This window comes from Pseudomonas putida (genome assembly GCF_028682635.1).
GTDB lineage: Bacteria > Pseudomonadota > Gammaproteobacteria > Pseudomonadales > Pseudomonadaceae > Aquipseudomonas > Aquipseudomonas putida_AE.
In genome coordinates this window covers 1-53,014 of sequence record NZ_JANHLK010000035.1, presented here as the reverse complement: position 1 = coordinate 53,014, position 53,014 = coordinate 1, and the positions used below count along the sequence as shown (strand labels likewise).

Annotated in this window: 45 protein-coding genes; 16 read left to right on the top strand and 29 right to left on the bottom strand. The window is 62.5% G+C overall.

Translation table 11 applies throughout. From position 1 onward, the window contains the following. Positions 1-384: 384 nt before the first annotated feature. Genes NPS56_RS27975 through NPS56_RS27960 form a run of 4 tightly spaced genes read right to left on the bottom strand, consistent with a single transcriptional unit; the run spans position 385 to position 3,946 of the window. Positions 385-1,365 (bottom strand): NAD(P)H-dependent flavin oxidoreductase, encoded by a 981-nt coding sequence (locus NPS56_RS27975; protein ID WP_274077644.1) that lies wholly within the window; start codon positions 1,363-1,365, stop codon positions 385-387. Positions 1,366-1,368: 3 nt separating this feature from the next. Next, positions 1,369-1,923, bottom strand: a complete 555-nt coding sequence (locus NPS56_RS27970; protein WP_274077643.1) for a cytochrome b — start codon at positions 1,921-1,923, stop codon at positions 1,369-1,371. A gap of 44 nt (positions 1,924-1,967) precedes the next feature. Continuing rightward, on the bottom strand, positions 1,968-3,635 hold the full coding sequence (locus tag NPS56_RS27965; RefSeq protein WP_274077642.1) for a cation acetate symporter: 1,668 nt from the start codon (positions 3,633-3,635) through the stop codon (positions 1,968-1,970). After that, a complete protein-coding gene (locus tag NPS56_RS27960) occupies positions 3,632-3,946 on the bottom strand; it encodes a DUF485 domain-containing protein (protein ID WP_274077641.1) in 315 nt (104 codons plus the stop codon). The genes NPS56_RS27965 and NPS56_RS27960 overlap by 4 nt, the downstream gene beginning before the upstream one ends. 249 nt (positions 3,947-4,195) lie before the next feature. Between NPS56_RS27960 and NPS56_RS27955 the strand changes: the two genes are divergently transcribed. Beyond that, on the top strand, positions 4,196-5,083 hold the full coding sequence (locus NPS56_RS27955) for a LysR substrate-binding domain-containing protein (RefSeq protein ID WP_274077640.1): 888 nt from the start codon (positions 4,196-4,198) through the stop codon (positions 5,081-5,083). Here the strand turns inward: NPS56_RS27955 and NPS56_RS27950 are convergent. Both NPS56_RS27950 and NPS56_RS27945 read right to left on the bottom strand, forming a co-directional pair. Then, entirely contained in the window at positions 5,067-6,302 is a 1,236-nt protein-coding gene (locus NPS56_RS27950; protein WP_274077639.1) for an MFS transporter, read from the bottom strand. The genes NPS56_RS27955 and NPS56_RS27950 overlap by 17 nt on opposite strands. Next, on the bottom strand, positions 6,299-7,516 hold the full coding sequence (locus tag NPS56_RS27945) for a YbfB/YjiJ family MFS transporter (RefSeq protein ID WP_274077638.1): 1,218 nt from the start codon (positions 7,514-7,516) through the stop codon (positions 6,299-6,301). Before NPS56_RS27945 ends, NPS56_RS27950 begins: the two co-directional genes overlap by 4 nt. Positions 7,517-7,741: 225 nt before the next feature. On the opposite strand from NPS56_RS27945, the gene NPS56_RS27940 reads away from it, so the two are divergent. Continuing rightward, positions 7,742-8,770: a D-cysteine desulfhydrase family protein gene (locus tag NPS56_RS27940; RefSeq protein WP_274077637.1), complete on the top strand. Its 1,029-nt coding sequence runs from the start codon at positions 7,742-7,744 to the stop codon at positions 8,768-8,770. A 263-nt stretch (positions 8,771-9,033) separates the two neighbouring features. Here NPS56_RS27940 and NPS56_RS27935 read toward each other — a convergent pair whose 3' ends face one another. Next, the gene (locus NPS56_RS27935) at positions 9,034-9,495 is read right to left on the bottom strand and encodes a hypothetical protein (protein ID WP_274077636.1); all 462 of its coding nucleotides are present in this window, start codon (positions 9,493-9,495) and stop codon (positions 9,034-9,036) included. A 370-nt stretch (positions 9,496-9,865) separates the two neighbouring features. Here NPS56_RS27935 and NPS56_RS27930 point away from each other — a divergent pair, with 370 nt between their 5' ends. After that, complete coding sequence (locus tag NPS56_RS27930) at positions 9,866-10,402, top strand: glyoxalase superfamily protein (protein ID WP_274077635.1); 537 nt, start codon at positions 9,866-9,868, stop codon at positions 10,400-10,402. A 66-nt stretch (positions 10,403-10,468) separates the two neighbouring features. On the opposite strand, the gene NPS56_RS27925 is transcribed toward NPS56_RS27930, so the two are convergent. From NPS56_RS27925 to NPS56_RS27880, 10 genes are all read right to left on the bottom strand, one after another. Then, on the bottom strand, positions 10,469-12,991 hold the full coding sequence (locus tag NPS56_RS27925) for an efflux RND transporter permease subunit (RefSeq protein ID WP_274077634.1): 2,523 nt from the start codon (positions 12,989-12,991) through the stop codon (positions 10,469-10,471). Positions 12,992-13,006: 15 nt separating this feature from the next. Further along, entirely contained in the window at positions 13,007-14,095 is a 1,089-nt protein-coding gene (locus NPS56_RS27920; RefSeq protein WP_274077633.1) for a WD40/YVTN/BNR-like repeat-containing protein, read from the bottom strand. Positions 14,096-14,164: 69 nt separating this feature from the next. Beyond that, the gene (locus NPS56_RS27915; protein WP_274077632.1) at positions 14,165-15,523 is read right to left on the bottom strand and encodes a DUF1329 domain-containing protein; all 1,359 of its coding nucleotides are present in this window, start codon (positions 15,521-15,523) and stop codon (positions 14,165-14,167) included. A 37-nt stretch (positions 15,524-15,560) separates the two neighbouring features. Next, positions 15,561-17,387: a DUF1302 domain-containing protein gene (locus NPS56_RS27910; protein ID WP_337994711.1), complete on the bottom strand. Its 1,827-nt coding sequence runs from the start codon at positions 17,385-17,387 to the stop codon at positions 15,561-15,563. 185 nt (positions 17,388-17,572) lie between these two features. Further along, entirely contained in the window at positions 17,573-18,574 is a 1,002-nt protein-coding gene (locus NPS56_RS27905) for a YeiH family protein (protein ID WP_274077631.1), read from the bottom strand. A gap of 3 nt (positions 18,575-18,577) precedes the next feature. Continuing rightward, complete coding sequence (locus tag NPS56_RS27900) at positions 18,578-19,852, bottom strand: spinster family MFS transporter (RefSeq protein ID WP_274077630.1); 1,275 nt, start codon at positions 19,850-19,852, stop codon at positions 18,578-18,580. Positions 19,853-19,914: 62 nt separating this feature from the next. Beyond that, positions 19,915-21,495: an acyl-CoA carboxylase subunit beta gene (locus tag NPS56_RS27895; protein WP_274077629.1), complete on the bottom strand. Its 1,581-nt coding sequence runs from the start codon at positions 21,493-21,495 to the stop codon at positions 19,915-19,917. Further along, complete coding sequence (locus NPS56_RS27890) at positions 21,492-23,051, bottom strand: class I adenylate-forming enzyme family protein (protein ID WP_274077628.1); 1,560 nt, start codon at positions 23,049-23,051, stop codon at positions 21,492-21,494. Before NPS56_RS27890 ends, NPS56_RS27895 begins: the two co-directional genes overlap by 4 nt. A gap of 63 nt (positions 23,052-23,114) precedes the next feature. Beyond that, positions 23,115-23,825: a GntR family transcriptional regulator gene (locus NPS56_RS27885; protein ID WP_274077627.1), complete on the bottom strand. Its 711-nt coding sequence runs from the start codon at positions 23,823-23,825 to the stop codon at positions 23,115-23,117. 5 nt (positions 23,826-23,830) lie between these two features. Continuing rightward, positions 23,831-24,055 carry an acetyl-CoA carboxylase biotin carboxyl carrier protein subunit gene (locus NPS56_RS27880; protein WP_274077626.1) on the bottom strand — a complete coding sequence of 75 codons (225 nt, stop codon included), beginning with the start codon at positions 24,053-24,055 and terminating at the stop codon, positions 23,831-23,833. Between the two features lie 197 nt (positions 24,056-24,252). On the opposite strand from NPS56_RS27880, the gene NPS56_RS27875 reads away from it, so the two are divergent. From NPS56_RS27875 to NPS56_RS27835, 9 genes are all read left to right on the top strand, one after another. Next, positions 24,253-24,717 carry an acetyl-CoA carboxylase biotin carboxyl carrier protein gene (locus NPS56_RS27875; RefSeq protein WP_274077625.1) on the top strand — a complete coding sequence of 155 codons (465 nt, stop codon included), beginning with the start codon at positions 24,253-24,255 and terminating at the stop codon, positions 24,715-24,717. Then, positions 24,717-26,126, top strand: a complete 1,410-nt coding sequence (gene accC / locus NPS56_RS27870; RefSeq protein ID WP_274077624.1) for an acetyl-CoA carboxylase biotin carboxylase subunit — start codon at positions 24,717-24,719, stop codon at positions 26,124-26,126. Before NPS56_RS27875 ends, accC begins: the two co-directional genes overlap by 1 nt. Continuing rightward, a complete protein-coding gene (locus tag NPS56_RS27865; protein ID WP_274077623.1) occupies positions 26,123-27,520 on the top strand; it encodes a hypothetical protein in 1,398 nt (465 codons plus the stop codon). The genes accC and NPS56_RS27865 overlap by 4 nt, the downstream gene beginning before the upstream one ends. Before the next feature lie 3 nt (positions 27,521-27,523). Then, the gene (locus NPS56_RS27860) at positions 27,524-29,023 is read left to right on the top strand and encodes a hypothetical protein (protein WP_274077622.1); all 1,500 of its coding nucleotides are present in this window, start codon (positions 27,524-27,526) and stop codon (positions 29,021-29,023) included. Between the two features lie 7 nt (positions 29,024-29,030). Beyond that, on the top strand, positions 29,031-29,447 hold the full coding sequence (locus tag NPS56_RS27855; protein ID WP_274077621.1) for a Zn-ribbon domain-containing OB-fold protein: 417 nt from the start codon (positions 29,031-29,033) through the stop codon (positions 29,445-29,447). 8 nt (positions 29,448-29,455) lie between these two features. Continuing rightward, positions 29,456-30,985: an AMP-binding protein gene (locus tag NPS56_RS27850; RefSeq protein WP_274077620.1), complete on the top strand. Its 1,530-nt coding sequence runs from the start codon at positions 29,456-29,458 to the stop codon at positions 30,983-30,985. Continuing rightward, positions 30,982-32,166, top strand: coding sequence for a thiolase C-terminal domain-containing protein (locus NPS56_RS27845; RefSeq protein WP_274077619.1), 1,185 nt, complete (start codon positions 30,982-30,984; stop codon positions 32,164-32,166). Before NPS56_RS27850 ends, NPS56_RS27845 begins: the two co-directional genes overlap by 4 nt. Positions 32,167-32,235: 69 nt before the next feature. Then, positions 32,236-33,777 carry an acyl-CoA carboxylase subunit beta gene (locus NPS56_RS27840; protein WP_274077618.1) on the top strand — a complete coding sequence of 514 codons (1,542 nt, stop codon included), beginning with the start codon at positions 32,236-32,238 and terminating at the stop codon, positions 33,775-33,777. A 22-nt stretch (positions 33,778-33,799) separates the two neighbouring features. Then, positions 33,800-34,519, top strand: a complete 720-nt coding sequence (locus NPS56_RS27835) for an NAD(P)H-dependent oxidoreductase (protein ID WP_274077617.1) — start codon at positions 33,800-33,802, stop codon at positions 34,517-34,519. A 12-nt stretch (positions 34,520-34,531) separates the two neighbouring features. Here NPS56_RS27835 and NPS56_RS27830 read toward each other — a convergent pair whose 3' ends face one another. From NPS56_RS27830 to mexE, 5 genes are all read right to left on the bottom strand, one after another. After that, positions 34,532-34,927, bottom strand: coding sequence for a hypothetical protein (locus NPS56_RS27830; protein WP_274077616.1), 396 nt, complete (start codon positions 34,925-34,927; stop codon positions 34,532-34,534). Between the two features lie 22 nt (positions 34,928-34,949). Then, positions 34,950-35,348, bottom strand: a complete 399-nt coding sequence (locus NPS56_RS27825) for a hypothetical protein (RefSeq protein ID WP_274077615.1) — start codon at positions 35,346-35,348, stop codon at positions 34,950-34,952. Positions 35,349-35,440: 92 nt separating this feature from the next. Next, positions 35,441-36,859: an efflux transporter outer membrane subunit gene (locus NPS56_RS27820; RefSeq protein ID WP_274077614.1), complete on the bottom strand. Its 1,419-nt coding sequence runs from the start codon at positions 36,857-36,859 to the stop codon at positions 35,441-35,443. Continuing rightward, positions 36,856-40,035, bottom strand: a complete 3,180-nt coding sequence (locus tag NPS56_RS27815) for an efflux RND transporter permease subunit (protein WP_274077613.1) — start codon at positions 40,033-40,035, stop codon at positions 36,856-36,858. The genes NPS56_RS27820 and NPS56_RS27815 overlap by 4 nt, the downstream gene beginning before the upstream one ends. Before the next feature lie 12 nt (positions 40,036-40,047). Next, on the bottom strand, positions 40,048-41,307 hold the full coding sequence (gene mexE / locus NPS56_RS27810; RefSeq protein WP_274077612.1) for a multidrug efflux RND transporter periplasmic adaptor subunit MexE: 1,260 nt from the start codon (positions 41,305-41,307) through the stop codon (positions 40,048-40,050). Between the two features lie 170 nt (positions 41,308-41,477). On the opposite strand from mexE, the gene NPS56_RS27805 reads away from it, so the two are divergent. After that, the gene (locus NPS56_RS27805) at positions 41,478-42,035 is read left to right on the top strand and encodes a TetR/AcrR family transcriptional regulator (protein WP_274077611.1); all 558 of its coding nucleotides are present in this window, start codon (positions 41,478-41,480) and stop codon (positions 42,033-42,035) included. Positions 42,036-42,149: 114 nt separating this feature from the next. Here the strand turns inward: NPS56_RS27805 and NPS56_RS27800 are convergent, their stop codons facing one another. The 3 genes from NPS56_RS27800 to NPS56_RS27790 are packed head-to-tail and all read right to left on the bottom strand — an operon-like array spanning position 42,150 to position 45,684. Continuing rightward, positions 42,150-43,382, bottom strand: a complete 1,233-nt coding sequence (locus NPS56_RS27800) for a nucleoside permease (RefSeq protein WP_274077610.1) — start codon at positions 43,380-43,382, stop codon at positions 42,150-42,152. Between the two features lie 44 nt (positions 43,383-43,426). Further along, positions 43,427-44,479, bottom strand: a complete 1,053-nt coding sequence (locus NPS56_RS27795) for a sugar phosphate isomerase/epimerase family protein (protein ID WP_274077645.1) — start codon at positions 44,477-44,479, stop codon at positions 43,427-43,429. Positions 44,480-44,517: 38 nt separating this feature from the next. Then, a complete protein-coding gene (locus tag NPS56_RS27790; protein ID WP_274077609.1) occupies positions 44,518-45,684 on the bottom strand; it encodes a Gfo/Idh/MocA family protein in 1,167 nt (388 codons plus the stop codon). 189 nt (positions 45,685-45,873) lie between these two features. Between NPS56_RS27790 and NPS56_RS27785 the strand changes: the two genes are divergently transcribed. Continuing rightward, positions 45,874-46,881, top strand: a complete 1,008-nt coding sequence (locus NPS56_RS27785; RefSeq protein WP_274077608.1) for a LacI family DNA-binding transcriptional regulator — start codon at positions 45,874-45,876, stop codon at positions 46,879-46,881. 617 nt (positions 46,882-47,498) lie between these two features. Here NPS56_RS27785 and NPS56_RS27780 read toward each other — a convergent pair. Then, on the bottom strand, positions 47,499-47,837 hold the full coding sequence (locus tag NPS56_RS27780; RefSeq protein WP_274077607.1) for a hypothetical protein: 339 nt from the start codon (positions 47,835-47,837) through the stop codon (positions 47,499-47,501). Positions 47,838-47,948: 111 nt separating this feature from the next. Beyond that, positions 47,949-48,467: a winged helix-turn-helix transcriptional regulator gene (locus NPS56_RS27775; protein ID WP_274077606.1), complete on the bottom strand. Its 519-nt coding sequence runs from the start codon at positions 48,465-48,467 to the stop codon at positions 47,949-47,951. Between the two features lie 99 nt (positions 48,468-48,566). Here NPS56_RS27775 and NPS56_RS27770 point away from each other — a divergent pair, with 99 nt between their 5' ends. Both NPS56_RS27770 and NPS56_RS27765 read left to right on the top strand, forming a co-directional pair. After that, entirely contained in the window at positions 48,567-49,190 is a 624-nt protein-coding gene (locus tag NPS56_RS27770) for an isochorismatase family cysteine hydrolase (RefSeq protein ID WP_274077605.1), read from the top strand. 7 nt (positions 49,191-49,197) lie between these two features. Next, the gene (locus tag NPS56_RS27765; protein WP_274077604.1) at positions 49,198-50,763 is read left to right on the top strand and encodes an aldehyde dehydrogenase (NADP(+)); all 1,566 of its coding nucleotides are present in this window, start codon (positions 49,198-49,200) and stop codon (positions 50,761-50,763) included. Positions 50,764-50,927: 164 nt separating this feature from the next. On the opposite strand, the gene NPS56_RS27760 is transcribed toward NPS56_RS27765, so the two are convergent. Further along, complete coding sequence (locus NPS56_RS27760) at positions 50,928-51,431, bottom strand: hypothetical protein (protein WP_274077603.1); 504 nt, start codon at positions 51,429-51,431, stop codon at positions 50,928-50,930. Between the two features lie 265 nt (positions 51,432-51,696). Beyond that, positions 51,697-52,740, bottom strand: a complete 1,044-nt coding sequence (locus tag NPS56_RS27755; RefSeq protein ID WP_274077602.1) for a GGDEF domain-containing protein — start codon at positions 52,738-52,740, stop codon at positions 51,697-51,699. Between the last annotated feature and the right edge of the window lie 274 nt (positions 52,741-53,014).

Genomic DNA, 53,014 nt, shown 5'->3' with positions numbered 1-53,014 from the left:
TCGATGCAATATTCGAAGACGCCTTCGCCGGCGAGCCGGCTCCTACAGGTCCGCGTCGACCACAAAGCAACGCCTTGCGCAAACCCGTGTAGCGAAGAGGCCCGCAAGCCCGATGCAATATTCAAGGACGCCTTCGCCGGCAAGCCGGCTCCTACAGGTCCGCGTCGACCACAAAGCAACGCCTTGCGCAAACCCGTGTAGCGAAGAGGCCCGAAAGCTCGACGCAATATTCAAGGACGCCTTCGCCGGCAAGCCGGCTCCTACAGGTCCGCGTTAACCACAAAACAACGCCGTGCGCAAACCCGTGTAGGAGCTGGCTTACCAGCGAAGAGGCCCGCAAGCCCGATGCAATATTCGAAGGCGCCTTCGCCGGCAAGCCGGCTCCTACACGCCTAGCGCCCTTCTCTGCTTAGTCGGCAGCTGATCCGGCGCAGTCATCAGGCCGAGGGCAAGCTCCGCCACCCGCTCGGCCGCCGGTACGACACTGTGAATCTTGCCCACCCCCTGCCCCGCATACAGCGACAGTTTCTGCGCCATTCGCGGCTTGTCGATCGCCCGGGCGCCGCCACCGATCAGGCGCAGCAGGTTCCATTTGTCCCGATTGGGAATCACCCGGTGCGGCGTGCCGTAGGTCCAGCCGAACGAATAACCGGTGCGGTACTCGGTGTCATCGGTGGTTGCCTCGACAATCTTCTGTTTGTAGAGCGGATGGGCGTTCGACTCATCGGTGGCAATGAACGCCGTACCCACTACCACCCCCGATGCACCGAGCGACATCAGTGCGCGCACATCGTCGCCCTGGGCGATACCGCCTGCCGCCAATACCGGCCGCCCCTCGGCGACCGCCAGGATCGAGGTCAACAACGGCATGATGCCGATCGTGCCGCGATTGAGGTGCCCGCCACTTTCACTGCCCTGGGCAATGATGATGTCCGCCCCCTGGGCGATGGCGTTGCGAGCCAGCTCCACCGAGCCCGCCTGCACCATGACCAGCAGCCCGGCATCTTTCGCCCGGGCAATCATGTCGGCGGCGTACTTCTCGGCATAAAACAGCGACAGCAGTTTGGGCTTTTCCTTGAGGATCACCTGGAATTGCGCTTCAAAGACCTCGGGGCCGCCAAACTGCGGCACCAGGTTCACGCCGAAGGGCCGGTCGGTCAGCGCCCGTGTTTCCTCGATCCAGCGGCGCAAGGCCAGGGGCGGCAGGCGCAAGCCGCCGATGACGCCCATGCCCCCGGCATTGGCCACTGCCGCGACCAGTTGCGGGCCGGAAATGGCGGCCATGCCGCCGAGGAAAATCGGGTATTTCACTCCGCAGAGCCGGGTGATGAGGTTACCCGCGAAATCGATTCTGTCCTGGTTCATGGCTCACAGCTCCACATGTTTTCCAAGCATCCGCTTGAGCGTGTTGTTCTTCAGGAGAAAGTGATTCTTCAGCGCGCCGAAGACATGCAGCGCGAGACCGGCGAGGAACGCCGAGGCGCCGATGTCGAACAGCACATCGACGACATGCTTCAAGGTCGGGTTGGCCGGCAGCAGCGCCGGAATCCACATTCCGCCGGGCAGTTGCAGCACCTCGCCGGCGGCGGCGCGGGAAGCCCAGACCGCAATCGGCAGCAGCACCATCGCCAGGGCCAGCGCGACCGCCACCGAGCGGCTGACGATCACTTCGATGGGGTTCGGCGTGCCCACCGGCAGCGGATGGTAGGACGTGATCCGTGCCCAGAATCGATAGATCGAGACGAGGAACAGGATCAGGCCCAGCAGGTTTTGCACCCGGCCGAGTGGCTGTTGCAGTGCCGCGCTGGAGACCTGGTCGATCAGCAGTTGCAGCGCGAAAATCGCCAGCAGTGAACACGCCACGATCCAGTGCGTTACGACGGTGACAGGTGAAAATCTCAGGCCATTGTCTTTGAGTTGCATGACAGGCTCCTCTTGCAAAAGACGCACATCAAAAAGGTGGAGGATCAGTGACTGACCGCCTGTGCGGCCCCGAGCCCGGTCTGGGCGCGGATCAATTGATCGTCGAAACGCTCGCGCTCGAGCACCGCGCCCTGGCTGCGATCCGTCACCGAGCCCAGCCAGGTAAAGAGGAACGCCACGTTCATCGAGATGATCGCCGGGTAGTCATAGGGGAAGATCGCCTCGGCATTGCCCAGCACCTTGACCCACACCGCCGGCGAGAGCACCACCAGGCCGACGGCACTCACCAGCCCGGCAATGCCGCCGATCAATGCGCCCCGGGTAGTCAGCCCTTTCCAGTACATCGAAAGCACCAGGATCGGAAAGTTGACCGAAGCCGCCACGCCGAAGGTCAGCGCCACCAGGAAGGCGATGTTCTGGTCCTTGAACAGGATGCCCAGCACCACCGCGACGATGCCGATACCGACCGAGGCGATCCGCGATACGCGGCGCTCGTCCCGGGCCTCGGCTTTGCCCTTCTTGACGACCATCACATAGAGGTCATGGGAGATCGCCGAGGTGCCGGCCATGGTCAGGCCGGACACCACCGCCAGGATCGTCGCAAACGCCACCGCCGAGATGAAGCCGAGCAGCAGGTCGCCACCCACGGCCTTGGCCAGGTGCATCACCGGCATGTTGCCGCCACCGATGAGCTTGCCGCCGACGATGCCGGACTCGTAGAAGGCCGGGTCCTGGCCGACGATCACGATGGCGGCCAGGCCCAGCACCGCCACGATCAGGTAGAAAAAACCGATGAAGCCCGTGGCGACGAACACCGATTTACGCGCTTGCCTGGCGTCCGGCACGGTAAAGAAGCGCATGAGGATGTGTGGCAATCCCGCCGTGCCAAACACCAGTCCCAGTGACAGCGAGATCAGCGACAGCGGGTCGGCCACCAGTTTGCTCGGCAGCAGGATCCGCTCGCCATCGTGGTGCGCGGCCACGGCTTGCTCGAACAACAGGTCGAAGGAAAAACCGAACTTGCTCAGCGCCAGGATCGCGAGCAAGGTGCCGCCCACCAGTAGCAACCCGGCCTTGATGATCTGCACCCAAGTGGTGGCGACCATGCCGCCGAAGGTGACGTAGACCGCCATCAACAGGCCCACGGCAATCACCGCGTAATTGTAGGGCAAGCCGAACAACAGCTGGATCAACTGCCCCGCCCCCACCATCTGCACCACCAGGTAAAAGCACACCACCGTCAGCGAACCGAAGGCCGTCAGGGTGCGGATGCGATTCTGATCGAGGCGGTAGGAAGCGATGTCGGAGATGGTGATGCGCCCCAGGTTGCGGATGCGCTCGGCAAACAGGAACAGCAACAGCGGCCAGGCGACAAAGAAGCTGATCGAGTACAGCACACCATCGAAGCCGTTGAAGAAGATCATGCTGGTGACCCCCAGCAACGCCGCCGCCGACATGTAGTCCCCGGCCAGTGCCAGGCCGTTCTGGAAACCGCTGATGCCGCCACCGGCCGTGTAGAAATCATCCATCGACCGGGTCTTGTTGGCGGCCCAGTACGTGATGCCCAGGGTCGTGACGACGAAGACCAGGAACATGCCGATCGCGGTGATGTTGATCGGTTGTTTCTCGACGTTCTGCAAAACATCCCCGGCCAAAACGCTGGTGGCGACTGCACCGAGCAGCGTGCCGAGGATCAAGTGGATGCGTTTCATACGATGCCCCCCGCGCGAATCTGCGCGGTCAGTTCATCGAACTCACCGTTGGCACGCAGGATGTAGAGACCGGTGAACAGCCAGGCGCCGAGGATGAACACCACACCCAATGGCCAACCGATATTGATGATGCTGGTCGCCGACAGCTTCGTTGCCAGCAGCTGGGGCGCGAAGGCGGCGACGAGGATGAACGTGAAATACGGGACAAGGGTTGCAGCGGTAAGACTCGCGACGAACGTGCGCTGGCGCGAGACCAGATCCTTGTACCGGGGATGGTTGCGGATCCTGGCTGATTCGGTTGCATGGTTCACGTTGACTCCGTGTAGCAGTGGTAGCGTTATTGTTGTTCCACAGCCTCAGATTCAGACTCGATCCGCCACTGGCTGCGGTATCTGTGCCCGTTCAACCTATGCCCGGTACAGGATCATGTAAAATGATCATTAATGATCCAGTTGATCGTTTTTGGTGAATCAACTTCCCGTGGATTTCCGCTTGCGTGTTAATCTCTAATGAGCCTTGAATTGCGCATTGGTTATTGTTTTTTCAGATAGGTGAGTTCGATGGATGTCACGGATCTCAAGGTAGTGGCCGCGGTAGCCCGCCACGGCAGCATGAACAAGGCCGCCAGCGAACTGAACACCGTGCAGTCGAACGTGTCGGCGCGGATTCGCTCGCTGGAGGACGAGCTCGGCGTGGCCCTGTTCCAACGCAGCGCCAAGGGTGTACAGGTGACGCCCGCGGGACGGCGCATCCTGCCCTTCGCCGACCGCCTGGCGAAATTGCTCCTCGATGCCACAAGCGCCGCCCGCGATGACGGCCAGCCCAGGGGCGAGCTCGAGATCGGCACGCTGGAGACCACCCTCGCCCTGCGCCTGCCACACCTGATCGCCCGGTTCGCCAGGGATTACCCCGAGGTTCGCCCGGTGGTGCGCACCGGCACCACCTGCAGCCTGATCCAGGACGTCATCGACTGTAAGCTGGAGGGCGCGTTCGTGGTCGGGCCGGTCAATCACCCGCAGCTGCACAGCGAAGCGGTCTTTCGCGAAGAACTGGTGCTGGTCACTTCACCGGCCCTGCACCGCCTGGCGGATGTCGCCGCGGCCTTGAATCTCAAGACCGTGGTTTTCCGTCTTGGCTGCTCCTATCGCCAACGCCTGGACACACTGCTGACCAGCCTTGGCGCCCCCACCCCCGAGCCGCTGGAGTTCGGTTCAATCGAAGCGATCATTGCCTGCGTGTCGGCCGGGGTCGGGGTCACGCTGTTGCCCAGGGGCGTTGTTGCCAACGCGGCGCGCGAGGGCTTGGTGGCCGTGCACGAACTGTCCCCGCAGCTGGCTGAAGTGGAAACGGTGTTCGTGCGGCGCCTCGACGGCTATTTCTCCAGTGCGCTTTCCACCTTTCTGCACCGCGTGCGTGAGGATGGCGTACCCGCTACCTTTGCGTTGTAGCGCTTTGCAGCGTACCCACCCGTGACCTGATCCAACCGTTGACCCCGGCACACGACACCAGCAGCGCGCCCGTGACGAGGAAAACCTGGTGCAGGCCGAAATGCGCACCGATCTGGCCACCGATCAAGGGCCCGATCACCTGCCCGGAAAACTGCGCCGATTGCAGGTAGCCGAGGATTTTTCCGCTGTTATGCTCCGCCACCGACTGCCGGATCAGCTTGGCGATCGCCGGCAGCAGCCCGGCCAGGGTCATGCCCATCAGGCCGCGCAACACTGCCAGCTGCCACCACTGCGTGACGAATGCCTGGGGCACCATGACGATGCCGGTCAGCACCAGGCAACCGATGATCACCTTCCAGCTGCCGACCCGATCGGCCAACGCCCCCAGCCGGGCGGCGGTGAGAATGCTGCCCAGCGCCGAACAGGCCATCACAATCCCGGCAATCCGCGCCTGATCATCAAGCGCCACGCCCAGGTCACCGATGTAGACGGTGATGATCGGCTCGATCGACATGTTGGCGAGCAAAACCATCATCGCCGTCATCAACAACGCGGCGATGATTGGCCAGCGCGCACTGTCAGCCTCGTGCCTGGATGTAGTGACCCGCCGTGCCCCGTCCAACTGCCGGCTGAAATCCTCGCGAACCAGCACCAGAGTGGCGATCGCGGCCACTGCGATCATGGCGCCACCGACGAAAAAAGTACCGCGGATGCCGACCCACTGCGGCAGGAAACCACCCACCAGCGGCCCGATCAAGTTGCCGGACAACGCCCCCGTCGACAGCACGCCCAGTGCCCACCCGGCCTTTTCCCGTGGCACCTGGGATCCGATCATCACAATCGAAGCCGAGGCATAACCGCCGATGAGCCCGGCGACCAGGCGCAGCACCACAAGATCAGTCACATCCCGCGCCAGCCCGATCAGCGACATCACCACCGCCATGCCGATGGCCGCGCGCACCAGCATCGGCTTGCGCCCATAACGATCGGCCAGTCGCCCCCACAGCGGCGCGGTAATCGCCGTACCAAAAAACGTCGCACCGAAGGCCACGGCGGACCACTGCACCACATCGGCCTGGGCCGTTACACCAAGCTGTTGCACATAGAGCGGCAGGAACGGCAACAGCATGCTCAGGCTCACCAGGGTGGTGAACGAACCGAACACACAGACAGCCAGGTTGCGCCGCCAATAGGCCAGATTGCGTTCGGCGTAATTCATGGGGCCACCGAGGTACGCGAGCTTCGCAGAGCCGCCAGCAGGTCAATCACAAAGGCCAACAACATGGCCGCCGTACCGATCAGGAACAGCAGGCTGTAGTTGCCGCCGCTGTAGGAAAACAGGAACGACAGCCCATAAGCGGCGACCGCCTGGAACAGGGCGAAACCCCCCGTGGCGGTCTGCCAGGCCGCACTTTGCCGGGCCGGATGGCGGACAAGAATTTCCTGGACCCGTCCCAATACCAGCGGCACGGTCCCGGTGACAAAGGCGCCGACCGTCACGCTGGACACCATCAGCCAGAGGCTGCCCGGTGCGAAGACCGGTACCGCGACGGCGATGGCCTCGATGATGAACGACACCCGCAACGCGCGAGCGAAGCCGACCCGGTCCGCCAGCCCCCCTGCCAGCAGCGGGCCGACCGTGGCGCCAATGCCAAACAACACCCAGTACTGCGCGCCCGTCTGCAGGCCCTGGCCCAGGCCCCGGGCGACGAAATCCACCAGGAAAATCATGTGCGGCACCCACCCGGCGGCGTTCAGCGCGTACTCCACATACAGCGCCTTGAGGGTGCCGTTGGGCGCCGGGCGATGGTGCTGGACTGTGCCGGCCACCGGCGCGTTTTCCGTCGGCCAGCCGCGCCAGGCAATGGCGGTGAGCAACAGCGCGATCAGCCCCAGGCCCAGCCAGGTTTGCCCAAGGCCCTGTTGCAGCAGCAGCGGCACCAAGGTCCCGGACGCCGCGATCCCGACGCCCACGCCCATGAAGATCACCCCGCCCGCCAGGCCCCGGCGCGAGGGCGGCACGTGCGCCAGCACAGTCGGCGCGGCCAGGACCATCAGCGCCCCGCCGGCGACACCGGAGAGGAATCGCCAGGCGAAGAACCAGGCAAAGGACAGGGGCCAGGCGCAAGCGAAAAACGCGACGCTGGCCAGCAGCATCATGCCCCTGAGGGTCGCTCGGGTAGAAGTTCTGGCCGCCAGTGTGCGGCCGAAGATCGCTCCGGCCAGATACCCCGCCAGGTTTGCCGCGCCAAGGTAGGCCGCCCTGGAGGCGTCAAACCAGTGGGCGCCGACAATCGCCGGCAATAGCGGCGTATAGGCAAATCGCGCCAGGCCAATCCCGACCAGACTCGCCGAAAAACCGGCAAGAGTGCCGCGCCATGGACTGGCGGGATGTGGCGCACTGTCGGTAGTTGCGGGTTTTACATTGTTCATCGTCTGCCCTTCCCTTCTTCAGTCGGGCAGACCTTATCTCGCGCGATGATATCTCAATAAACGAATAATCAAGATCACAGTTATCTGTATCAGAGATACCGCCGTTCATTACACGGTGTATCAACTGTAATTCCTTGCCAGCGGTATATCTTCAATCCACGGCTTTCTAGAGTGGCAGATGGCGTTCAGCCCACCGAGCTTCCTTTCCTCCATGAGCGATCCTTCATGCCCCACGACTTGAATCTTCTTGATGCCGCGCTGGCCGCCTACCCACGGGTGGCCCTGCTCGAAGGCCCGACCCCGATCCAGAAACTGTCCCGATTGAGCGGCTTGCCCGATCTCAATGGCTGCAACCTCTACGTCAAGCGCGATGACCTGACCGGTCTCGGCGGCGGCGGCAACAAGCTGCGCAAACTGGAATTCCTGCTCGGCGAAGCCTTGGCCGAAGGCGCCGACACACTGGTGACCTGGGGCGGTTTTCAATCCAATCATGCGCGCCTGACCGCTGCCGTGGCGGCCCGTCACGGCCTCGCCTGCGAGCTGATCCTGACCCCCTCGGCCGTGCGCAGCGACGATGACTTCTGCCACAACGGCAATGTGCTGCTGGACGCACTGTTTGGCGCGAAGGTTCATCGGCTGGCTCGGGGCGTCGTGCCTGATACCTATGCGGCCGAGTTGGTCGACACGCTCAAGGGCCAAGGTAAAAAGCCCTTCGTGATGCCCCTCGGCGGCTCCAGCCCCCGGGGCAGCCTGGGTTATGCCGCCTGCGCTTCGGAAATCCTGCGCCAGGCGGATGCGCTGGGTGTGCATTTCGAGCAGATCATCGTGCCCAATGGCAGTGCTGGCACCCACTCAGGGCTGCTGGCCGGTGTCACCCTGGCGGGCGCTTCGTCGCACATCCTCGGTTACTCGGTCCTGGCGACCGAGGAACAGGCCACGACCACGACCCTGGAAAAAACCCGTCAGGTTCTACAGCTGCTTGCCCCGTCCTCAACACTGGCCGACACCCCTATTCGTGTGGATGGCAGCCAACGCGGCGACGCCTACGGCGCGCCGACCGAAGCGATGCTCGAAGCGCTGCGCCTGCTCGCATCCCAGGAAGGCTTGCTCACCGACCCCGTCTACGGCGGCAAGGCCTTCGCCGGCCTGCTCGCCGCTGTACGCCGGGGCGACTACCCGGCGGGCAGCAATCTGCTGTTTGTGATGACCGGCGGGATGCCTGGGCTGTTTGCCTATCGGAGCGCCTTTGACTGAGAGCCGTACGCATGATCCCAAGCGAACGCGTTCCCCCTGTAGGAGCTGGCTTGCCAGCGATGGACGTCAACGATGACGCGCGTTGTCTAGATGATTGCGTTGACCGGACGTTTTTCGCGAGCAAGCTCGCTCCTACAGTTTGATCGGGTACAACCGCAAGAGATGGGTCGGCTGTCTGGACGCGTTGGGCCTGGTAATCGAAAAAAAATACCTCCCCAGGGAAAAACCCAAGGGAGGTGATTTTTTACCGCTGTATCGCGTTATCAGCTCTTCGCCTTGCTCATCTGGGTGAACAGCTCTGTAGGCACTTTCTTGCCGTTGGAGGTGAACTGGTTGGTGCGGAATTTGTAGACCTCGCCTTCGGAGAGGAAACCGTCGTTGTTGGTGTCCATGGCCTTGAACTCTTCGCCGCCCTGCGGGGCTACGGTCAGCAGTTCCTTGAGCGAAACGCGGCCGTCGTGGTCGGTGTCGGTACGGGCGAACGAAGCATCGCCGCATTTGCCTTCACCGCACTTGCCTTCGCCGGCCTTGGTCACTTTGGCACCGGCTTCATCTGCGCCACACTTGCCTTCGCCACACTTGCCTTCACTGGTCTTTTCCGCCGCGGCCAGTTGGTAGCCTTGGGGCAACGCGTCTGCGGCAAAGGCGGTGGATGCGAGGTTGAGGCTGCCGGCCAGTGCAACAGCGATCAGGCCAATACGGGATTTGTTCGACATACGGGACATGGTGATTCTCCGGATACTGTGTGCGGCCAAGCCGCTAAGGTCATGCGATAAGCCGTGGTGCGAGGCGCGTTTGCTTTCTCGCTGAGGCAGGGCTATTTGACGGCAACCGTGTATCCCGGATGTATCCGGTTGCAGGGGCATTTGTAAGCCAACCTGCGTACGACGGGTCTGGATACAAAGCGATACACAGGCGCGGGTCTTCCCGTCACGGGAGCGGCTATGTACTATCGCCACCGGGCCGATGCTGCCCGCCGCTCGCTCCCGATGGGAAAGGTGAAAGCATCGCTTCCTCATACGAACCCTGTCGTATCTCTTGACGGTCGAGGTTTGGCAACGCGGGCACCCAAGGATCTCGGCTAAAGGAGCAACGATGTTTTCAATCGAGCAAGCCAAGCAAATGGCCAAACAGTTGCGCGCCTCGCTGGAGGAACGCAACCAGAGCCTGTCTCACTCCACCGCGCTGGAACTGGTCGCAGAGCAACTGGGCTACAAGGACTGGAACACCGCATCAGCGATGCTTTCCCCGGCCGACACCCAGCCCGCTTCCACCGTGACCTTCGACAAGCCCATTCCCATATTGCGCATGTTCGACGAAGCCAAGGCCCGTGAGTTCTATCTTGATTTCCTGGGTTTCAGCGTCGAATTCGAACACCGCTTCGAAGCCGACCTTCCGCTGTACCTGGGCATCAGCCGCAACGGTCTGCAACTGCACCTGTCCGAACATCATGGCGACGCCAGCCCGGGTTCGACAGTGTTTGTGCCAATGAACAATATCGAACGGCTGCGCGACGAGTTGCTCGCCAAGCGCTACGGCTACGGGCGTCCGGAGATCGTCCAGCAGGGTTGGGGGCAAGTGCTTGAAGTCTACGATCCGTTTGGCAACCGGATCCGGTTCTGCCAGGGTTGATCGGGTAGATCCCTGTTCGCATCCAGACGGCGCATTGCTGCCCGCCTGGATGCGATGGTCCAGCGCCTATCGACGCAGGGAGCTGGCGGCGAGCTCCACACGCTTGCCCGGGGCAACGACCGCCTCGCGATCAGCGACTTCAAGCGCTCCTCCACTCCGTTGTTTGCGCAGCAGGAAGTACGACAGCGCCGGAATCAGGATCAGCGCGCCGAGCATATTCCACAGGAACATGAAGGTCAGCAGGATGCCCATGTCGGCCTGGAACTTGATCGGCGACCAGACCCAGCACACCACGCCGGCCGCCAGGGTGATACCGACCAGCCCGACCACCCGCCCAGTGAAGGCCACGGCCTTGCGATAGGCCTGGGACAGCGACAGGCCCTGGCGTTGATACTGCAGCTGAACGCTGAGCAGGTACAAGGCGTAGTCCACACCAATTCCCACGCCCAGGGCGATCACCGGCAAGGTCGCGACCTTCACGCCGATGCCCATGACCACCATCAGCGCTTCGCAGAGGATCGACGTCAGCACCAGCGGCAACAGCGCCACCAGCGTGGCGCGCCAACTGCGGAAGGTGATCAGGCAGAACAGCGTCACCGCCAGATAAACATAGAGCAGCATGGTGCGATTGGCCTCGCGCACCACGATGTTGGTGGCGGCTTCGATCCCGGCGTTGCCGGCGGCCAACAGGAACTGGCGATCGTCGCTGCTGTTTTCCCTGGCGAACTTGTCGGCAATCGCCACCACGGCGTCCAGGGTCTCGGCCTTGTGATCCTTTAGGAAGGCGATCACCGGCATCAGCGAGCAGTCGGTATTGAACAGCTCCGGTGCATTGACCGAGGCCTGTTGCGCGGCATAGTTCAGCACGTTCTGGTTGCGCTGGATGCTGTTGAGCTTGGGGTTGCCCTCAAAGGTACCGGCGGTGATCTGCCGTACCGCGTTGACCAGCGAAGCGGTCGCCTGCACGCCCGGAGACTGTTGCAGCTCCCAGGCCAGGCGGTCGGCGAGGATCAGGGTCTGGTAGTTCAGGCAGCCTTCCGCCGGAGTCTTGATCATCACCGCGAACAGGTCGCTCGACAGCGCGTAATGCTGGGTGATGTAGGCGTTGTCGCGGTTGTAGCGCGAGTCGGCCCGCAGTTCTGGTGCCCCGCTGTCGAGGTCGCCGATTTTCAGTTGCAGGCTGACCACGAAACCGCCGATGCCCAGCAACACGGCGACCAGCACCGTGCCGGTGGCCCACTTGCGCGTGGTGAAACGGTCGAGCAGGTCCCACAACTTGCCGAAGCCACGATGTTCGGCGGCACGGGTGTCGATCTTCAGTGCCCGCTCCGCGGCCTTGCGCCCGACGCCGATATAGGACAGCGCCACCGGCATCAGTAGCAAGGAAGTAAAAATCAGCACCGCCACACCGATGCTGGCAGTGATCGCCAGGTCCTGGATCACCGGGATATCGATCAGCATCAACACGGCGAAGCCCACGGCATCGGCCAGCAACGCGGTGACACCAGCGATGAACAGACGGCGAAACGTATAGCGCGCGGCGATCAGCTTATGCGTGCCACGGGCAATGTCCTGCATGATGCCGTTCATTTTCTGCGCTGCGTGGGACACGCCAATGGCGAAGATCAGGAATGGCACCAGCACCGAATACGGGTCGATGGCATAACCCAGCCAGGCGACGATGCCCAGTTGCCAGACCACCGCGATCAGCGAGCAGCCGACCACCAGCAAGGTACTGCGCACGCAACGGGTATAGGCGTAGATAATGATCAACGAAGTGAACACTGCCAGGCCGAAGAACATCATCACCTGGATCAGGCCATCGATCAGGTCGCCCATCAGCTTGGCGAAACCGATGACCCGGACCTTGTACGGGCCCTTGCCCTCAGCACCGGCCTTACGCGTCGCGCTGTCCCCGGCGAACTCGATCTTGTCGCGCAGCCGCTCTTCGAGCATCTGCGAAAAGGCGTGGTAGTTGATGCCCTGGCCGGTGGCCGAGGCCTTGTCCAGCAGGGGTACGACCAGCATGCTCGACTTGTAGTCGCTGGCCACCAGGCTGCCGACGATGCCGGCACGCCCGATGTTCTGGCGCAGTTGTTCGATCTGCTCGGGTTTGCCTTCATAGGTATCGGGCATCACCGGGCCACCCTGGAAGCCTTCCTCGGTGACTTCGGTCCAGCGCACCGCAGGCGTCCACAGCGATTTCATCCAGGCGCGATCAACACCTTCGGTGAGAAACAGCTCGTCGTTGACCTGCTTGAGGACCGTCAGGTAGTTCGGGTCGAAGATATCGCCCTGGGTGTTTTCCACCACCACCCGCACCGAGTTGCCCAGGCCGCGCAGCGACTGGCGGTTCTCCAGGTAATTCTGGATGTAGGGCTGGCTCTGCGGAATCATCTTTTCGAAGCTGGGGCGCAGTTCCAGACGGGTCATGGCCATGTAGCCCAGGACCACGGTGGCCAGGGCCATGAGCAGCATGAACAGCGGGCGATGGTTGAACACCAGCCGTTCGAGCAGATTGCCGGAGCGTCGATCGAAGTCGCGCAGATCGCGGATCACCGGCATGTTGTCTTGCTTGGTAGGGGCCATGTGTGAGTACTCGCTCTATTGTTCTGGCTCTTGTTCTTCGAGAAGCGTGCGGGGACCACGGCTGCCGACCACGACCAGCGCACCCTCGCCAACCGCTGTCGCGCCAGCCACCGGGGACGGGGATTGCTGCGCCACCCACTGCAAGCGGACGCTGTCGTCCTTGGCCAGCAACATGTGACCGGCCTGGGTGAAAAACCGGTAGTGACCTTGGGCATCGACGGCGGCGGCGGTGATGCTCACTTGCAATCCGCTTTCCAACGGGGTCCAGCTCAACCCGCCGTCGGTGCTGCGCAATACGTTGCCGCGCAGGCCGTAGACCACCACTTCGCCAGGCTTGCCGACCACGCCGAAAAAGCTGCCTTGATACGGCGTTTGCAACGCAGCGAAACGCTGCTGCGAGCTATCCCACTTGAGCAGCAACCCCTGCTCTCCCGCGATGTACAAGGCATCGCCGGTCGAGTTGATCGCGTTCAAATGGAAGTTCTGCGGGTTGTCGGTGCGATCCTGAAAAGGCGTCCAGCTTTGGCCGCCATCCTCGGTACGCAGGATCAGGTTGAACACGCCGACCGCGTAACCGAGCTTGTCGTCGGCGAACCAGACGTCGAGCAAGGGTTTGTCGGCGCCCTCTTCCTCCAGCCGCTGACCTTCAGCGACCAGCAGCGGCCACTGTTCGTTGGCCGGCTCGGCACCGGCCAGCTTCGAGTAATGCTTGACCAGCAATGCGCCGATCTCACGACCGTCCAGTTGCTTTTTCCAGGTCACGCCAGCGTCACTGCTGTGCAGGATGACGCCATCGTTGCCCACGGCCCAGCCTTGTTCCCGGGAAGAAAAGTAAACGGCATTCAGGTCGCTGCTGACCGGAACGCTGGCCTGCGACCATTGCTTGCCGGCGTCGTCGGAATAAAGAATTTGGCCGCGCTGGCCAACGGCGACCAGGCGCGGCCCCGCATTCGCAACGTCGAGCATGGGACTGCGGACCGCCAAGGCACTGAGCCTGGCGGGCAGGTCCAGCACATCGACGTAGGCACTCGCCTGGGCACCCGTCTGCCACAGCGCCAACAGCATCACCAGCGCCTGCAACCTGCGCTTGTTCAATGAACCCATAGTGCGTCCTCCTGGCAAAACCGGGCCGTGCTGCACACGGGGTGCAGCCGGCCTGCTGGTGTAACGCGCTTAGCGAATACCGTTACCGGCCAGTGCGTCCGGTGACCATTGCGCCTTGGTCAGCGGTGCGATGTACTTGATGCCGCCGTAGGCGCCGGACAAACCGTTGATGTTGTAGGTCCCGCCCACCAGGTCATAGATCACGTGTGGCGTAGTGTTGGGGGTGGTCACGTCGTAGCTTTGCGAGAGGAAGCTGAAAGAGCCACGGTACAGTTGGCCGCGCGCATCGTATTGATCGGAGGCCAGAGCCACCCAGCTGTCCTCGTCCAGATAGAAGCGACGCTTGGCATAGACGTGACGGGCACCGGCCTTGAGCGTGCCTTCCACCACCCACACACGATGCTTCTCCCAACGCACGAATTGCGGCGCCAGGTGGTTGGGTGTGGTCAAGGCTTTCGGGTCCTTGATGTAGCTCAGCGCGTAGGTGTTGTACGGCACGATCATTTCCTGCTTGCCCACCAGTTTCCAGTCATAGCGATCCAGCGCACCGTTGAAGACATACACGTCGTCATAGGTGCCCGAGCCTGCCGTGCCCGGGTTCGGTGTGTCATAGGCCAGGGTCGGCGCCAGCTTCACCCGGCGTTGCCCCGGCAGGTACTGCCAGGCACGACGTGCCTGGGCGAGCGGGTTGGCGGCGTCCTTGAGCATGATCGCCTCGCCCGCCCGGCGCGCGGGACCTGTGTAGAACAGACGGGTCTGGAAGTAGGTGTCCTTGCCATCGATGACCTTGCCCGGGTCTTCGAAGATCGGAAACGAGTTGACGATCTCGCCGCTGGTGGCAAGGATTTGCGCGCCTGAGGCATCGACGTTCCAGGAGTCATACTTGGTCGAATACGCCACCCCCTGATAGCGCAGCAAGTGGTTCCACATGGCTTCGGCACCTGACTGCGGAATCGGGAAAGGCACACCCGGCAGGACGTTCTCGATGGCGTTGCCACCCTCCAGGGACTTGGCGCCGGTGGCGTTCTTCAAGGTGTTGTCCAGTACGCTCTTTGGCAGGGCCACGCTGCGATGAGTCGGATAGACCTCGACGCGGAAGCTCGGAAAACGCGTGGCCAGTTCGACCGTGACGGCCGTCAGCTGGTTCTTGTACTGCGCGACATTCTTGCCATCGATCACCAGCAGCGGCTTCTCGCTGGCGTAAGGGTCGGGACGCAGGGTATCGCCCGATTTGAAACCTGCTGGCGCGGTCGTCAGGCCGCCGGTATAGGCCGGAATGGAGCCGTCGGCGTTGCCGGCTTTTTCGGCGCCCACGGCGGTGAGGTTGCTGCCCAGCTTGCTCGCGTCGGCGGCGGGCACGGCGGCCTGGACCAGGCCGGCGAAGGCCAGCGCGACGGAGGCGGTTAACAGATTGTGCATGCATTTCATGGTGTCGTTCTCCTGATTGCTTTTAAGCAATCGCGAATCAGAAAGTTGTCTTGAAGGTGGCCGTTACCATGCCGCGATCCTTGAGCTGGGCCGGTGTACCGCCAAAGGCGGTGGTTTGCCCGGGCGTGCAGTTGTACTGCCCGTTGGCACCCGGCGCAGCGCCTTCTCCCTGGCTGCCAGCGCTGCCTGGCGAACTGCAAGTGTCGAATGGACCGAAGTTGTCCACGTATTTCAGGTCGAAGCGATATTGGTTGTGCACGTCGAAGCCGACGCCGACCGAGTAGCTGCCGGAATCTTCGTTGCCCCCCAACTGGACGGCGGAATTGCCGTTGAGGCCGACGTTGTAGGTCATCGGCAGGTACATATCGATGCCCGGGAAGACCTGGTACCAGGTCGGGTTGAAGTTGACCCCAATGATGTAGTTGTCCTTGGTCACCTTGTCGGTGCCGCGGTACCAGTCCTCGCCCTTGAACAGCTGCTTGTTGTCGGTCACCTTCAGCCAGCGGCTGTAGCCGAGCTCGACCAGCAATGAAGAACTGTCCCACAGCGGTGTGTCGCCAAATGTGGTCAGGCCGTTGAGCACCGCATGCACGGTGTTGCCGCGGGCCACGCCGTCTTCGCCATCGAAGCCGCCAATGAAGCCTGGCCGGCCGGCAGCTGCCGCGGCCGGGCTGACGGTACCGGCGACGCTGGCCAGGGGCATGTTTTCCCGGTAGTTGAGATCGAAGCCGACGCTGACGTCGCCGACGCTTTTCGACAGGCTGATGCCATAGATATCGATGTCGTCGACGTAGAACTGGTTGTAGCTGCCGATGTTGCCGGAGATCAGTTGGGCCGGGCCGACAGCGGTCGGCTGCAGCACCAGGTTGGGCAGGATGTCGGACGTGTTGCGGTAGTAGATGCCGAGCGTGCCGTCGAGCCATTCCGGGCTCCACTTGGCCATCAGGCCGAAGTCGCCGCGCTTGTCCGGTTCGAAGGTATGGCCATTGCTCAGGCGCAGGAACTGGTTGGCACCGATCGCGCCTGGGGCTCCAAAGAACGGATTCTGCCCACCGATCAGCGACAGGTTGTGCCCGCCGTTCTGGATGCCGTCGTTGAAGCCCAGGTAGGTACCGGACTCCGGCAGGCGCGAAGCGTCCCAATCGAGGAAGTACTGCGCGCCGAGGGTCAGTTCCGGGTTGACCGTGAAGCTGACTGACAACTGATTGCGCGGGATGAACAGTTCCTTGGCTTCGGTGCCGGGCACCGCCAACGCCTTGGTAATGTCCAGGCCAGACTGGCCGTAGCTGTTGCCATGGGCAAAGGCCAGGACACTTTCGCCCCAGTACTGGGTGTGCTTGCCGAGCTTGGCGCTGAGGATCGAATCTTCGCCGATTTCTGTGCTGCCGAAGACGAAGGCATCGAGGATCTCGGCCGATGGACCGTTGTAGTAACGATCGACATAACCGCTGACGTGGCGCGAATCCGGCCGGCCATCGTTGAGCTGGTTGGTCGCCGCGTTGTCACTGCCGACATTGTCGTAGGCATGGTCGTACCAGCTGTTGGCGCTGATGCGAAAACCGGCTTTCTTCTGGTACGTCACGTCCAGTTCGGACAGCACATCCAGGCGCTGGGACACCGCACTGCCCGAGGAGAAGTTGCGGTTGCCGTCGTTGTTGTTCCATGAATTGGCCAACTTGCTGTTAGCACTTTCGACCCGCTGGGCGTAGTTGAACTTCAAGGTGTTATCGAAGCGCACGGTCCAGTCTTCGCTGCCGGTGTTCAATTCAAAAGCCTGTGCCGCCGGCAACATGGCGATGAACAGCGCCGAGGCCAGCAGCGTTGGCTCGAACACGCCAGCACCATGAGTCTTGATTACCCGCATCGGTTGTCTCTGTGGTTTTTGTTGTTGTTTTGCGTTCATGGAAATACACCTGGCTATTCAAAATTCGGGCATGACAGTGCCCACCACTCATAACCCCGTCAGGGGAGCGTTCAATTCATTCAACGAGATCCAGTCAATAGCGCCGGTGTCAGTACATCCGCGTTATTGAACGACCAGACTCAACTTCAGAGTCGTATCATCATCAACACCAACCCCAGCAAGAACACCGTTTCACCGACCATCAACAGGATGGGTTTGAACCCCACCGTGGCCAGTTCCTTCAACTGGATTTTCATCCCCAGCGCACTGATGGCCACGACCAGGCACCAGCTGGACAATTGATTGCCCAGGCCCTGCACCACCGGGGGCAACCAACCCAGGCTGGTCACCGTCGCCAGCACCACGAATGCCACGGCGAACCAGGGCAACAACGGTGGCCGCTCACCCGTGCCCTGCCCGCCCTGGACGCGGGTGATCAACACCGCGCAGACAATCACCGGCAGCAGCATGGCGATACGCATCAACTTGACCACCGTGGCGGTATCGCCGATGTCATGGGACATGCTGTACCCGGCACCGACCACCTGGGCGACGTCATGGATGGTGGCGCCGAGAAACACCCCGGCTTGCAGCGGGTCCAGGTCCAGTGCCCGGGCAATCAGCGGATAGACGATCATCGCCAGGGTCGACAGGCTGGACACGCCAATGACCGTGAACAGTGTCGCCCGTTCCTTGGCCTGGTGGCCCGGCAACGCCGCCGCCAGGGCCAGTGCCGCCGACGCGCCGCAGATCGCGGTGGCGCCGCCGGACAACAGGCCGAACAGTGCATTGAAGCCCAGGGCACGCGCCGCCAGCATCGACACCACGATGGTGACCACCACCGACACGACCACGATCAGCACCGGATGCCAGCCCAGCGCCACGATCTGCTCCAGCGAGATACGCAAGCCCAGCAAGGCCACGCCCACGCGCAGGATTTCCCGGGCGCTGAAGTCGATACCGGCTCTGCTCGGCCCCGCCGCCAGAAAGTTCATGGCCATGCCGAGCAAGAGTGCCAACAGCATCACCGGCGCGTGATACTGGTCAGCCAGGAAACGCGCGGCAATGGCGACCACGATGCTCGCCAGCACACCCGGTAGATACAGGCTGGTAACCGACTGCAATTGAAGGACCGCGGACCTGGCCATAAGCTAAACCTTGATACCCATTGTCGGCATCGCACACGCGCTTCCACGCTTGATACGCGCCGCCACATAAAAGAAAAACCCACCCAGTACCAGGGCGAGAATGTCGCTGACCAGCAGCACATGGGTCAGCGGCGAGTCCGCTCCGGCACCTGTCAAGGCGTCGCTGACCCAGCCGACGACAAAGGTGCCCAGTGCTACCGAAAACAGGTTGAGCAGCAGCATCGAGAAGCCCATGACCGTCGAACGCATGCGCACCGGGACCGCGCCCTGAATGGCAGTGGTCGCAGAACCGTAGAGCGACATCAGCATGAAGATGCCGACCGCCATTCCCACGTAGAACAGCGGTGAATCCACCGGTACCAGGCGATAAGCGATCATGAACGGCGCGCACACCAACATCAGCAACGCCAGCACACTGCCGTGGCCGCCCTTGAAACGAGGGGCTAGGCGGTCGCTCAGAATGCCGCCGGCCAAGGCGCCCAACGAGCCGAATACGATTTGCATCGCGCCCAGGGTCATGGCAATCGAGGCCGGGTCCAGTCCCCTCTCCCGGGTCATCCACAGTTGCGCGAATGAAATGCCCGGATAGGCCAGGTGGGCCAGCACGAACCCGGTCACGGTGTAGCGCACGACGCGGTTGCTGCGCAGTTCACTGAACACGGCGGCCATCTGTGCGGCGAGGGGTTCGCCCCGCTCCTGCACCGTGCAATGGCTGCGTTTGTCGCTCATCAGCATCAACGGCAAGCCAATGATCACCCCGGCGATGCCGAGGAAATGGAACGTGGTGCGCCAACCGTGGGCAGCGCCGAGCGTGCCCGCCAGCAGAAAGCTGCAGCCAATGCCCAACGGAATGCCGAGGTAAAACAGTCCCACCGCGGTGCCCCGGCGCTTTTCCGAGAACAGCTCCATCAACAGGGCCGTGGCGGCGGGCACCAGCGCAGCCTCTCCGGTGGCCACCAGAAAACGTGCCGCGACCATTTGCTCGAAGTTCTGGACGTAACCGGAGGCCACCGTACAGACGCTCCAGACCAGCATGCCCGCGCCAATCACCCGTGGTCGACTGTGACGATCGGCCAGGGCGCCGAGAAACACCGCCATCACGCCATAACTCAGCACCCACACCGCGCCGACCAGAAAACCGTACTGCGCATTGTTGATCGCCAGCTCACCGGTGATCTGCGGGGCGAAACCCAGCAGGATATTGCGGTCCACCTGGGCCAGCAGGTGGATCACCATCAGCGTCGCAAGGACGGCACAGGGACTCTTTTTCCAGAACATTCGTCAGTACCTTTGAGTTGTTTTTATGAAGGTAAGGCGCGATGCCACCCGTCCCAGGGGGACTAGCGCATGGTCCGCCGCTTCGGCCCAAGGGAAAGCGCGGTGATGCGATACGCGTCACCCACCCAGTTGCACAGCAGCGGACGGGTACTGTCCGGCTCGATGATGTCGATCACGCCAAAGCGCTCGGCCGTGCGCAGCGGTGAAGCCAGGGCCTGGTAATGGGCCTCCAGTTCCTTGCGCCGCACCAGCGGATCATCCGCTGCAGCGATTTCCTGCTTGTAGGCAGCGGCGACACCACCCTCGATCGGGATCGAACCCCACTGCGCCGACGGCCAGGCAAACCGGTGCGGCAATGCCGTGCCCGTGGGGCCATGCCAGGGGCTGACCATGGCACCTGCGAGCCCGACGCAGCGGCGCAGGACAATGGTGATGACCGGTACGCTCGCCTGTTCGATCGCATGCACGGCCTGCATGGCCGCAATCAACGTGCCCTGCATTTCCGCCTCTTGACCGGTCATGACGCCCGGCTGGTCCACCAGGTAGATCAGCGGCAGGTGAAAGGTGTCGCACAGGTCTATGAAGCGGGTCTGCTTGAGCGCCGCCGCCCGGGTCAGCGCACCGCCGCCGACGCGCGGGTTGTTGCAGATGATCCCCACCGAATAGCCGTTGAGGCGGGCGAACGCGGTGATGGTCGAGGCGCCGAAATCCGGGGACATCTCGAACAGGCTGTCCTTGTCGACCAGCGACTTGAGGATCTTGTGCGGGTTGAAGATCTTGCGCCGGTCATGGGGAATGGCGTCGTTGAGCCAGGCGTCACGGCGACCGGGCGCGTCGGTCGAGGCCACCCGTGGTGGTTGCTCCCAGACATTGCCCGGCAGGTAGGACAGGAAACGCTTGGCCAAGTCCAGCGCCTCGGCATCGCTGTTGGCGGCTAGGTTAATCATGCCGCTGTGACGATGCACCTGGTCGTAACCGCCCAGGTCATTCTTGTCGATATCGATGCCAAACGCCTGCTTCACCACCGGCGGGCCGGCCGCGAACACCTGGCTCTGGCCACGCACCATGATCGACAGGTGCGAGGCGGCAACCCGCAGCGCACCCAGGCCAGCACAGGCGCCATGGGCAATGCCGACCACCGGCACCGCGCCCAGCAGGTTGGTGATCGGCAACAAGGCATAGCCCGGGATCTTGGTGTGACCGAGCTTGTCGAGCAGCTTCACACTGCCGCCGGCGCTGTCGATCATGCGGATGATCGGCAACTTGTATTCCCAGGCGTAGCGATCGGCATAGATCCACTTTTCAGCGACCGCCGCCTCCGACGAACCACCACGAATGGTGAAATCATCGGCCGCTACCACGGTGCGCCGCCGATCGATCTGACCCACACCCACCACTGCCGTGCTCGGCGTGGCCGAGGCCATCTTGCCTTCCGGGGTGTACTTCACCGCACCTGCAAGAATGCCGAACTCCTCGAAGCTTTCGCCATCGAGCAGATGCCCGATGCGCTCACGGGCCGTGAGTTTGCCTTGGGCGTGGTGTTTCTCCACCGCTTCGGGGCCACCCAATGCGTAGGCGATTTCACGGCGAGCGCGGATGTCCGCAAGTTCCAGCGACCATTCAGGGGCAACAGGCGTGCTCATGATGATGTCCTCTGCAGGCGCGCGAGATAGTCATCGCGCAGAATGTTCTTCACCACCTTGCCGGCGTTGTTGCGCGGCAGGGCCTCGACGAATTCGATCAGGCGCGGCTTCTTGTAGCCGGCGATCAGGGCCGCGCAATGGCTGCCCAGGGTCTCGCTGTCGAGCGTGGCGCCTTCGCGCCGCACCACAAAGGCGGCGATACGCTCGCCCCACTCCGGGTCGGGCAGGCCCAGGACCGCCACCTCGAGTACATGCGGATGGCTTTCCAGGGCATCCTCGACTTCCCGCGCATACACGTTGAAGCCACCGGAAATGATCATGTCCTTGTTACGCCCGACGATATAAAGAAAGCCCTGGGCATCGAGGTAACCGAGATCACCGGAGTAGTACCAGCCATCTCGAATGGCTTCGGCTTCAAGATCCGGCCTGCGCCAGAAAGCCACTTCGCCGATGCCGTCGGTAGCGATGGCGATCTCGCCAATCTCGCCCACCGCCAGTTCCGCGCCGTGAATATCGCGCACGCTGATCTGCACATTGGCCGTCGGTTTGCCGCAGGAGCGCAGCACGCCGTCTTCGGCGTGTTCGTGCGGATACAGCACCGCCAGCGGCTGGACCGCCTCGGTCATTCCGTACTGCTGGCGCATCACCGGGCCGAAGCGTGCGATGGCGCGCTGGATCAGGTCGACCGAGGTCGGTGCCGTCCCGTAATGGATGCACTTGAGCGACGAGTGATCCGCTTCGGCGCCGCTGTCGAGGGCGTCGAGCAACCGGGTGAGCATGGTCGGCACGCACATCATCTGCGTGATCCGGTGCCGCTGGATCTGTTGCAGCGTGTCCAGTGGCTCGAACTTCTCGAGAATCACATTGCGCGCCCCGCGCAAGTAACAGGGCAACAGGTGCACGCCGGCGGCATGGGTCAAGGGACCGACATGCAACATCGCATCCTCCACGCCCAGGCTGTATTCCATGGCGTAGAAATGGTTGGTCAGGCGTTCATACCAGCGCTTGACCGTGTAGGTGACGCCCTTGGGCTTGCCGGTGGTGCCCGAGGTATAGGCAATGCGCAGCAAGGCATCGGGAGACACCTGGACATTCGGCGCCTGCGCTGGCATCGAGGCGAGCAACTGGCGGTAATCCAGTACCTGCGGTGCCTGCCAATCGAGCGCTATCACCTGGCGCAAACCGGCGACGCGATCACGCACGCCTTCGCCGATCTCGCGAAATTCAGGCCCCACCACCAGCAGGCTGGCGCCGGCGTCGTCGAGGATCGCGATCTGCTCGGCCAAGGTGTGCCGGGCATTGAGCGCCACGTAAACCAGGCCGGCCTTCTCGACCGCGAAAACGCTCTCGATCGCCTCGGGCGAGTTGTTGAGCAGCACGGCGACGCGCTCCCCAACCTGCAGCCCAAGGGCAATCAAGGCATGGGCAAGACGGTTGCTGCCCGTCTCGACCTGGTCATAGGTCAGGCCGTTCTCGCCGAAGATCAGGGCGGTGCGGCCCCGGTGTTGCTTGGCTGCCCAACTGAGCATGAGTCCTGCGGTGCGTTTTTTTGTCATGATTTTTTGTCTTATTGTCGACAACCTGACACAGCACTCGGGAGTGTTGTGCCCCCGTGTGGATTATTCCAGGTGATTCAATGCGGCTTGATGGGAAGCGTTGATCAGCTCGACCATCATGTTCGCGGCAACCGAACTGCTGTTTTGCTTGAGCGCTTCGACCAGTTGGCGCCAATGGTTGGCGGAAGCCTGGCGACGCTCCGCTGAACGCAAGCCCAACCGCGTGTAGCGTGCGGTCTGGATACCCAGCGCCCCCATCAGTTCTGCCAGCTGCTTGTTGCCGCAGGACTGGAACAGCAGGGTGCTCAGGCGATAACTGCCTTGGGCATACTCGTCCAGGGCATCCGCTTGCGAGGCAATCAGTTCGAGCCGGGTAACGATGGCGTCCATTTGATTGACGATCGACCCATCCAGGTCGACCAGGTATTTGGCCAGCAAACCGGCCAGAACCGCGCGGATCTCGAACAGATTGTCGATCTCTTGCCTGCTCAATGAGGTCACATGCGCGCCGCGCTGCGGCACGATGGTCACCACGCCGACCTTCTCGAGAATGCGCAGGGCCTCGCGAATCGGACCGCGGCTGACCTGGAAGTGGTCGGCCAGTTCCTGTTCACGCACCGAATCGCCCGGCCCGTATTCACCTCGCAGAATCGCAAGCGTAATGCTTTCGGCAATCTGCTCCGGCATCGTCAGGACGCGCTGGCGACCCGCACGCATGATACCTATTGCACTACCGCCCTTGGCGGCCGACGCCGAACCTGCATTCATTGACATAGACTTCAATCGCACTCCATAAGCAAGACATCCTGGCCGTCTTTCACCACGTCGCCCTCGGCAACTAGAACGCTGACAACGCGCCCCGGCTCGACAGCCATCAATGGAATTTCCATTTTCATGGATTCCATGACGATGAGTATCTGATCTTCTTCAACGACATCGCCCACGCCGACATGGATCTGCCAGACCGTTCCGGCGACATCTGATTTAACCGCGATTGTACTCATTCTCGCCCCCTCCAAAACACTACTGATTTCTTTAATGACCGAGCCCTTGGCCGCCGCGCGCTACGCTTTTTGATGAAGGCCTGCGCAAACGCCCTGGATCACGATCAGCAAATTACATGATTGTCTGATTGTTGACAATCCTACGTATCGATGTTCATATCCGTCAAGGCAATTCGAACAACAAGAGGCCAGAAGGCATGTCGCTCACTCATAAAGAAGCACGAAGAATCCTGGAAATACTGGATCACACGAGGCATCTGGACTTCCTGGAAGTCCGCGTCGGTGACACCACCCTGACTGCCAGCAAGTCGGGAACGATCGAGCGGTCCCAGGCGCCTGCGCAAGGTGTAAAACCCGCAAAACCAGCGCAGCCGGCCACTGTGGCGGCCACTCGCGAACCCGAAATCGCCGCCGGTCAGATCGCCGTACGCGCCACCATGATGGGCACCTTCTATCGCAAACCCAGCCCTGACCAACCGTCCTTCGTCGAAGAGAACACGCTGGTGGAGGCAGGCACGCCGCTGTGCCTGGTCGAAGCCATGAAACTCTTCAACACCCTCGCGTCGCCGGTGAAAGGCCGCGTCGTGCGCATCGTCGCCCAGGACCTGCAGATGGTGCAGCGCGACCAGATTTTGATGATTCTTGAACCGGAGGCACGTTGATGAGCAGCATTCCCGTGGCAACCCGCGACATTCGCCGGGTCTTGATCGCCAACCGTGGCGAAATCGCGGTGCGCATCGTGCGCGCCTGCAAAACCCTGGGCATCGAATCGGTTGCCGCCGTCTCCGAAGCGGACCAGGACAGCCTGGCCGCGCGCCTGGCCGATGAGTACGTGGTCATCGGCCCCGCGCCGGCCGCGCAAAGCTACCTGTGCGCCGACCTGCTGGTGCGCACGGCACTGGAACAGCGCTGCGACGCCATACACCCGGGTTATGGCTTCCTTTCCGAGCGCTCGCACTTCGCCCAGGCTTGCGAAGATGCCGGCATTGCGTTCATTGGTCCATCGGCCGAAATCATTGATTCGATGGGCGACAAGATCACCGCCGTCGGTCTGGCGGAAAAAGCCGAAGTACCGCGGGTGCCGGGCTCTGATGCCGTGGCCGATGCAGAAACTGCCCGCGCCATCGCCAGCGACATCGGCTACCCGGTGCTGTTCAAGGCCACCGCCGGGGGCGGCGGGCGCGGCATGCGCATCGTGCGCAGCGACGATGAGGCCGAAGCCGCCTTCCGTTCCGCTTCCTCGGAAGCACAAGCGGCCTTTGGCGATCCGACCTTGTATGTCGAGAAGTTCATCGAACTGGCGCGCCACATCGAAATCCAGATCATGGGCGACCGCCATGGCAATGTTGTGCACCTGGGTGAGCGCGAATGCTCGACCCAACGCCGGCACCAGAAACTGATCGAGGAAGCACCCTCCCCCAGCCTCGCGCCGCACACCCGCGAACAAATGGGCGAGTGCGCCGTACGCCTGGCGCGCAATGTCGGTTATTTCGGTGCGGGCACCATCGAGTTCGTGGTCGATGACCGCGATGGCAAATTCTATTTCCTGGAAATGAACACCCGCATCCAGGTCGAGCACCCGGTGACGGAGATGATCACCGGCCTGGACCTGGTGGCCGAGCAGATTCGCATCGCCGCCGGCCTGCCACTGTCGTTCAGCCAGGCCGACGTCAAGCTGGTCGGCCATGCCATCGAGTGCCGGATCAACGCCGAAGACCCGGACCGCCATTTCCTCCCAAGCCCGGGCCTGGTGAGCGAATGGCTGCCACCCAAGGGCCCGGGCGTACGGGTCGATACCCATTGCTACAGCGGCGCCACCGTGCCACCGTTCTATGACTCCCTGCTGGCCAAGCTGATCGTGCATGCACCGACCCGCAACGAGGCCATCGTGCTCATGCGCAAGGCGCTGGAGGACATGAAAGTCGTAGGCCTGTCGACCACCGCCAGCTTCCACCATGCCGTGCTCGATCACCCCGACTTCGTCGCGGGCCTGGTCACCACGCGCTGGGTCGAAGACGTCTTCGTACCTGCCCGCAAACAGGCTTTGAAACAAGCCAAGGAGCGCGCATGAGCATGACAACATTGGTCGATGTCAGCCTGAGCGACGGCCAGACCGCCGCCTGGGGCGGCGCCCTCGGCACGGCGATGCTGCTCGGCACCATGAGTTCACTGGGGCACGCCCGGCTGGCGGCGATCGAGGTATTGAGTCCCGCCGTGATCGCGCAATGTCTGGGTCGCGGTGAAAATCCGCTGCAACGCCTCACGGCACTGCGCGAACGCGCCAATGGCACGCCCCTGCGCGCCACGGTGAACCTGCTGCCCGCCCATGGCCGTATTGATGTGCTCGCTGGCGAAACGCTGGACGGCTGGCTGCGGGTGCTCGCCCGGTCCGGCATCAGCGAGGTGGTGTTGATCGATCCGCAGCTGGATTTCGAGCGCCTGGGCAACGCGGTGCAGTTGGCACTGGCGAACGGCCTGAGCGCCATCGCCGCCCTGCCCTATGTCGACGATCATCAACATGGCAACGCCCACTACTCGGCCTGCGCGGCGCGGCTGGCCCAGGCCGGTGCGCAGCGCATCATGCTGCGCGACGAAGCCGGCCTGCTGCATGTCGATCGCCTGCCCGGCTTGCTCGCAGCGCTGCGTAGCGGCGCTGATGGAACCCCTGTGGACTTGCACACCCGCTGCCACACCGGTCTCGGCCCGCAGGTGGCGCTGGAGGCGATTCGACTTGGCATCGACCGCCTCGATGCGGCGCTGCCCTGTGTCGCCAACGGTGCCTCGGTACCGTCACAGGCACGGTTGATCAGTTCGGCGGCGCTGCTGCAATTGCCGCTGCAACCCCCGGATCAGGATCGTCTGAAAGAAGCCCAGGCTCAGTTCGCTGCAGTGGCGGATCAGGAAGGCTTTGCCGAAAGTGTGCCCTGGGCCTTCGACCTGGCTCCATACGAGCACCAGTTGCCGGGCGAAATCGCCGCCGAGGCCATGCAAGCGTTGCGTGAGCGCAGACGCCTGGCCGATCTGTTCGAGTTTGCCCGCGAGTGCACGCGCATTCGCCAGGAGCTGGGCCATCCGCCGATGTTGCAACCTTTCGCCCGGGCCATTGCGCGACAGGCGCTCGAGCATCTGGACGGCGGCCCACGCTACGCCACGTTGCAGCCAACCTTGCGTCGCTGGCTGCAAGGCTGCTACGGCCCGATCGACACGTCGCTGAACAGCCTGCAACAACGCATCGGCGCGGTTGCGCAGCCGTGCCGTGCGATTGAAGTGCCCGCCTCTGATGAGGCGCTGGCAGCACTGGTCTGCGGCTGCCCCGCGCTGCCGCCGGCGCACCGGCTTCACTACGAAGTGCGCACACCCGAACAAGCCCTGACGCAGGGGCTACTGCAACGCTGGCCCGACTACACCGTATTGAGTGTCACAGGCCCCGGCCTGTCCATCCATCTCGAACACAGCAAGGGGTGACATGTGCTGAACCAACTACGCGAAAAAGTGCACGCGGAATTTGTCCGCACCGGCAAACGGCGGCGCATCCAGCTGGTCGATGCCACCCTGCGCGATGCGCACCAGTGCCTGTGGGCCACGCGCATGCGCACCGAGCACATGCTGCCGATGGCCGAGCGCCTGGATGCCCTGGGTTTCGATGCGATAGAAGGCGTTGCCCTGGTGCAGTTCGACGCCAGCGTGCTGTTCCTCAACCAGAACCCGCTGGAGCGGCTGCGCCTGTTGTCCGAGCGCATCCGCCGTACGCCGTTGCGCGGCATCGTGCGCAGCAACATGCTGCGCAGCTTCTACCCGGAGCCGAACGACCTCAGCGAGCTGTACGTCGAGCGCCTGGTCGCCAACGGTGCCCGCGACATCGGTTTCCTCGACTCACTGCATTGCTGGGATAACCTGGTGCCGGCGATCGCCACCGCCAAGCGCCTCGGCGCCACCACCAACCTCGCCATGATCTACAACCTGGCCCCTGGCTACGACGCGCCGTTCTACGCCGCCAAGGCGCGCGAAGCCATCGAGCGCTTCGACATCGACGCCTTTACCTTCGGCGATGCCGGCGGCAGCATGACCGTGGAACAGGTGCGCAGCATCGTGCCGGCGATCAAGGCAGTGATCGGCGATCGACCGCTCGAAGTGCTCACCCACTGCCTGAACGCGACCGGTTCGCTGGTGGCCATCGAAGCCGCGGTGCACGGCGCCGACCGTCTGCTGTGTTCGATCGATCCGCTGGCCCACGGCAATGCCGGGCCCTCGGCCCAGATGCTCGCTCGCAACCTGCGCGAGATCGGTTTCGAGGTCGACTTCGATGACCGCGCCGCTGACGAGATCGGCGAGTACCTCGCCGGTGTGGCCGAAGAGAACGGTTTTCCCCTGGGTATCCCGGCGGAATACGACCCGGCGCACTTCGTCACCCAATATGCCGGTGGCGCCATGTCGAATCTACAGTCGCAACTGCAGCTGGCGGGGATCGCCGACAAGCTGCCGGTGGTCCTCGAAGAGATCGCGCGCGTGCGCGTGGAACTGGGCTCGCCCGTGATGGCCACGCCCTTCCCCGCCATGATTGCCGCGCAAGCGGTGATGAACGTACTGAGCGGCGAGCGCTACAAGGTGGTACCCGACGAAGTGAAGAAGTACGTGTGCGGCTACTTCGGCGCACTGCCGTTGCCGGTCGATCACGACGTCAAGGCTCTTGTGCTCGCCAACGGCTCCCGCGAGGTGGCGACCACACCGCCGGTGCTGTTGCCAAGGGTTCCCGAACTGCGTAGCCGCTACCCCGGCCTGTCGGACGATGAACTGCTGCTGCGTGCCATGTACGGCGACGAAAAAATCACCGGGCTGGTCCCTGTTCTGGTCGACGATACCTTCAGCGTGCGTCGTCCGCTGCATGAACTGATCGCCGGGCTGGCCAAACTCCCGGAGCAACGCCATGTGCATATCGCCATGGCCGGTTTCGAACTGCGTACTCACTGAGGCTGCCATGTCGACTCCCCTCTCTGCTCGGCCCCTGCCGCAACCCACCGCCGAAACGGCCGCCTATTGGGCGGCCGCCCGGGAACAGCGACTGGTGATCCAGCGCTGCGCTGGCTGCGGGACCTGCCAGTTTTACCCTCGGGCCTTCTGCATCAGCTGCCTGTGCGAGCGCCTCGACTGGATCAACGCCAGCGGCCATGGGCGCATCTACACCTGGACGGTCTGCCGGATCGCGCCCTCGCCGGCCTTCGAATCCCGGCTGCCCTATGTGGTTGCGCTGATCGACCTCGATGAAGGTGTGCGCGTGGTCGCCAACATCCTCGATGCCGACCTGACCCGCGTCGCCATCGGCGCCCGCGTCAACGTCTGCTTCGAGCCCGTCAGCGAAACCTGCACGCTGCCCCAGTTCACTCTTTTGGATTAGCCGTCACCATGCAAATGATCACCGACCACTTCGATGCGGGCGCCAATCGCCACCCGGACAATGTCTGCCTGCAAGGCCCCGGCTTGAGCCTCACCTACGCCGAGGTTCAGGCCGATTCCCATGCCATCGGCCATGCCTTGACGTTGCTGGGCCTGAGCTGCGCGCATGTCGGCGTGCTGGCGCCCAATCACCCGCTGAGCTTTGTCGCCATGCTGGGCGCCTTGCGCGCCGGGAGCACCTTCATTCCCTTGAATGCCAGGGACTCGATCGACAGCCTGATCTGGTTCATGAGTTTCACCAAGCTCTCGGTACTGGTGCTGCACTCCCAGTACGCCGAGCATGCCGAGCGCATTCGCGCCGGCGTGCCCAGCCTGAAAACCCTGATCGGCCTGGACGAGCCGATCGACGGGCTGAGCATCGCCTCCTGGTGCCGCGATCATGCCGGCCAAGAGTGCACAGTGCGCCAGGGGCTCGACGACATTGCCCTGATCAAGTCATCGGGCGGCACCACGGGGCGGCCGAAGGCGATCATGCAAAGCCATCGCGCGTTGCTCGCCTGCTACCGCATCGGCAACCAGTTCATGCCACCGGCAAAAAGCCCCGCGCACCTGGTCGTGGCCCCACTGACCCATGCGGCAGGCGCCACCGCCATGGCCCTGTCGAGTTTCGGCACGCGCAATGTGATTGCAGCGTCCGCCGACCCCGGCGTGGTACTGGAAACCATTGAACGGGAACGCATCACCCACCTGTTCCTGCCGCCGACCCTGATTTACCGGCTGCTCTCGCACCCGGACGCCAGGACCCGCGACTGCTCCTCGCTCGAATACGTGATCTACGGCGCCGCGCCCATGTCCGTGGACAAGCTGCGCGAGGGTATCGCCCTGTGGGGGCCGGTGTTCGTGCAGTTCTACGGTCAATCCGAAGTGCCAGGGGTGATCACCGTACTGACCCGCGAAGACCACCTGCGTGACGGCAAGCACCTGGGTTCGGCCGGCCGTCCCACCGGCGCCTGCGAAGTGGCCCTGATGGATGATGACGGGCGGATCGTCGAGACCGGCGAACGCGGCGAGATCGTCGCCCGTGGCGAACTGGTCGCCCCCGGCTACTACGACAACCCGCAAGCCAACGAAGAGGCACGCCGGTTCGGCTGGCACCACACCGGTGACATCGGCGTGTTCGACGAAGGCGGTTACCTGTACATCGTCGACCGCACCAAGGACATGATCATCTCCGGCGGGTTCAACCTCTACCCGAGCGAGATCGAGCAAGTGATCTGGGCGCACCCGGCGGTGATGGATTGCGCGGTGGTCGGCATTCCCGATGCCGACTGGGGCGAGAAAGTCATCGCGGTCATCGAACTCAAGGCGGGTGCCTGTGCAACCGCGCAGGAATTCATCGCCACCTGCCGGGAAAAACTCGGCAGCCTGAAGACCCCCAAGCACGTGCTGTTCTGGGACAGCCTGCCGCGCAGCCCGGTTGGCAAGGTGTTGAAGAAAGACGTGCGTGCACAGCTCATCGCGCAGGAGCCTCGACCATGACGCTCGACGCATCCCGCCTGGCCGGCCGCTATGCCATCGTCGGTGTCGGCGAAGCCGGCCTCGGCAAGGCCCAGCCAGGCGACACCGCGCTGTCGCTGCAATGCCGCTCGGCCCGCGCGGCCCTGCTGGAGGCCGGGCTTACCCTGGCCGATGTCGATGGAGTATTCGCCCACTGGGACGACCGCGCCAATGCGCTGCTGGTGAGCGAATACCTGGGCATCACCCCGCGCTATGTCGACAGCACGGTGGTGGGCGGCGGCTCGCCGCTCACCCACTTGATCCACGCCATGGCCGCCATCGACGCCGGCCTGTGCTCGGTGGCACTGGTCACGTACGGCAGCACCCAGCGCCTGGATCACAGTCGTCAGCGTGGCGGCGTGGTCACCGACCCGCGCTCCCCGTCCGGCCAGTTCGTGGCGCCCTACGGCGTGCTCAGCCCGATCAGTTGGTACGCGATGCTCGCCCAGCAGTATCTGCATCGTTATCAGGCGAGCCCGGAGGACCTGGGAGAAGTGGCGATCAACGCGCGGCGCTGGGCGCAACTCAATCCCCAGGCCACGCTGCGCCAACCACTGACGATGGAGGAGTACCTGGCTTCGCCGCTGATCTCGGACCCGCTACGCAAGGCCGATATCTGCCTGGTCAACGACGGCGCCGGTGCGTTGATCCTGACCAAGGCCGAATACGCCCGCACCCTGGCCAGGCCGCCGGTGTTCATCCGCGGTTTCGCCGATACCTATCGAGGCCATGTCACGCCGATCAATACGTTCGACTGGCTCGACGATGGCGTTACCAGCGCCTGCGTCGAGCGTGCACTGTGCATGTCCGGCATCGCGCGCAGCGAATTGAGCATGGTGCAGATCTATGACGCCTTCACCATCAATGTGCTGGTCGGGCTCGAATCCATGGGTGTGTGCGAACCCGGCCAGGCTGGCGCGCTCCTGCGCAGCGGCATTGCCGCGCCCGGCGGAGCGTTGCCGGTGAATACCTCGGGCGGTGGCCTGGCGTTCAACCACTCCGGCCAGTTCGGCATGCAACTGATGATCGAATCCGTGCGCCAGCTGCGCGGCGAATGCGGCGCACGCCAGGTCGCCAATGCCAGCAGCTGCCTGGTCCAGACCGGCGGACTCGTCATGTCGGCATTCATGTACATGGTGCTGGCGAACGAAGCCGGTGATTGAGGTCCTGCTGCCAATGCGTCGCGGCGAAATCGTCGGACGTGCCGTCATGGTTCCCAATGAGACTTCACGATGACCCGCGAACACACTTCACCCGAACAAGAGCTGCACTCCCGTCGCGCCACCGCCTTGAACATGGGCGGTGAAGCCAGGCTCCAGGCGCGCCGCAATGCCGGCGTGCTCAACGCCCGTGAGCGGCTGGAGGGTCTGCTCGACCCGCAGTCGTTCAGCGAGATCGGCATGCTGGCCCACTCCGCCCGCCCCGAGGATCGCGACAGCACCCCCGCCGACGGCAAGATCACCGGCTTTGGCCGCATCGACTCGCGCCGTGTCGCCGTGGTGTCCAACGACATGACGGTCAAAGGCGCGTCGTCCTCGTGGATCAATGCGCGCAAGATCGCCTACATGAAGGAATGCGCCACCCGCAACGGCATGCCGCTGATCTTCCTCGGCGAATCGTCGGGCCAGCGCATGCAGGATGCGATGGGTGCGGGCAGCATGGCCGGTGGCGGCCAGGATGCCCAGCAATACTGCCGGCGGCGCGAGACGCCGTGGGTCAGCGCAGTGCTCGGGCCTTGCTTCGGTTCGGCGAGCTGGTATTCGTGCCTGGCGGATTTCACCGTGATGCGCAAAGGCGCAATGCTCGCTGTTTCCAGTCCCAAAGTCACCTCGGTGGCCATCGGCGAGAGTTCGGATACCGAAGAACTCGGTGGCTGGCGCATGCATGCTGAAATCACCGGGCTGGCCGACATGGTTGTGAACAATGACCAGGAAGCGCTGAGCGCCATCCGGCGTTTTCTCGGCTACTTGCCCTCTCATTCGAATGAGCTGCCGCCCGAGCTGCCCTGCACGCCCGAGGACCGTCCGGACTCGTCGGGGCCTGAACGCATCGTCCCGGCAGAACGCAGCAAGACCTACGACATGCGCAAGCTGCTCGCCACCCTGGTCGATCGCGACAGCCTGTTTCCACTCAAGGATCGTTTCGGTCGCTCGGTCGTCACCGCCCTGGCTCGGCTCGAAGGTGCCAGCATCGGCATTGTCGCTTCCAACCCGTTATTCAAAGGCGGGGCTCTGGACGCCGATGCCTGCCGCAAGGCCACCGGCTTCATCGCCCTGTGCGACTCGTTCAATATCCCGCTGGTATTTCTGGTCGACACCCCCGGTTTCCTGGTGGGTATCGAAGGCGAGAAACGCAGCGCACCGGCGCACATCATGAACATGATTCACGCGGTGCAACTCTGTTCGGTGCCCAAGCTTTCGGTGATCGTGCGCAAGAGTTTCGGTCAGGCGTACCTGAATTTCGGCGGTGGCCGCAACAGCGACCAGTCGGCCGCCTGGTGCATGGCCGACGTCAGCTTCGTCGACCCCGGCGTTGCGGTCAGCGTGGTGCATGGCGTGACACGCGAGAGCGACCCGGAACGCTACGAGCGCCTGCATGCCGAGTTCGCAAAAGACACCTCGGCCTTTGCCCTGGCCGGCGCCATGGGCACCCACGAGGTGATTGCCCCGGGAGAAACCCGGCGCTTTCTGGTCGAGGCACTGGCGGCGCAACGGCGCGGCTTCAATAACGGTATAGGACGCCACGAAATGCGTACCTGGCCGACCTACTTTTGATCTCTCCTTCCAAGGATTCGCCATGAATGTTTTGATCGTGCATGCCCACCCCGAGCCAAAATCCTTTACCGCTGCGCTGCGCGACCAGGCGGTCGAAACCTTGCAAGCCCAAGGGCATGAGGTGCGGGTATCGGACCTGTACGCGATGGACTGGAACCCGGTGGCCAGTGCCGAGGACTTCTGCGTCAGGGAAAATCCCGAATACCTGGTCTACGCCCTCGAACAACGACGCAACAGCAAGGAGCAGACCCTCGCCGCCGATATCCGGCAGGAGCTGGACAAGCTGTTGTGGGCGGACCTGCTGATCCTCAACTTCCCGATCTACTGGTTCTCGACACCGGCCATTCTCAAGGGCTGGATTGACCGGGTGCTGGTGTCCGGCATCTGCTACGGCGGCAAGCGCTTCTATGATCAAGGGGGCCTGAGCGGCAAGAAAGCCCTGGTGACCGTGACCCTGGGCGGGCGTGAGCACATGTTCGGCGACAACGCGATCCATGGCCCCCTGGAAGACATGTTGCGTCCGCTGTTGCGTGGGACCTTGGCCTATGTCGGGCTGGAGGTGCTACCGCCTTTTGTCGGTTGGCATGTGCCGTACATCAGCGCTGAGGACCGACAGGCGTTTTTGCTCAGCTATCGCCAGCGCCTTGAAAACATCGATGCGGATGAGGCCATCGAGTACCCGCGCCTGAGTCAGTTCGACGATCGGCTCTTTCCCCTGGGTCTGGGTGACACCCCGCTGTAGGAGCCAGCGAATTCATTGCGCAGTCAGGGTGTAGTGGTAGTGCACTGCGCCCGTCTGTGGATCTACCAGCCAGTAGTCGTCCTTGTCCTTTTTCAGCCGATAGCATTCCTTGTTGATCTTGGGTGAGGTGAAACAGATCACCCCATCCTTGACGGTCCAATGTTCCGTTTCGGGTGGATTGCCGGACATCTTGAATATCTCAGTTCCGTCCGCATTGAAGCTCAAGGAATACGGCAAGCCCGACTCCCCTACGTTGTTAAGTTTGTTGCCAATCAGGGTACTGCGAACCTGATCGTCATCCAGCGCAACCGCCGAAGGCGAAACCGGCTTTATCGGATGATCACCAGACGAGGCGCAACCGGACAAGACAAGGGCCAGGAATACACAGCTCCAATATTCTTTGTTCATGCTGCACCTCGCGCATCAACTCTTATTGAACTGTAAACTTGTTGTTGGTTTTGTTTTTTACACTATCGACAAACCAGATCGTGACGCCGTCACTGAGAACCTTATTGCATTCCTTGCCGTATTTTTGATAACTCACGCAAATGACGTCCTCAGTAATCACCCAGGCGCCGGTTTGCATGGGCTCGCTGGAAATCTTGATGGTTGCGGTGCCGTCAGGATTCAATGTTTCAGAGAAAGGATATCCGGTGGACGTTACGCTGGAGTGCTTGCGACCTATTACCGTCGAATTTATCTCGCTTGCGTTTAACTGTTTCGCAGTCGGTGGGGCATCAGCATGCGCATCCATGGCAGCTTGATGACCAGAGGATGAGCAACCCGCCAGCAACAGTACAACTATTGAACAGGCCATTATCTTATTCATCTCTTTCACCTCTGTTATGACGCAGCGGATCCAATCTATAAATAGTAGTCACGCAATACCCCGTGAATATAATCATTCACGATAAACTGGCATCAGTTCATCGCGGCCAGCTTGTTGCCGCCACTGTCCCACCCTCCCCCCAGCGCCTTGTAGATCGCCACGATCCCCCGGTACTGATCGACTTCACCCTGGGCCTGGGCATCCTCCGCATTCAAGCGCTCGCGCTCGGCATCGAGCAGCACCAGGTAATCCACCGACCCTTCCTTGTACTGGATCGCCGCCAGACTGGCCGCCGCGCGGCTCGACTCGCTCTGCTTGATCAACGACAACAATCGCTGCTGGCGTTTGCCATAGTCGCTGAAGGCGTTCTCCGACTCTTCCAGCGCCAGCAGCACTTGCTGTTCATACGTGGCCAGGGCGCCTTCGGCGTCGGCGTTGGCGCCGCGAATGCGGGCGCGCACGCTGCCCAGGTCAAAGGTGGCCCAGGTAATGCTCGGGCCCAGGCTCCAGGCTCGGGCGGCGCTGGAGCCGATCTGCGAACCGCGCCCGGCGGTGAAGCCAAGGAAGCCGCTGAGGCTGACACGGGGAAACAGGTCGGCAGTGGCCACGCCGACATCCGCCGTCGCCGACGCCAGCCTGCGTTCGGCCGCCAGCACATCGGGACGCCGCTGCAACAACTCGCCGGGATCACCGATCGGCAGCGCCTTGGCGATGGCCGGCAGGTCCGCCGGGCTCAAGGACACGCTCAGTTGCTCCGGGCGTTCACCGAGCAAGGTGGCGATGCGGTTTTTCTCCCGGACCTGCTCCGCTTGCAGCTGCGGTACGCTCGCCTCCACCGCGGCCAGGCGCGCGTCGGCGCGCACCACATCGAGTTCGTTGCCGACCCCGGCATCGCGCAGGCTCACGGTGACGCTGCGCGAATCGCTCTGGTTCTTCAGGTTGGCCAGGGCGATTTTCTCCCGCAGTTGAGCGCCGCGCAGTTGACCGTAGGCATCCACCAGCTCGGCGATCATCGACACCCGCAGCTGGTAGAGATCCGCCGCCGCGGCGTCTTCCCGCGCATCGCTCGATTCGAGCTGACGCTGGATGCGCCCGAACAGATCAATCTCCCAGGCCATGTCCAGCCCCAGGTCGTAGCGCTCCAGGTTGACCCGGTGCTCGGTCTGCCCTGGCACCTGCGCACGCCCTTGCTCACTGCTGACGCGGCTGGTGACCACGGGCAGATTGTCGTTGCTGACATCGTCACGAATAGCCCGGGCGGCTTTCCAGCGGGCAAACGCCACCCGCAGGTCGCGGTTGCCTTCCAGGGACTTGCTCACCAACTGGTTCAGCGTGGGGTCGTCGAACTGCTGCCACCACAGGCGCTCGAAACGCGCCTGATCGTAGTTGGCCGCCTTGGCATAAACGCTGACCGCTCGCGGGGTGTCGGGGGTCTTGTAGTCTGGCCCGACCGTGCACGCCGCCAGTGCCGTCACCAGGAGACTCGGCAAAAACAACTTCAGGGCTTTCATGGTTGCACCTCCAGGTTCAGTGCATTGGCGCGTTTGCGCGCTTGCTTGCGTTCGATGTAGCGGCGAATCAGGACAAAGAACACCGGCGTCAGCAGCAGGCCGAAGAAGGTCACCCCGAGCATTCCGGAGAACACCGCTACCCCCATGGCCCGGCGCATTTCCGAGCCGGCGCCGGTGGACGTCACCAGCGGCACCACGCCCATGATGAAGGCGAACGAGGTCATGAGGATCGGCCGCAGCCGCATGCGGCAGGCGTCGAGCACGGCGTCCAGCGGCGACAGGCCCTGGGCCTGTCGGTCCTTGGCGAACTCGACGATCAGGATCGCGTTCTTGCACGCCAGGCCCACCAGGACGATCAGGCCGATCTGGGTGAAGATGTTGTTGTCGCCCTTGGAAATGATCACCCCGGCAATCGCCGACAGCAGGGTCATCGGCACGATCAGGATCACCGCCAGCGGCAGGCTCCAGCTTTCATACAGTGCGGCCAGCACCAGGAACGCCAGCAGCACGCAGAGCGGGAACACCAGCAGCGCCGTGTTGCCGGACAGGATCTGTTGGTAGGTCAGGTCGGTCCACTCGTAGGTCATGCCGTTGGGCAGTTCTTCCTTGAGCAGTTTCTCGATGGCTTTCTGGGCCTGGCCGGAGCTGTAGCCGGGGGCTGCACTGCCATTGATCTCCGCAGTGACGAAACCGTTGTAGTGCGAGACCCGGTCCGGCCCCGACGTCGGGCTGACCTTGACGAAGGTCGCCAGCGGAACCATCTCGCCGCGATCGTTGCGCACCTTCAACTGGCCGATCTGCTCCGGCTCCTGGCGGAACTGTTGCTCGGCCTGCACATTGACCTGGTAGGTGCGGCCAAAACGGTTGAAGTCGTTGGCGTACAGCGAGCCCAGGTACACCTGCAAGGTGTCGAAAATGTCGTTGATCTTCACGCCGTGGGTCTTGGCCTTTTCCCGGTCGATGGCCGCTTCCACTTGCGGCACGTTGACCGTGTAGCTGGTGAACAGGTTGGCCAGTTCCGGAACGCTGCGGCTCTTGGCGATGATGTTCATGGTTTCTTTGTACAGCTCTTCGTAGCCGAGGTTGCCGCGGTCCTCGATCTGCAGGCGGAAACCGCCGATGGTGCCCAGGCCCTGGACGGGTGGTGGCGGGAACACGGCGATGTAGGCGTCCTGGATGTCGCCGAACTTGGCGTTGAGCGACGCGGAAATCGCCCCGGCGGACAAGCTCGGGTCTTTGCGCTCATCGAACGGGCGCAAGCCGATGAAGGCGATGCCGGCGTTCGGGCTGTTGGTGAAACCGTTGATCGACAGCCCGGGAAATGCCACGGCACTGTCGAACCCCGGCTCGTTGATGGCGATGGTGCTCATGCGGCGGATCACCGATTCGGTGCGATCCAGGCTCGCCGCGTCCGGCAGCTGGGCGAAGGTCACCAGGTACTTCTTGTCCTGGGTCGGCACGAATCCGGTCGGCGTGGTGCTGAAGCCCATATAGGTCATGCCGATCAGGCCGGCGTACACCAGCAAGGCCACGCTGCTGCCGCGAATGATCTTGGCCACGGCAACCACGTAGCCATGGCTGGCCTTGTCGAAAAAGCGGTTGAAGGGTTTGAACAGCCAACCGCCGAGCAAGCGATCCAGCACTTTCGAGAAGCGGTCTTTCGGCGCGCCGTGGGCCTTGAGCAGCACCGCTGCCAGCGCTGGCGACAAGGTCAGGGAGTTGAAGGCCGAGATCACCGTGGAGATGGCGATAGTCAGGGCGAACTGTTTATAGAACTGCCCGGTGAGCCCGGAAATGAACGCCGCCGGCACAAACACCGCGCACAACACCAGCGCCGTGGCGATGATCGGGCCGGTCACCTCGCCCATGGCCTTCTGGGTGGCCTCGACCGGCTCCAGGCCCGATTCGATATTGCGCTCGACGTTCTCCACCACCACGATCGCATCATCCACCACGATGCCGATGGCCAGCACCAGGCCGAACAGCGACAGCGCATTGAGGGAGAAACCGAGCAGGTGCATCACGGCAAAGGTGCCGATCAGCGACACCGGCACCGCCACCAGCGGAATGATCGAAGCGCGCCAGGTCTGCAGGAACAGGATCACTACCAGCACCACCAGGATCAGGGCTTCGAACAGGGTGTGAACCACCGCTTCGATCGAGCTGCGCACGAAGATGGTCGGGTCGTAGACGATCTCGTAGTCCATGCCTTGGGGGAAGTTTTTCTTCAGCTCGGCCATCTTCGCCCGCACCTGGTCGGAGATGTCGATGGCGTTGGACCCCGGGCGCTGGAAGATCGGCATGGCCACCGCTTCCTGGTTGTTGAGCAGCGCCCGCAGTGCGTACTGGTTGGATCCCAGCTCGACCCGGGCAATGTCCTTGAGGCGGGTGATCTCGCCGTTCGGGCCACTGCGGATGATCACATTTTCGAACTCTTGCTCGGTGACCAGCCGGCCTTGGGAATTGATCGACATCTGGAAGTGGGTGGCATTCGGCGCCGGCGGCGAACCCAGGGCACCGGCCGCGACCTGGCGGTTCTGCTCGCGCACCGCGTTGACCACGTCGGTGGCGGTCAGGTTGCGCGAGGCGGTCTTGTCCGGATCGAGCCAGATACGCAGGGAGTAGTCACCGATACCGAACATCTTCACATCGCCGATGCCGTCCAGGCGCGACAGCTCATCCTTGACGTTGAGGATCGCGTAGTTGGACAGGTACAGCATGTCGTAGCGCTTGTCCGGCGACACCAGGTGCACCAGCAAGGTCAATTCAGGCGAGGCCTTGTCCACGGTGATGCCGATGCGCGTCACTTCTTCCGGCAATTTCGGCTCGGTGCGGGTCACGCGGTTCTGCACCTGGACCTGGGCGTTATCCAGGTCGGTGCCCAGGGCGAAGGTCACGGTCAGCGTCAAACGCCCGTCCGCCGTCGACTGCGAGGACATGTACAGCATGTTCTCGACGCCGGTGATGGCTTGCTCCAACGGCGCCGCCACGGTTTCGCCGATGACCTTGGGGTTGGCCCCCGGGTAATTGGCGTGAACCACCACGGTCGGCGGCACCACTTCGGGGTATTCGCTGATCGGCAACTGGAACAGCGAGATGGCGCCCGCGATCAGGATCAGCAGCGACAGCACCGCGGCGAAGATCGGCCGCGTGATGAAGAACTGTGAGAATTTCATGTCGGTGCTCCCTTATCCGCGAGGGCTGGCAGGCGCATCCGTTTTCACCAGGGCTGGTGATTTGACGGAGGCGGAGGATGGGCTTGCGGGTTGATTGCCTGCCTCAACGGCCTGGCGTTGGCGGGCCAGTGTCGCCACCGTTTCCGGGTCGGCCATGGGCGCGTCCTGCGGGGCGACCACGGCACCGGGACGGACCCGCTGCAGGCCGTTGATGATGATGCGGTCGTCCTTCTGCAATCCGCTGCGCACGATGCGCAGGCCTTCAAGCTTGGGGCCCAGGTCGACGCTGCGGTACACCGCCTTGTTGTCCTGATCGATGACCAGCACGAACCTCTTGCCAAGGTCGGTGCCCACCGCCTCGTCCTTGATCAGCAGGCCGGCATAGGCGGCGCTGCCCACCAGTTTCAGCCGGGCGTACAACCCGGGGGTGTATTGGCCGTCGGCGTTGTCGAACACCGCACGCCCACGGATGGTCCCGGTCTTGGGATTGACCTGGTTGTCGACGAAATTCATCTGCCCCAGGTGACTGTTGCCCTCTTCGTTCGAAAGGCCCATGTACACCGGCGTGCTCTGGCCGCGCTGGCCCTGGCGGGAGAGCTGGCCGTACTTGAGGAACAGGCGCTCGTCGGCATCGAAGTAGGCGTACACCTTGTCGCTGGAGACCACGCTGGTGAGCGGCGTGGTATCGGCGGTGACGATGTTGCCGGCGGTGATTTCCGCGCGGCTGACACGGCCGCTGATCGGCGCGGTGACGCGGGTGAAGCTCAGGTTCAGCCGGGCAAGGTCGAGCTGCGCCTGGATCGCATCGACACCGGCCTTGGCCTCTTGTGCGGTGGTGGTGCGGCTGTCGGCCAGTTCGGCGGAAATCGCATTGCTGCCGAGCAAGCGCTGCCCGCGCTGCGCTTCATTGGCGGTGCGCAGCAGCGTCGCCCGGGCTTGTTGCAACTGGGCCTGGAAACGCTCGACCTCGTGCTCGAAGGGCCGCGGATCGATCTGGAACAACAGGTCCCCCTTCTTCACCAACGCACCGTCGGTAAAGGCGACCCGTTCAATCTGTCCTGATACCCGTGGACGGACCTCGACGGTTTCCGGGGCTTCCAGTCGTGCGGTCACCTCGTCCCATTCGGTAATAGGCTGCTCGATGACCTTGGCCACAGTCACGTGCGGCGCCCCCGGTGCATTGGCGGCGACAGGCGCACGATCGCAAGCGGCAAGCATCGTGAGTGCCAATGCGGCAAGTGGATAACGCAGAGGTTTGAGGGACTGTTCCATGGAGTATCCGCCTTGAGCATTGTTTTTGATGATAGCCATCATGTATAAGGGCAAAAAAAGAGATTTGGCCGTCACACATTTGCGCCAACAATATATGACGGCTATCATAATTACTAGCTTCTCAGCGACGACTTGCCAAGGGCCATGCCCACCGGCCACAGGAGCACCCCATGAAAGTGACGAAAGACAAGGCTGCGGCCAACAAGGAGGCGATCCTCACGGCCGCCTCCCGGCTGTACCGCGAGAAAGGCATCGACGGGATCGGCATCGGCGAACTGTCCCGTTCGGTCGGGCTGACCCACGGCGGGTTCTACGGGCAGTTTCCAGGCGGCAAGGAGCAGCTGGCTTGCGAGGCCGTCAGCAGGACGTTCGAGACCAACATTCAACAATGGCAGGACGCCAAATCGATTCCCGAGCTGGTCAAGGGTTACCTGACCCAGAAGCACCTGGACAACTGGACCGAGGGCTGCCCGATTCCCGCCCTGGCGACCGATGTCGCGCGTACCGGCGGCGCGGTCAGCCAGTCCTTCACCAAGGGCATCGAGCGCTTGATCGAGATACTGATGCCATTGGTGGAGGGCGAAAACCCGGAGGAAAAACACCAGGAAGCGTTGCGGGTCATTGCCTCGATTGCCGGTGCCATGCTCGTTGCCAGGGCCTTGGATAAGCCGGAGCTGTCCCAGCAGTTCCTGACCTCGGTGATCAATGCATGGCCGGGCTCCTTGTAGGAGCGAGCTTGCTCGCGAAGGTCGTCAACGATAATGCGTGCTGCCTGAAAGGACGCGTTATCGTTGGCGACCATCGTCGGAACGCCGCCCGGAGCAAGCTCGCTCCTACAGGGGTCAGACCGTGGGTTGCACCGCCACCTTCTCTCGTCCCTTGAACGCCAGGGAAAAACAGAAAAAGATCGCCAGGGCAAACCCTGCCGGGAACAGCCAGATGCTTTTCCAGTCATGGCTACCCGCCGTCGCGGCGTAGTGGTCGGTCACCTGCCCCGCCACCCAGAAACCGATCAGCATGCCCAAGCCGTAGGTCGCCAGGGTGATCAAGCCCTGGGCGGAACTCCTGAAGCGCTCGGAAGCCTTGGCGTCGGTGTAGATCTGTCCGGAAACGAAGAAGAAGTCATAGCAGATGCCGTGCAAGGCGATGCCGGTGAACAGCATGAAAGCCAGGTCGCCGTTGTTGCCATAGGCGAACAACAGGTAGCGCAAGGCCCAGGCCAGCATCCCCACCAGCAGTGCAAGCTTGATCCCGAAGCGATGAATGAACAGAGGCAGAAGCAGCATGAACAGTACTTCGGAGACTTGCCCGATGGCCATTTTTGCCGTGGGGTTGGTCACGCCGATTTCCGCCAGGAACGGGTTGGCGTTCTGGTAGTAGAACGCCAGCGGAATGCAGATCAGGATGGAGGCGATGAAGAACACCAGATAACTGCGATCCTTGAGCAAACCCAGGGCATCCAGCCCGAGCATCTGCTTGAGGCCGCCGTTCGCTTCGCCTTTGAGCGGTGCGGTGCGCGGCAAGGTGAAGCTGTAGAGGCCCAGCAGCAGTGACGCAATCGCCGACATCAGGAAGGTGTTGCGCAACCCGCCTGACGAAATTGCCGCTTGTGAATCCCAGGCAAACACGAAGCTGATCACCACGCCGGCGACGATCCAGCCGATGGTGCCCCACACGCGGATGCGCGAGAACTCCAGCGCCGGGTCGCTCATCTGGCGGAACGCGACGGAATTGACCAGGGCCAGGGTCGGCATGTAGATCATCATGTAGGCCAGCACGAACGGATAGAAGGTGCTGAAGTCCGGTGCGCGATACAGCTGATACAGCAACACCGCGCCCACCAGGTGCAACACGGCGAGAATGCGCTCGGCATTGAAGAAGCGATCGGCAATCAGACCTATCACGAACGGCGCGATGATCGCCCCCCATGACTGGGTCGAGAACGCCATGCCGATCTGCCCGCCAGTGGCGCCCAGATTGCTGGCGAGAAAAGTACCGAGGGTGACGAACCAGCCACCCCAGATAAAGAACTGCAGGAACATCATTGCGCTTAATCGCGCGGTCATCGTGGTCATGACAGTCACCGTCTTATTGTTGTTTTTGTGCGAGAGAAATGCGTTCAGGCGTCAGTTAGCCCCAACAATCGTCGATTGAAAGCGGCGTCTGACGACACGCTGGCGAAATCGTCGAAAGCCTTTCGGGTCTTGCTGATCATGTGTCGCTCGATGAACGCCGCCCCTTCTGCGGCGCCCTGCGCAGAGTCCTTCAGGCAGCATTCCCACTCCAGCACGGCCCACCCGGCGAAGTCGTATTGGGTCAGTTTGCTGAAGATCGATTTGAAATCGATCTGGCCATCGCCCAATGAGCGGAAACGCCCCGGCCGCTCGACCCAGCCCTGATAACCGCCGTAGACCCCGGAACGGGCATCGGGCCGGAACTCGGCGTCCTTGACGTGGAACATGCGGATGCGTTCGTGGTAGCGGTCGATGAAGCCCAGGTAGTCCATTTGCTGCAGCAGCAGGTGGCTCGGGTCATACAGGATCGCCGCGCGGGGATGGTGATCGACCGCCTCCAGGAAGCGCTCGAAGGAAGCGCCGTCGTGCAGGTCTTCGCCGGGGTGAATCTCGTAGCACAGGTCGACGCCGGCCTCTTCGAAACAATCAAGGATCGGCAACCAGCGCTTGGCCAGTTCCTCGAAACCCTGCTCGACCAGGCCACTCGGGCGCTGCGGCCATGGGTAGATGTAGGGCCAGAGCAGCGCGCCGGAAAAGGTCGCGTGGGCTTTAAGGCCCAAGCGCTGACTGGCGCGAGCCGCCAGCTTCAATTGGTCGATGGCCCAGTCGGTGCGTGCCTGGGGTTGGCCGCGCAAATGTGCCGGTGCGAAGTCATCGAACAGCGTGTCGAACGCCGGATGTACCGCCACCAATTGGCCTTGAAGATGGGTCGAGAGTTCACTGATTTCGACGCCTTCCCGGGCGCAGACGGCTTTCAGTTCATCGCAGTAATCCTGATCTTCGGCGGCGCGCGCAAGGTCGATGAACTGCGTGCCCAGGGTCGGCAATTGAATGGCCTTGTAACCCTGGGAGGCCGCCCAGTGGGCGATGTTGGCCAGGGTATCGAAAGGTGCTTCGGCGGACATGAACTGCGCGAGGAAAATCCCCGGGCCACGCATGCCGGTTTGAGTAAGGTCGGTCATGGGAGTCTCCAGAGTCATGGGGTGCAGACCAGTTCGGTCCACTTGGCGTCGCCACGATGGTTGGCGATCACGGTCTCGATGAACGCCATGCCGCGCAGGCCGACGTCGATCCCGGGCACCCCGGGAGCATCGTGCCCCGCGACATTGCCACGGATGGCGCGGGCAAAATCGCCGTAGAGATTGGCCATGGCTTCGAGATAGCCTTCGGGATGCCCGGCCGGCAAACGCATGCGCTCGCTGGCGGCTGCGCACAGCCACGGCTGGCCGACGCCGGAGCGCAGGATGCGCATGGGTTGATCGAGGGCACGGTGGATCAGGCTGGCAGGTTCTTCCTGCCGCCATTCCAGCCCGCCCTTGTCGCCATAGACGCGGATTTTCAGCGGGTTTTCTTCGCCGGCGCAGACCTGGCTGGCGATCAACACGCCGCTGGCGCCGCCGGCCATCTTGAACAGCATCGAGGCGTCATCGTCCAGCTGACGGCCGGCGATATGAACGCCCAACATTGCGCACAGGTGCTGGATCGGTTGATCCGCGACGAACTCGGCCAGGGAGAAGGCATGGGTGCCGATGTCACCAATGCAGCCGCCCAAACCGGACTGTTCAGGGCTGTCACGCCATTGCGCCTGCTTGTTGCCTTGCCCGGCCACATCCTGGCTGAGCCAGCCCTGGGGGTACTCGACAATGACTTTGCGCACCGCACCGATCACGCCGCTGCGCACCATGTCGCGCGCCTGCCAGACCATGGGGTAGCCCAGGTACGTATGGGCCAGGCCGTAGAGGCGGCCGCTGCGTTCGACCACGTCCTTGAGTGCGAGCAATTCGGCCAGGTTCAGCGCCGCGGGCTTTTCACTGAACACATGAAAACCCGCGCTCAGCGCCTGGCTGGCGATCGGCGCGTGCAAGTGGTTGGGCGTGACGATCACCAGCAGCTCCATGCGCTGCTCGGCGGGCAATACACGCTCGGCCTCGAGCATCTGCTGCCAGTCGCTGTAGCAGCGCGAGGCCGGCAAGCCCAATGCTGCGCCAGTGTTCCGGTTGTTCTGTGCATCGCGACTGAACGCGCCGCACACCAGTTCAAAACGGCCATCGAGGCCGGCGGCCTGGCGGTGGGCTTGAGCAATGAATGCGCCCTCGCCGCCCCCGACAAAGCCCATTCTTGTTTTTGGTATTGCAGCGTTCATCGCAATGTTCTCTGTTGGAAGCGGCTTTTCAAACTTGAATCCCGACTATGATGTAACCGGTTACATCGTGGCGGAAATTTAGGCTCAGTTTCGTTGCCTGTCAAACCCCGGATTAGGATCCATTAATATTTCAGCCCAAGGCTAACTGCGTTAAGCTCGCCGCCCGCGCGGTTCGATAACGAGGTGATTTTGTCCAATATCCGTGAAGTAGCCCGGCTGGCCGGCGTCTCGGTGGCCACGGTGTCCAGAACCCTGAAATCGCCTGAGCGTGTGCTTCCCGAGACACGGGACAAGGTCAACGCGGCCGTGGAACAGGCCGGCTACAGGCCGAACCTGATGGCGGTGCAGTTTCGCTCGCGCCGCACCGGCAACCTGGTGATCCTGGTGCCCGCCATCGCCAACACTTTTTTTGCCCGGGTCATCAGCGGCGCGCAACAGGCGGCGCAGGCGGCCAACTATCGGCTGCTGCTGTGCGACACCCAGGGCCGTGAAGAGATCGAACGGGAATTCGCCGAGCTGGTGTACAACCATCAGGCTGACGGCGTGATCCAGTTGCGTGCCTTCGACCCGTTCGAGGCGCCCTTCCCCAACGTCGAGTTGCCGCCCATCGTCAACGCCTGCGAGGTGATTCAAGGCGGCCGTCATCCGACCATCAGCCTGGACAATCGCGCGGCCGCCAAGGCCATGACCGAACACCTGATCGAACTGGGCCACCGCCGGATCGGCCTGATCAAGGGCCCGAAAAGCAGCCCGCTGACCCGCGATCGCGTGGCTGGTTATCAGGATGCCTTGCGTCAGGCCGGCATCGATTGCGACCCGGCGCTGATCTGCCATGGAGATTTCAGCCTGAAGGCCGGTGATGACGGCGCAGCCGCCATGCTGGACCTGCCCGAGCGTCCCACTGCGCTGTTTTGCGAAAACGATGAAATGGCCATCGGCGCGTTGAAACGCATCAAGCAACAGGGTTTACGGGTACCCGAGGACATTTCGCTGGTCGGCTTTGACGACATTCCCTTCGCAAAGTACTGCGACCCACCGCTGACGACCATCGCGCAACCCGCCGAAGTCTTCGGCCAGAAAGCCGTCGAGATGTTGATTGCGCTGATCGAAAAGAAACCGCTGGTACAGCGGCATGTGGTGTTGCCGTTCGAACTGACGTTGCGCGGCAGTACCGCGGTGGTGCGACAGGAAACTTAGAAGAAGACTGATAGCGCTTTCGCTAGCAGGCCACTCCCACAAGAGGGTCTGTGTCGGCCATCTATTTCGTGTTCACTGAAGATACAACTGTGCGAGCCTGCTCGCGATGGCGGTGGGTCAGTCGACATCCATGTTCAATGTACCGGCCTCTTCGCGAGCAGGCTCGCTCCCACAGGGGAACTTCTTCGTGCCTGGTTTTTGAGTTCACTGAAGATCAAGTGTGGGAGCGAGCCTGCTCGCGATGGCGGTGAGTCAGTCGCCATCCATGCTCAATGTACCGGCCTCTTCGCGAGCAGGCTCGGTCCCACAGTGGATCTGCTTCGTGCCTGGTTTGTGAATTCACTGAAGATCAAGTGTGGGAGCGAGCCTGCTCGCGATTGCGGTGGCTCAGTCGACATCCATGCTCAATGTGCCGGCCTCTTCGCGAGCAAGCTCGCTCCCACAGTGGATCTGCTTCGTGCCTGGTTTTTGAGTTCACTGTGGATCAGTGTGGGAGCGAGCTTGCTCGCGATGGCGGTGGGTCAGTCGACTTCCATGCTGAATGTACCGGCCTTATCGCGAGCAAGCTCGCATACAGTGGATTTGCTTGCACCGATGGGAGGGGTTGCGGGGCTTGGTTAAAGGCACTCCTGAGCAGCACGTTCAAGCCGCGATGGCCCGAACGTCGAGGCCAGCAACGTGCGTTCGTACAGGAACACCTTGCCGCCATTCGAGGCCTTGTAGGCTTCGAGCACATCGTCGGCGGCGACCTTGCTCGAAACGACGATTCGATAGCTGCGCTGGGTCTGCGAAATCGTTGCGCTCAGTGCGTCTTCCTGCAATTTCGGCAAGACACACTGGGCGTAGTCCGCCGGTGCCTTTTTCGTCTGCAGGGTCAGTGTCGGGTTATTGGGTGCAGAAGCACACCCGGACAGCAGCAAGGGGGCGATCAGCGCCAGTCGAGTCAGCATCTTCATCACAGGGTTCCGCAAGGCGTTTTTGATGCACGCCATGCTCCCTGTTTGCCGGCAGCAACAGAACTTGTGATGGATGATTGTGACTATCAGTGCAACGAATAGTCGCCGTCTTCACTCGGCGGACTTGACCACCGACCCGCGCTTGAATGCCTCCCGTCGTTCCTGGCGCTCCAGGGCATAGGCCGCGCTCGGCTCGCTGCTCAACTCATCACGGCGCAACAGTTCACCACAATGCTCGCACAACGGCCCGAGCCCCGCGGGCTGGCCGCAAGTCTGGTGGGTATAGCTCACAGCCAGGCCCTCTTGCGGCGACTTGCACCAGGTTTCACCCCACGCACGCAACGCCAGCACCACCGAGTAAAACGCCTGCCCCTTGGCCGTGAGGTGGTACTCGTAGCGCGGCGGCCGCTCGTTGTAGGCGCGGCGCTCGACCATGCCGTCCGCCTCCAGGCTTTTCAGGCGGGTCGCGACCATCTGCGGGGTGCCGCCGGTCTGCGCCTGGATCTCATCGTAGCGGTGATTGCGCATGAACAACTCGCGCAACACCAGCACGGTCCAGCGATCACCAACCACGTCTTCGGCCCGGGCAATCGGACACAGGGTTTCAGGACTAGTCTTTTTTAACGCCATACGGGCTTGCCTCTTTCCAAGTGACTATGATTATCATATCTTCACGCTGCCACGGCAAGCCCATGGCAGCGATCCGTCCATCTTCCTGGAGCATTGGTCATGTCCAACACCCCCTACCCGCTGGATCGAACCGCCTACCTGCTGGTCGATCCCTACAACGACTTCCTGTCCGAAGGCGGCAAGATCTTCCCGCTGCTCGAGCCGATCGCCCGGCAAGTCGGCCTGCTCGACAACCTGCGCACCCTCGACCGTACCGTCCGCGCCCTGGACATACCGGTATTCATCGTACCGCACCGGCGCTGGGAACAAGGCGACTACGAGAATTGGGATCACCCAAGCCCCACCCAATGCAAGATCCAGCACATGCACCACTTCGCCCGCGGCGAATGGGGCGGCGAATGGCATCCCGATTTCGCGCCCCAGCCTGGCGACGTCGTCATCCAGGAGCATTGGGGGTCGAGCGGCTTTGCCAACACCGACCTGGATTTTCGCCTCAAGCAGAAAGGCATCACCCACGTGATCATCGTCGGCCTGCTGGCCAACACCTGCATCGAGGCCACCGCCCGCTACGCCCAGGAACTGGGCTACCACGTCACCTTGGTGCGCGACGCCACCGCCGCTTTCAAGCCGGAAATGATGCACGCCGCCCATGAACTGAACGGTCCGACCTTCGCCCATTCGATTGTCACCACCGAGCAACTGATCGCCACCCTCAAGCCGTGAGCACACCATGAAACTGACTGGAAACCTGTTGATCGGCGCCAACGAAGTCGCCGCCAGCGCAGGGACGATGAAGGCGCTGAACCCCGCCAACAATCAGCTGATCGAGCCGGAATTCGCCTTCGGTGGCGCCGCCGAAGTGGACCTGGCGGCGAACCTCGCCGACGCCGCGTTCGACCACTACAGCCACACCTCGCTCGCCGAGCGATCGGCCTTGCTCGAACGCATCGCCGACAATCTGGACGCCGTCGCCCAGCCGCTGGCCGCAAGGGCCGCCCTGGAAACCGGCCTGCCCGAAGCCCAACTGCTGGGCGAAGTGGCCAAGGCCGCGACGCAGTTTCGGCAATTCGCCGAGGTGGTGCGCCGGGGACGCTTCCTCCAGGTGGCCATCGATCCGGCCCAGCCCGAGCGCCAGCCACGCCCGCGCATGGATCATCGCCTGCAGAAAATCGCCCTCGGCCCGGTGGCGGTGTTTGGCGCCAGCAACTTCCCCATCAGCTACTCGGTGGCCGGCGGCGACACCGCCGCGGCGCTGGCGGCGGGCGCGACGGTAGTCGTCAAATCCCACAACGCTCACCCTGGGGCCTCGGAAATCCAGGCCCGGGCCATCCGCAAGGCCGTGCAGGACAGCGGCTTGCCTGAAGGTGTGTTCTCGATGGTGCGCGGCGCGGGCAATGCGATCGGCGAAGCCCTGGTCGACCATCCGTTGATCAAGGCCGTGACCTTCACCGGTTCCGAACAGGGCGGCATGGCCCTGTATCGCCGGGCACAGCTACGCCCTGAGCCGATCCCGGTCTTCACCGAGATGGCCAGCGTCAACCCCACGTTCATCCTGCCCCAGGCACTGGCCGAGCGTGGCGCACAGATCGGCGACGGTTTTATCGAGCGCATGCTGGTCAATGTCGGGCAGGCCTGTCTCAAACCGGCGATCCTGATCGCCATCGCCGGGGCCGGTTACGAGTCCCTGCGCGCGGCCATGATCAGTCGCGTGACGGCGGCACCGGCACGGCCGATGCTGACGCCGGGCATCCATGGGGCGTACTTGAGCGGGCTCGACAGGTTGCACGGTGCTGGCGCCAGGCTGGCTGCCGAAGGCCTAGCCGCCAACGTGGCGCTGGACGGCCAGTCGGCCTTGCTAGAGGTCGACGGCCAACGCTTTCTCAGCGAAACAACCCTTACCGAGGAAGTGTTCGGGCCGGCAGCCCTGCTGGTGAAGGTCGAGGATGAGGCGCAAATGCTCGCGGTCGCCCGGGCTCTGCGCGGACAGCTCAGTGCTGCCATGCACATGGAAGCCGAGGACTTGGCGCTGGCCCGTCGTTTGCTGCCGATCCTGGAGCGGCGCACCGGGCGGATCGTCGTCAACGCCTTTGCCCATCCGCAAGAGGTGTCTTTCGCCAGTGTGCACGGCGGGCCGTTTCCAGCGTCGTCGGACAGCCGTTTCACGTCGGTGGGCATGAGTTCCATCGAGCGTTTTCTGCGGCCGGTGTGCTACCAGGGTTTTCCCGATGAGTTACTGCCCGAGGCACTGCGTGAGGGCAATCCGCTCGGTGTGCCGCGCAGCGTCGACGGTCAATAAGCAGTTTTCGCGCCTGGCAAATTCTAAATGTGGGAGCGGGCTTGCTCCGGGGGCGTTCCGAGGGAGTGTCAGTCGACATCAATTAACCTGACACGCCCTCTTAGCCATCAAGCCCGCTCCACGAGGTTCGATGGTGGATATAAGATCTGTGTCGACGCAAGCCATCATTTAGAAGACACCGCTGGCACATTATCGGACTTGAAAAAACGCAATAACCTGAAACTCCGTCCAACGATCAAACCATTGATGAGCCCAGACCCCAATGACGACCAGGCCACTAACGAAACTTCATTGGCCAGTTCCGGATGCACAGCCTCCTGGTAACCGCTGTAGTAACGCCAGGCGAAGAAGCACCAATACACAATCAGCACTCTGATCGTGCCATCCAGCACCAGCCCCCCACCCTCATGTTTCACGTTGTGGTACGAGTAAAAGCGAAAGGCCAGCAACCACCCAACCAGCAACCCCAGCGCATAAACCGAAAGCGGAACCACAAATCCTTGGGAGATTTTCAGCGAGGTCACGGAAATAGCGACGAATATCGCCGGTGTCAGTATTAACGATTTTTTCGTTTCATAACTCTTGAAGCAGGCAATGACGCCGTAATACGTCACGATAAAAAAAACTGCGTAAACCCATAGTGGTGTGCCACGCAAAATGTCGAGCATAAAAAACCCTTTGGCACTGCCTGTGCCCCCCATTCAATGAGTTATCAAATTATCCACGCTAGGCAACTATCGCAAGTCGGGGAGATCCCACAAAATTGTAGGTAATGGACTAGGACACAGTAATATTGGTCTGAGGACAGGCAACTAACCGGAACGCATCCGCAGGCACCGATGGTAGAGAAGCATGTCTCTGGTTTCTACCCGAGCAAGCTCGTTCCCACAGGTAATCAGGGTCAGGTCAGGAAAAGGTCGTCGCCGCCCCTTCCTACAAGGCAAACACCTGATTCCTTCCATTGCGCTTGGCCTGATACAACCCGTCATCGGCGCGGGTCAGCAGGCTTTCCAGGTTGTCGCCGGGCTGTACGAAGGCGACGCCGAATGACGCGGTCACGGTGTCCAGCACGGTGTCGGTGCTGCGCGCCTTGATCCGCAAGGACTGGACCTTCAGGCGCAGGTGCTCGGCGAAAACACAGGCACTGCCCAGGTCGGCGCAATCGGGCAGGACCACACAGAACTCTTCACCGCCGTAACGCGCCGCGAACGCATTGGCTGGCAACGCCCCGCGCAGCACCTGGGCAACATGCTGCAGCACCCGGTCGCCCAGCGGGTGACCGTACTGATCATTGAATTGCTTGAAGTGGTCGATATCCAGCATCAACAGGGCCACCCCACGGGAAGCCTTGCCCAGCGCCTGTTCCAGCAGGCGGGTGAACGCGGTGCGGTTGAACAGTTCGGTCAGGCCGTCGAGGGTCGCGGCCAGTTGCGCGCGCTGCAGTTTGTCGCGCAGGGTCTTGATTTCGTCCTGTGCCGAGTGCAACTGGGTGAGGAAGTGTTCCTGTTGGCTCTGCATCAGCCGAGTGCTCTGCTGCAGCTCGCTCAAGATGCCCGGCAGGCGGTCATTGGCCGGTTCGTCGAGCATTTCCAGGCACTGCCCCAGGCGGTTCTGGAAGTTGAGGCTGCCTTCCACGCTTTGCGAGACGTCGCGCTCCATGCCATCGACCAGGCTGATGACCTGATGCTGTTCGGCGCGGGCATCTTCCAGCTCGTCACGGATGATGTACTGGCGAAACAGGAGAGTCGCCGACTCTGGCGGGCAACCGTCGAAGTCCCGGACCACGCGGTCCAGGTGACGATTGAGCTCCGGGTCCTGGCCCTGGCTGTAGGTGTACCAGAGGGCGTAGTGCACGGGATTGGGCGGGATGTTATGGCGAACCATCAGCGGCACGGCCTGCTTGAGCAGGGCCGCCGCTTCGCGGGAGTCTTCCGGATACAGCGCTAGGACATTCGCACGCGTTTCTGATGAGCTCATAACGTCACTGTGGTTGTTTATCATGGGCATTTCGGCTGTGCGCTGAGCATACCGATACGCCTGATAAACGGCTATCCCCGCAATGATCCTTGAAACTGCAGGAGCCCGGCTTGCCGGCGAAGGCGTCCTCGAATATTGCAGCGGGCTTTGGGGCCTCTTCGCTGGCAAGCCAGCTCCTACAAAGGTGCGCGGGGCGTTGCGTTGTGGTCGACGCGGACTTGTAGGAGCCCGGCTTGCCGGCGAAGGCGTCCTCGAATATTGCAGCGGGCTTTCG

What these genes read in the sequence shown, in the direction of transcription:
- NPS56_RS27795 (WP_274077645.1), bottom strand. Translation starts at nt 44,479, where the DNA reads ATGCGTGGCCCGGGGATTTTCCTCGCGCAGTTCATGTCCGCCGAAGCA.
- NPS56_RS27775 (WP_274077606.1), bottom strand. Translation starts at nt 48,467, where the DNA reads ATGGCGTTAAAAAAGACTAGTCCTGAAACCCTGTGTCCGATTGCCCGG.
- NPS56_RS27880 (WP_274077626.1), bottom strand. Translation starts at nt 24,055, where the DNA reads ATGAGTACAATCGCGGTTAAATCAGATGTCGCCGGAACGGTCTGGCAG.
- NPS56_RS27830 (WP_274077616.1), bottom strand. Translation starts at nt 34,927, where the DNA reads ATGAACAAAGAATATTGGAGCTGTGTATTCCTGGCCCTTGTCTTGTCC.
- NPS56_RS27955 (WP_274077640.1), top strand. Translation starts at nt 4,196, where the DNA reads ATGGATGTCACGGATCTCAAGGTAGTGGCCGCGGTAGCCCGCCACGGC.
- NPS56_RS27805 (WP_274077611.1), top strand. Translation starts at nt 41,478, where the DNA reads ATGAAAGTGACGAAAGACAAGGCTGCGGCCAACAAGGAGGCGATCCTC.
- NPS56_RS27940 (WP_274077637.1), top strand. Translation starts at nt 7,742, where the DNA reads ATGCCCCACGACTTGAATCTTCTTGATGCCGCGCTGGCCGCCTACCCA.
- NPS56_RS27780 (WP_274077607.1), bottom strand. Translation starts at nt 47,837, where the DNA reads ATGAAGATGCTGACTCGACTGGCGCTGATCGCCCCCTTGCTGCTGTCC.
- NPS56_RS27855 (WP_274077621.1), top strand. Translation starts at nt 29,031, where the DNA reads ATGTCGACTCCCCTCTCTGCTCGGCCCCTGCCGCAACCCACCGCCGAA.
- NPS56_RS27850 (WP_274077620.1), top strand. Translation starts at nt 29,456, where the DNA reads ATGCAAATGATCACCGACCACTTCGATGCGGGCGCCAATCGCCACCCG.
- NPS56_RS27895 (WP_274077629.1), bottom strand. Translation starts at nt 21,495, where the DNA reads ATGAGCACGCCTGTTGCCCCTGAATGGTCGCTGGAACTTGCGGACATC.
- NPS56_RS27765 (WP_274077604.1), top strand. Translation starts at nt 49,198, where the DNA reads ATGAAACTGACTGGAAACCTGTTGATCGGCGCCAACGAAGTCGCCGCC.
- NPS56_RS27800 (WP_274077610.1), bottom strand. Translation starts at nt 43,382, where the DNA reads ATGACCACGATGACCGCGCGATTAAGCGCAATGATGTTCCTGCAGTTC.
- NPS56_RS27920 (WP_274077633.1), bottom strand. Translation starts at nt 14,095, where the DNA reads ATGGGTTCATTGAACAAGCGCAGGTTGCAGGCGCTGGTGATGCTGTTG.
- NPS56_RS27875 (WP_274077625.1), top strand. Translation starts at nt 24,253, where the DNA reads ATGTCGCTCACTCATAAAGAAGCACGAAGAATCCTGGAAATACTGGAT.
- NPS56_RS27755 (WP_274077602.1), bottom strand. Translation starts at nt 52,740, where the DNA reads ATGAGCTCATCAGAAACGCGTGCGAATGTCCTAGCGCTGTATCCGGAA.
- NPS56_RS27910 (WP_337994711.1), bottom strand. Translation starts at nt 17,387, where the DNA reads ATGCGGGTAATCAAGACTCATGGTGCTGGCGTGTTCGAGCCAACGCTG.
- NPS56_RS27820 (WP_274077614.1), bottom strand. Translation starts at nt 36,859, where the DNA reads ATGAAAGCCCTGAAGTTGTTTTTGCCGAGTCTCCTGGTGACGGCACTG.
- NPS56_RS27930 (WP_274077635.1), top strand. Translation starts at nt 9,866, where the DNA reads ATGTTTTCAATCGAGCAAGCCAAGCAAATGGCCAAACAGTTGCGCGCC.
- NPS56_RS27885 (WP_274077627.1), bottom strand. Translation starts at nt 23,825, where the DNA reads ATGTCAATGAATGCAGGTTCGGCGTCGGCCGCCAAGGGCGGTAGTGCA.
- mexE (WP_274077612.1), bottom strand. Translation starts at nt 41,307, where the DNA reads ATGGAACAGTCCCTCAAACCTCTGCGTTATCCACTTGCCGCATTGGCA.
- NPS56_RS27900 (WP_274077630.1), bottom strand. Translation starts at nt 19,852, where the DNA reads ATGTTCTGGAAAAAGAGTCCCTGTGCCGTCCTTGCGACGCTGATGGTG.
- NPS56_RS27935 (WP_274077636.1), bottom strand. Translation starts at nt 9,495, where the DNA reads ATGTCCCGTATGTCGAACAAATCCCGTATTGGCCTGATCGCTGTTGCA.
- NPS56_RS27840 (WP_274077618.1), top strand. Translation starts at nt 32,236, where the DNA reads ATGACCCGCGAACACACTTCACCCGAACAAGAGCTGCACTCCCGTCGC.
- NPS56_RS27760 (WP_274077603.1), bottom strand. Translation starts at nt 51,431, where the DNA reads ATGCTCGACATTTTGCGTGGCACACCACTATGGGTTTACGCAGTTTTT.
- NPS56_RS27825 (WP_274077615.1), bottom strand. Translation starts at nt 35,348, where the DNA reads ATGAATAAGATAATGGCCTGTTCAATAGTTGTACTGTTGCTGGCGGGT.
- NPS56_RS27865 (WP_274077623.1), top strand. Translation starts at nt 26,123, where the DNA reads ATGAGCATGACAACATTGGTCGATGTCAGCCTGAGCGACGGCCAGACC.
- NPS56_RS27965 (WP_274077642.1), bottom strand. Translation starts at nt 3,635, where the DNA reads ATGAAACGCATCCACTTGATCCTCGGCACGCTGCTCGGTGCAGTCGCC.
- NPS56_RS27770 (WP_274077605.1), top strand. Translation starts at nt 48,567, where the DNA reads ATGTCCAACACCCCCTACCCGCTGGATCGAACCGCCTACCTGCTGGTC.
- NPS56_RS27815 (WP_274077613.1), bottom strand. Translation starts at nt 40,035, where the DNA reads ATGAAATTCTCACAGTTCTTCATCACGCGGCCGATCTTCGCCGCGGTG.
- NPS56_RS27975 (WP_274077644.1), bottom strand. Translation starts at nt 1,365, where the DNA reads ATGAACCAGGACAGAATCGATTTCGCGGGTAACCTCATCACCCGGCTC.
- NPS56_RS27845 (WP_274077619.1), top strand. Translation starts at nt 30,982, where the DNA reads ATGACGCTCGACGCATCCCGCCTGGCCGGCCGCTATGCCATCGTCGGT.
- NPS56_RS27925 (WP_274077634.1), bottom strand. Translation starts at nt 12,991, where the DNA reads ATGGCCCCTACCAAGCAAGACAACATGCCGGTGATCCGCGATCTGCGC.
- accC (WP_274077624.1), top strand. Translation starts at nt 24,717, where the DNA reads ATGAGCAGCATTCCCGTGGCAACCCGCGACATTCGCCGGGTCTTGATC.
- NPS56_RS27970 (WP_274077643.1), bottom strand. Translation starts at nt 1,923, where the DNA reads ATGCAACTCAAAGACAATGGCCTGAGATTTTCACCTGTCACCGTCGTA.
- NPS56_RS27945 (WP_274077638.1), bottom strand. Translation starts at nt 7,516, where the DNA reads ATGAACAATGTAAAACCCGCAACTACCGACAGTGCGCCACATCCCGCC.
- NPS56_RS27790 (WP_274077609.1), bottom strand. Translation starts at nt 45,684, where the DNA reads ATGAACGCTGCAATACCAAAAACAAGAATGGGCTTTGTCGGGGGCGGC.
- NPS56_RS27950 (WP_274077639.1), bottom strand. Translation starts at nt 6,302, where the DNA reads ATGAATTACGCCGAACGCAATCTGGCCTATTGGCGGCGCAACCTGGCT.
- NPS56_RS27905 (WP_274077631.1), bottom strand. Translation starts at nt 18,574, where the DNA reads ATGGCCAGGTCCGCGGTCCTTCAATTGCAGTCGGTTACCAGCCTGTAT.
- NPS56_RS27890 (WP_274077628.1), bottom strand. Translation starts at nt 23,051, where the DNA reads ATGACAAAAAAACGCACCGCAGGACTCATGCTCAGTTGGGCAGCCAAG.
- NPS56_RS27915 (WP_274077632.1), bottom strand. Translation starts at nt 15,523, where the DNA reads ATGAAATGCATGCACAATCTGTTAACCGCCTCCGTCGCGCTGGCCTTC.
- NPS56_RS27835 (WP_274077617.1), top strand. Translation starts at nt 33,800, where the DNA reads ATGAATGTTTTGATCGTGCATGCCCACCCCGAGCCAAAATCCTTTACC.